This window comes from Gilliamella sp. wkB108, from assembly GCF_001690195.1.
In the GTDB taxonomy this organism is placed as follows: Bacteria; Pseudomonadota; Gammaproteobacteria; order Enterobacterales; family Orbaceae; genus Gilliamella; species Gilliamella apicola_L.
Genome location: NZ_LZGM01000107.1, coordinates 1 through 43,240, shown reverse-complemented (window position 1 = coordinate 43,240; position 43,240 = coordinate 1). Strand labels below are relative to the sequence as shown.

Annotated in this window: 36 protein-coding genes and 1 tRNA gene; 21 read left to right on the top strand and 16 right to left on the bottom strand. The window is 34.8% G+C overall.

Annotated features, from left to right (window positions below; genetic code table 11):
• Positions 1-1,704 precede the first annotated feature (1,704 nt).
• Together pepT and A9G11_RS11940 are read right to left on the bottom strand one after the other, a co-directional pair.
• Positions 1,705-2,937 (bottom strand): peptidase T, encoded by a 1,233-nt coding sequence (gene pepT, locus A9G11_RS11945; RefSeq protein ID WP_065619833.1) that lies wholly within the window; start codon positions 2,935-2,937, stop codon positions 1,705-1,707.
• Positions 2,938-2,960: 23 nt separating this feature from the next.
• A complete protein-coding gene (locus A9G11_RS11940; protein ID WP_065619832.1) occupies positions 2,961-4,520 on the bottom strand; it encodes an AbgT family transporter in 1,560 nt (519 codons plus the stop codon).
• A 415-nt stretch (positions 4,521-4,935) separates the two neighbouring features.
• Here A9G11_RS11940 and A9G11_RS11935 point away from each other — a divergent pair, with 415 nt between their 5' ends.
• The 6 genes from A9G11_RS11935 (at position 4,936) to A9G11_RS11910 (ending at position 13,616) form a co-directional block, all read left to right on the top strand.
• Complete coding sequence (locus A9G11_RS11935; RefSeq protein WP_065619831.1) at positions 4,936-7,200, top strand: aconitate hydratase; 2,265 nt, start codon at positions 4,936-4,938, stop codon at positions 7,198-7,200.
• A 27-nt stretch (positions 7,201-7,227) separates the two neighbouring features.
• Positions 7,228-8,490 (top strand): NADP-dependent isocitrate dehydrogenase, encoded by a 1,263-nt coding sequence (icd, locus tag A9G11_RS11930; RefSeq protein WP_065619830.1) that lies wholly within the window; start codon positions 7,228-7,230, stop codon positions 8,488-8,490.
• Positions 8,491-8,508: 18 nt separating this feature from the next.
• Positions 8,509-9,864 (top strand): citrate/2-methylcitrate synthase, encoded by a 1,356-nt coding sequence (locus tag A9G11_RS11925; protein ID WP_065619829.1) that lies wholly within the window; start codon positions 8,509-8,511, stop codon positions 9,862-9,864.
• Positions 9,865-9,987: 123 nt separating this feature from the next.
• The gene (murJ, locus tag A9G11_RS11920; RefSeq protein ID WP_065619828.1) at positions 9,988-11,526 is read left to right on the top strand and encodes a murein biosynthesis integral membrane protein MurJ; all 1,539 of its coding nucleotides are present in this window, start codon (positions 9,988-9,990) and stop codon (positions 11,524-11,526) included.
• A gap of 311 nt (positions 11,527-11,837) precedes the next feature.
• Positions 11,838-12,557 (top strand): hypothetical protein, encoded by a 720-nt coding sequence (locus A9G11_RS11915; protein WP_141674422.1) that lies wholly within the window; start codon positions 11,838-11,840, stop codon positions 12,555-12,557.
• Positions 12,558-12,656: 99 nt separating this feature from the next.
• Positions 12,657-13,616 (top strand): hypothetical protein, encoded by a 960-nt coding sequence (locus A9G11_RS11910; protein ID WP_065619826.1) that lies wholly within the window; start codon positions 12,657-12,659, stop codon positions 13,614-13,616.
• A 17-nt stretch (positions 13,617-13,633) separates the two neighbouring features.
• Here A9G11_RS11910 and dusC read toward each other — a convergent pair whose 3' ends face one another.
• From dusC to A9G11_RS11885, 5 genes are all read right to left on the bottom strand, one after another.
• The gene (dusC, locus tag A9G11_RS11905; RefSeq protein ID WP_065619825.1) at positions 13,634-14,581 is read right to left on the bottom strand and encodes a tRNA dihydrouridine(16) synthase DusC; all 948 of its coding nucleotides are present in this window, start codon (positions 14,579-14,581) and stop codon (positions 13,634-13,636) included.
• Entirely contained in the window at positions 14,581-15,351 is a 771-nt protein-coding gene (locus tag A9G11_RS11900; RefSeq protein WP_065619824.1) for a molybdopterin-synthase adenylyltransferase MoeB, read from the bottom strand. The genes dusC and A9G11_RS11900 overlap by 1 nt, the downstream gene beginning before the upstream one ends.
• Before the next feature lie 78 nt (positions 15,352-15,429).
• A complete protein-coding gene (locus A9G11_RS11895; protein WP_065619823.1) occupies positions 15,430-16,749 on the bottom strand; it encodes an amidohydrolase in 1,320 nt (439 codons plus the stop codon).
• 18 nt (positions 16,750-16,767) lie between these two features.
• Positions 16,768-17,217 (bottom strand): hypothetical protein, encoded by a 450-nt coding sequence (locus A9G11_RS11890; protein ID WP_065619822.1) that lies wholly within the window; start codon positions 17,215-17,217, stop codon positions 16,768-16,770.
• 2 nt (positions 17,218-17,219) lie between these two features.
• Entirely contained in the window at positions 17,220-18,002 is a 783-nt protein-coding gene (locus A9G11_RS11885; RefSeq protein WP_065619821.1) for a DUF3100 domain-containing protein, read from the bottom strand.
• A gap of 278 nt (positions 18,003-18,280) precedes the next feature.
• On the opposite strand from A9G11_RS11885, the gene aspS reads away from it, so the two are divergent.
• From aspS to A9G11_RS11860, 5 genes are all read left to right on the top strand, one after another.
• Positions 18,281-20,038 (top strand): aspartate--tRNA ligase, encoded by a 1,758-nt coding sequence (gene aspS, locus A9G11_RS11880; protein ID WP_065619820.1) that lies wholly within the window; start codon positions 18,281-18,283, stop codon positions 20,036-20,038.
• A 10-nt stretch (positions 20,039-20,048) separates the two neighbouring features.
• On the top strand, positions 20,049-20,501 hold the full coding sequence (gene nudB / locus A9G11_RS11875) for a dihydroneopterin triphosphate diphosphatase (protein ID WP_081298560.1): 453 nt from the start codon (positions 20,049-20,051) through the stop codon (positions 20,499-20,501).
• Positions 20,502-20,511: 10 nt separating this feature from the next.
• Positions 20,512-20,928, top strand: a complete 417-nt coding sequence (locus tag A9G11_RS11870; protein WP_065619818.1) for a hypothetical protein — start codon at positions 20,512-20,514, stop codon at positions 20,926-20,928.
• Between the two features lie 85 nt (positions 20,929-21,013).
• Positions 21,014-22,477 carry a 4-hydroxy-3-polyprenylbenzoate decarboxylase gene (ubiD, locus tag A9G11_RS11865; RefSeq protein ID WP_065619817.1) on the top strand — a complete coding sequence of 488 codons (1,464 nt, stop codon included), beginning with the start codon at positions 21,014-21,016 and terminating at the stop codon, positions 22,475-22,477.
• Positions 22,478-22,907: 430 nt separating this feature from the next.
• Positions 22,908-23,969 carry an SEL1-like repeat protein gene (locus A9G11_RS11860; protein ID WP_065619816.1) on the top strand — a complete coding sequence of 354 codons (1,062 nt, stop codon included), beginning with the start codon at positions 22,908-22,910 and terminating at the stop codon, positions 23,967-23,969.
• 45 nt (positions 23,970-24,014) lie between these two features.
• On the opposite strand, the gene ppc is transcribed toward A9G11_RS11860, so the two are convergent.
• The gene (ppc, locus tag A9G11_RS11855) at positions 24,015-26,660 is read right to left on the bottom strand and encodes a phosphoenolpyruvate carboxylase (RefSeq protein WP_065619815.1); all 2,646 of its coding nucleotides are present in this window, start codon (positions 26,658-26,660) and stop codon (positions 24,015-24,017) included.
• Between the two features lie 409 nt (positions 26,661-27,069).
• Between ppc and A9G11_RS11850 the strand changes: the two genes are divergently transcribed.
• The 10 genes from A9G11_RS11850 to A9G11_RS11805 all read left to right on the top strand — a co-directional run bounded on the left by A9G11_RS11850 (position 27,070) and on the right by A9G11_RS11805 (position 37,716).
• Entirely contained in the window at positions 27,070-27,561 is a 492-nt protein-coding gene (locus A9G11_RS11850; protein ID WP_065619814.1) for an NADH-quinone oxidoreductase subunit J, read from the top strand.
• 1 nt (position 27,562) lies between these two features.
• The gene (gene nuoK, locus A9G11_RS11845; RefSeq protein ID WP_065619813.1) at positions 27,563-27,865 is read left to right on the top strand and encodes an NADH-quinone oxidoreductase subunit NuoK; all 303 of its coding nucleotides are present in this window, start codon (positions 27,563-27,565) and stop codon (positions 27,863-27,865) included.
• Positions 27,866-27,972: 107 nt separating this feature from the next.
• On the top strand, positions 27,973-29,709 hold the full coding sequence (locus tag A9G11_RS11840; RefSeq protein WP_065619812.1) for an NADH-quinone oxidoreductase subunit 5 family protein: 1,737 nt from the start codon (positions 27,973-27,975) through the stop codon (positions 29,707-29,709).
• An 18-nt stretch (positions 29,710-29,727) separates the two neighbouring features.
• Positions 29,728-31,278: a complex I subunit 4 family protein gene (locus A9G11_RS11835; RefSeq protein ID WP_065619811.1), complete on the top strand. Its 1,551-nt coding sequence runs from the start codon at positions 29,728-29,730 to the stop codon at positions 31,276-31,278.
• A gap of 3 nt (positions 31,279-31,281) precedes the next feature.
• Positions 31,282-32,988, top strand: coding sequence for an NADH-quinone oxidoreductase subunit N (locus A9G11_RS11830; RefSeq protein WP_065619810.1), 1,707 nt, complete (start codon positions 31,282-31,284; stop codon positions 32,986-32,988).
• A 183-nt stretch (positions 32,989-33,171) separates the two neighbouring features.
• On the top strand, positions 33,172-33,504 hold the full coding sequence (gene yajC, locus A9G11_RS11825) for a preprotein translocase subunit YajC (RefSeq protein ID WP_065619809.1): 333 nt from the start codon (positions 33,172-33,174) through the stop codon (positions 33,502-33,504).
• Positions 33,505-33,566: 62 nt separating this feature from the next.
• A complete protein-coding gene (secD, locus tag A9G11_RS11820; RefSeq protein ID WP_081298558.1) occupies positions 33,567-35,423 on the top strand; it encodes a protein translocase subunit SecD in 1,857 nt (618 codons plus the stop codon).
• Positions 35,424-35,435: 12 nt separating this feature from the next.
• The gene (gene secF / locus A9G11_RS11815; protein ID WP_065619834.1) at positions 35,436-36,434 is read left to right on the top strand and encodes a protein translocase subunit SecF; all 999 of its coding nucleotides are present in this window, start codon (positions 35,436-35,438) and stop codon (positions 36,432-36,434) included.
• Positions 36,435-36,559: 125 nt separating this feature from the next.
• Positions 36,560-36,635: transfer RNA gene (locus A9G11_RS11810), tRNA-Ala, on the top strand.
• Positions 36,636-36,840: 205 nt separating this feature from the next.
• The gene (locus tag A9G11_RS11805; protein ID WP_065619807.1) at positions 36,841-37,716 is read left to right on the top strand and encodes a DNA primase family protein; all 876 of its coding nucleotides are present in this window, start codon (positions 36,841-36,843) and stop codon (positions 37,714-37,716) included.
• A gap of 376 nt (positions 37,717-38,092) precedes the next feature.
• Here the strand turns inward: A9G11_RS11805 and A9G11_RS11800 are convergent, their stop codons facing one another.
• The 8 genes from A9G11_RS11800 to A9G11_RS14490 form a co-directional block, all read right to left on the bottom strand.
• Positions 38,093-38,383, bottom strand: coding sequence for a hypothetical protein (locus A9G11_RS11800; protein WP_065619806.1), 291 nt, complete (start codon positions 38,381-38,383; stop codon positions 38,093-38,095).
• Between the two features lie 3 nt (positions 38,384-38,386).
• Positions 38,387-38,563, bottom strand: coding sequence for a putative peptidoglycan-binding domain-containing protein (locus A9G11_RS14830; protein ID WP_081298556.1), 177 nt, complete (start codon positions 38,561-38,563; stop codon positions 38,387-38,389).
• Between the two features lie 181 nt (positions 38,564-38,744).
• On the bottom strand, positions 38,745-39,176 hold the full coding sequence (locus A9G11_RS11795) for a hypothetical protein (RefSeq protein WP_065619805.1): 432 nt from the start codon (positions 39,174-39,176) through the stop codon (positions 38,745-38,747).
• Positions 39,160-39,327 (bottom strand): hypothetical protein, encoded by a 168-nt coding sequence (locus A9G11_RS14495; protein ID WP_176701271.1) that lies wholly within the window; start codon positions 39,325-39,327, stop codon positions 39,160-39,162. The genes A9G11_RS11795 and A9G11_RS14495 overlap by 17 nt, the downstream gene beginning before the upstream one ends.
• A gap of 122 nt (positions 39,328-39,449) precedes the next feature.
• Entirely contained in the window at positions 39,450-40,019 is a 570-nt protein-coding gene (locus A9G11_RS11790; protein WP_065619804.1) for a hypothetical protein, read from the bottom strand.
• Complete coding sequence (locus A9G11_RS11785; protein WP_065619803.1) at positions 40,016-40,792, bottom strand: hypothetical protein; 777 nt, start codon at positions 40,790-40,792, stop codon at positions 40,016-40,018. Before A9G11_RS11785 ends, A9G11_RS11790 begins: the two co-directional genes overlap by 4 nt.
• Before the next feature lie 24 nt (positions 40,793-40,816).
• A complete protein-coding gene (locus tag A9G11_RS11780; RefSeq protein WP_065619802.1) occupies positions 40,817-42,325 on the bottom strand; it encodes a hypothetical protein in 1,509 nt (502 codons plus the stop codon).
• A 150-nt stretch (positions 42,326-42,475) separates the two neighbouring features.
• The coding region (locus A9G11_RS14490) for a hypothetical protein (RefSeq protein WP_176701270.1) at positions 42,476-43,240 on the bottom strand (765 nt) is incomplete at its 5' end.

Sequence of the window (43,240 nt, the reverse complement as noted above, 5' to 3'; positions counted from 1 at the left end):
AAAAATACCTAATTAATAACACAAAGCGATGAGAACGCCAGCGTTCGACAAATTCGTCCGGAACGAATTTGAACAACACGAAGAGTTGGCTCCGAAGGAGTGAGGCACAGGAAGTGCCGAATAATCAGCTCACGACCCACCACTTTTCTCCCTCATAGTTTAAGCAACAAAAATACCTAATTAATAACACAAAGCGATGAGAACGCCAGCGTTCGACAAATTCGTCCGGAACGAATTTGAACAACACGAAGAGTTGGCTCCGAAGGAGTGAGGCACAGGAAGTGCCGAATAATCAGCTCACGACCCACCACTTTTCTCCCTCATAGTTTAAGCAACAAAAATACCTAATTAATAACACAAAGCGATGAGAACGCCAGCGTTCGACAAATTCGTCCGGAACGAATTTGAACAACACGAAGAGTTGGCTCCGAAGGAGTGAGGCACAGGAAGTGCCGAATAATCAGCTCACGACCCACCACTTTTCTCCCTCATAGTTTAAGCAACAAAAATACCTAATTAATAACACAAAGCGATGAGAACGCCAGCGTTCGACAAATTCGTCCGGAACGAATTTGAACAACACGAAGAGTTGGCTCCGAAGGAGTGAGGCACAGGAAGTGCCGAATAATCAGCTCACGACCCACCACTTTTCTCCCTCATAGTTTAAGCAACAAAAATACCTAATTAATAACACAAAGCGATGAGAACGCCAGCGTTCGACAAATTCGTCCGGAACGAATTTGAACAACACGAAGAGTTGGCTCCGAAGGAGTGAGGCACAGGAAGTGCCGAATAATCAGCTCACGACCCACCACTTTTCTCCCTCATAGTTTAAGCAACAAAAATACCTAATTAATAACACAAAGCGATGAGAACGCCAGCGTTCGACAAATTCGTCCGGAACGAATTTGAACAACACGAAGAGTTGGCTCCGAAGGAGTGAGGCACAGGAAGTGCCGAATAATCAGCTCACGACCCACCACTTTTCTCCCTCATAGTTTAAGCAACAAAAATACCTAATTAATAACACAAAGCGATGAGAACGCCAGCGTTCGACAAATTCGTCCGGAACGAATTTGAACAACACGAAGAGTTGGCTCCGAAGGAGTGAGGCACAGGAAGTGCCGAATAATCAGCTCACGACCCACCACTTTTCTCCCTCATAGTTTAAGCAACAAAAATACCTAATTAATAACACAAAGCGATGAGAACGCCAGCGTTCGACAAATTCGTCCGGAACGAATTTGAACAACACGAAGAGTTGGCTCCGAAGGAGTGAGGCACAGGAAGTGCCGAATAATCAGCTCACGACCCACCACTTTTCTCCCTCATAGTTTAAGCAACAAAAATACCTAATTAATAACACAAAGCGATGAGAACGCCAGCGTTCGACAAATTCGTCCGGAACGAATTTGAACAACACGAAGAGTTGGCTCCGAAGGAGTGAGGCACAGGAAGTGCCGAATAATCTGCTCACGACCCACCACTTTTCTCCCTCATAGTTTAAGCAACAAAAATACCTAATTAATTACACAAAAAGCGATAAACAGACTCAAATCCTATTAAATCATTGTAATATAGATGATAACCATTAGAGAGGTTGTGTAAGCAATAATGAATTCTTACCATGAAATGGTTAAATAGATTAAAATTGTAAATTTAGATAGCAATAAAAAAAGGGAAATTAATCCCTTTTTAGAATATTTAGTGCATTTTTGCTGCTAATTCGATGATTTTCATCGTCACTTCAAATGATTTATGAAACGATGAAAGAGGCAAAAATTCATAACAAGAGTGGAAGTTATGTGCGCCAGTAAAATAATTAGGTGTAGTGAGTCCTCTAGCTGAAAGTGCAGAACCATCTGTCCCACCACGCATAGCAATCGTATTTGGCTGAATATTCAATTGTTCAAATGATTGATAAATTAAATCAATTGAACGCCGATCATTCCCTAAATAGTTAGCAATATTGCTATATGTATCAGTAATTTTGCACTCAATTTTAGCGCGAGGGTACTTACGACTTATAAAATCGACCACTTGTTGGATATAACTTTTACGAGCCTCGTATTTGGCAAGATCAAAGTCGCGAATGTTCATCTTCAACGTTGTGGTACTTTGATTACCCACAATATCATTAAACCAGAAATAACCCTCTTTCCCTTCAGTATGTTCTGGTGTTTCAAAGCTATCAAAGCAGTTAATAATATCGTTTGCTACACGGATCGGATTAATTAAAACATTTTTTGCTGACATTGGATGTGCTGATACGCCCGCAATTTCAATGGTAGCAGAGCCTGCATTAAATGTTTCATAAACGACTTCACCTAGCTCACAACAATCTATGGTATAGGCAAAATCCGGCTTAAAGCGATTTAAATCTAACTTTTTGGCGCCATTAAGCCCCACCTCTTCATCGGGTACAAAAGCGACATAAATGTCACCATGGGTGCATTTCTGTTGTTGTAATTGATCTAACATTGTCATTACGTTAGCAATTGCCGCCTTATTATCAGCGCCAAGCACACTGGTACCGTCAGTGACAATAAGCTCATCATTGAGGTATTTATTCAATTCAGGATGCTCTGCAACTTTGAACCAAATATCTTTTTGTTTATTTAATAAAATATCCTGACCAGTAAATTTAACTCGCTGAGGGTTGATTTTATCTGATAATGCCACATCAACCGTATCCAGATGCGCCACAAATCCAATTTTAGGTGCATTAGGACTATTTCCGGCTAATTTAGCGGTCACGATACTATGTTCATCAAGATATACATCTTGTAAGTTAAGTTCAATTAACTCTTGTTGAAGTACTTTAGCTAACTCCGTTTGACCTGGAGTAGAAGGAACATTAGCGCAACCAACAGCACTTTGGCTTGGTATACTAACATAGCGTAAAAAACGGGTAACTAGCTGTTCTGTAATATTCATAATAGATAACTCCTTATTAATGGCTAAAGATTTGTCGCTGGATAAACATAGCCACTATCAAAGCCAATTGGCAGACCCAAGAACCAAAATAACAGTAGATTTACGGTTAAAGCAATAAGTAAAGCTGCGGTATATGGGATCATCATTGAGCTTAAGGTACCAACACCAGTATTTTTACAATACTGTTGACAATACGCAATGATTAATGGATAAAAAGCAAACATCGGTGTACTAACGTTAACGGCGGAACTGATACGATATGCAGCTTGTGTTAACTCAGGCGAAATGCCAACAGACATCAACATTGGTACAAAAATTGGAGCTAATATTGCCCATTTAGAAGAGGCTGAAGTAATCAGTACATTTAACATACTGGTTAAAATAATCACGCCAAAAATCGTGACTACTGACGGCATATGCAATGCTTTTAGAAATTCTGCGCCGGCAATTGCAATTAAAGTACCAATTTGCGAATGAGAAAAGACATATAAAAATTGCGCACAAAAGAACGCAAAAACAATAAATGGAATTAACGATTTAGTGATATTTTCCATTGATTTTACAATATCACGAGATGACTTAAATGCACCAGTGACAAAACCATGAATCAATCCCGGAATAGAAAAAAACAAAAATAACAACGGCACAATAATTTGCATTATAGGTGCTTTATTGCTGGTCATACTTCCATCTGGCGCTCGTAATAATGAATTTTCTGGGAGTAATAATAAAACAAGACCAATTGCGATGATCATAAACACAATTGATGCCAACTTAAATCCACGATTTTCAATTGGCGTAATAGCTGGTGAATCAGCAATATTATCCAATTGTAGATCTTTATTTAAAGGCATAGTGGCATTTAAACGAGGCTCTACAATTTTATCCGTAACGAACCAACAAGCTATCAAAACAAAAAAAGTACCACCGAAACTTAAGAAGTAATTACATAACACATTGACTTGATAAGAAGGATCAATAATTTGTGCTGCACTTTGGGTGAAACCTTGCATAATTGGGTCAATAATTGAAGGAGTATAACTTGAACTAAAGCCACCGGCTAAGCCAGCAAAAGCAGCCGCAATACCGGCCAACGGGTGACGACCTGTCGCGTAGAACATCATTGCAGAGACCGGCATTAAAATCACATAAGCAGAGTCAGACGCAATATGACATACCATACTGACAAAAATGACTGAAGGTGTAACAAGTTTTTTAGGTGTTACAGCAAGTAATTTTTTAAGTAAAACATGGATATAACCACTACTTTCCGCAATACCTATTCCCAAAGTTGCAACAATAGTGATACCTAAAGGAGGAAATGTGACAAAGTTTTGAACCATTTTAGTTAAAAAGGTTACCAGATGATCGGGTGCTAACATATTGACCACTGTCAACTTTTCTTGTGTCACAGGATTTATATAATTAAAGCTCACAAAAGAGAGTAGTAAAGAGGCAACAAAACAGATAATTAAAGCGTAGAAAAAAAGTGTTGTTACATCGGGAATTTTGTTTCCAATTCGTTCTATTGTATTTAAAAAGCCACCAGTTTTTGTCGGTGACGGACTAGTTGTTTGATTCATAAAAAAATGAGTGTAAATATTGTTCGGAGCGACAATTTAACACATAATTTTATAGCAAGCAAACAGCTAAATATAACCTCGCTTTATACTTAAACATATGGTTAACCTGAAACATCTTAACATTATAATTACTTATAAGGTTGCTAAATTTTCAATTTACTTTAATGAGCATACTTTCAAATATTTGGATAGAATATTTAAAAGCAACTTCTATCACTTTCTACAGCAATAGATTTCTAAAATTACTTAAACTTGTCAAGATGGTTCAGGTTAAGTATACGTTTTAGTATAAAATTGCTTTTTTAAAAATTAATAGTATATTTAAATGAATATTTAGTTATTAAAAGTGAATAATTATCCAGTTTATTAACTGGTAAAATGCACAGAGAAGAAATATTAGCAATGGGGTTTTATTATGGTTTACGATATTAATTTAATTAAACATATTTATCAGCAATACCCACAAAAAATTGACTTAATTCGTCAAAAAATCGGTAAACCATTAACCTTGACGGAAAAGATTCTTTATGCACATCTTGCTCAAGGTGAAGAACTTAAAGCTTATCAACGAGGTGAAGATTATGTTAATTTCTCACCAGATCGTGTCGCCATGCAAGATGCAACTGCGCAAATGGCACTTTTACAGTTAATGAACTCTGGACGTAAACGAGTTGCTGTGCCATCGACTGTACACTGTGACCATTTAATTCAAGCATATAAAAATGCCCATGATGATCTGATTATTGCTGAAAGTAATAACCAAGAGGTATATCAATTCCTGCGAGATGTTTCAAATAAATATGGCATAGGCTTTTGGAAACCAGATGCCGGTATTATTCACCAAGTTGTACTTGAAAATTATGCTTTTCCAGGTGGAATGATGATAGGTACTGATTCACACACGCCTAATGCGGGTGGTTTATCCATGATTGCAATTGGTGTCGGCGGTGCTGACGCCGTTGATGTCATGGCTGGGATGCCTTGGGAACTGAAAATGCCAAAAATCATTGGGGTCAAATTGACAGGAAAATTATCCGGTTGGGCATCCCCGAAAGACGTTATTTTAAAGCTTGCAGGTATTTTAACGGTTAAAGGTGGAACCAATTCCATAATTGAATATTTTGGAGAAGGAGCGCAATCATTATCCGCAACAGGCAAAGCGACTATCTGTAATATGGGAGCAGAAGTAGGGGCGACCACATCAATTTTTCCTTATAGCCAAAAATCAGCCGATTACTTAGTCATGACAGGTCGCCAAGAAGTCGTTGATTTAGCCAATACGCTAATTGATTGCTTTAATCCCGACCCGCAAGTATTGGCACAACCGACAGCATATTATGACCAAGTTATAGAAATTAATCTCAGCGACTTAGAGCCTTATGTGAATGGTCCATTTACCCCTGACTTAGCTTACCCCATATCTCAACTAGCTAAAGCTGTCAAAGAACACCATTACCCGGATAATATGGAAGTTGGCTTGATTGGTTCTTGTACAAACTCCTCCTATGAAGATATGATGCGGGCTGCATCTGTCATTGATGCGGCTAATCAATTAGGTTTAACGGTTAATGCTAAATTAATTATCAATCCCGGTTCAGAACAAGTGAAATACACTTCAAAGCGTGATGGTATTTTGACTCGTTTTGAACAGGCTGGTGCAGCGATAATGGCAAATGCCTGTGGACCTTGTATTGGTCAGTGGCGTCGCGACGAAGTTGCCGATGAACATAAAAATTCAATTGTCACTTCGTTCAACCGTAATTTTGCTAAAAGAAATGACGGAAGCCCAAATACTTATGCCTTTGTCTGTTCACCTGAAATAGTTGTGGCATTATCTATTGCGGGTAGACTCAGTTTTAATCCACTCACTGACACACTAGTGAATAACAAAGGACAACAAGTAAAATTACCTGAACCAACTGGTGATGAATTACCAAAACAAGGCTTTGCTGTTGACGATGCAGGTTATGTCGCACCAATTGCAGACGGAAGTCAGGTTGAAGTTCACATTGCCCCTAATTCTCAACGACTACAACAACTATCACCTTTTTCAGCATGGGATGGTAAAGACATTATTACGCAACCACTGTTAATCAAAGCGACAGGCAAATGTACAACTGATCACATTTCTATGGCTGGTAAATGGTTAAAATTTCGCGGACATTTAGATAACATCTCTAACAATATGTTAATTGGTGCTGTCAATGCCTTTAATCAAAAGACCAATTCGGTGTTAGATGTACAAAGTGGCCAATATATCGAAGTGCCGGCACTAGCACGTAAATTAAAAGCTGAAGGATTAGGTTCTGTTGTTATTGCAGAAGAGAATTATGGTGAAGGTTCATCGCGAGAACATGCCGCAATGGAGCCGCGTTTTTTAAATGTAAAAGCGATTGTAGTTAAATCATTCGCGCGTATTCATGAAACCAATCTTAAAAAACAAGGTATGTTAGCTCTAACTTTTGTAGACAAAAATGATTACGATAAAGTTCGTGAAGATGACCAAATTAGTATTACTGGATTGACCGATTTTATACCGGGAAAAAATCTAACTTTAACACTTCATCACAGTGATGGCTGTATGGAATCATTTGAAGTTGCTCATACCTATAACCAAGCTCAGATTGATTGGTTTAAAGCAGGCAGTGCTTTAAATAAGTTAAAAGAAGAGCTTAACTAAAACCTAAAAGTAAAAGGAACCGATAATATGAAACAACGAGTTTTAATTGAAAATGGACAATTAGTTGTACCTGATCATCCTATTATTCCTTTTATTGAAGGGGATGGTGTAGGTAAAGAGATTTGGCTGGCAGCACGTCAGATTTTTGATAAAGCAATTGAAAAAGCGTATCAAGGTAAGCGAAGTATTGAATGGTATGAAGTGCTTGCCGGAGAAAAATCATTTAAACTCAATGGCTCTTGGTTACCTACTGAAACAATGGATGCGTTTAAACAATATCTTGTGGGTATCAAAGGTCCATTAACAACTCCTGTTGGTGGAGGAATTCGTTCGCTTAATGTGGCTCTTCGTCAAGAGTTAGATCTTTATGTTTGCTTGCGACCGGTACGTTGGTTTAAAGGTGTTGAATCACCGATTAAATATCCTGAAAAAGTCAGTATGACAATTTTTCGTGAAAATACCGAAGATATCTATGCGGGTATTGAATGGCAACAAGGAACACCTGAAGCCAAAAAATTTTATCAATTTTTATCGCAACAAATGGGTGTGAAAAAAGTCCGTTTCCCTGACACTTCATCATTTGGTGTTAAACCGGTTTCAATTGAAGGCTCTGAACGCCTGATACGCTCGGCTATTGAATATGCGCTACAACATAAACTACCGTCAGTAACATTAGTACATAAAGGAAATATTATGAAATTTACTGAAGGAGGCTTTAAACAGTGGGGATATGAACTAGCAGAGCGTGAATTTACTGATAGCGTTTTCACCATGAATTACTATGCAAAGCTCAAAAAAGAGCAAGGTAATGAAGTAGCAAATCAAGCATTACAAGCTGCAAAATTAACGGGTAAATTAATTATAAAAGATGTTATTTGTGATGCATTTTTACAAAATACCTTATTAAAACCGGAAGATTATTCTGTGGTTGCAACATTGAATCTTAATGGGGATTATGTTTCTGACCAGCTTGCTGCCATGGTAGGCGGTATTGGCATTGCACCGGGAGCCAATATTAATTATATGACGGGACATGCTATTTTTGAAGCTACCCATGGTACAGCGCCTGATATCGCAGGAAAAGATCAAGCCAATCCATCTTCATTATTATTATCAGGGGTGATGATGTTTGATTATCTTGGTTGGTATCAAGTCGGGCAACTGGTTACAGGTGCAATGGAAAAACTATTTCAAAATGGTCAAGCAACGGTTGATTTAGCACGCTTTATGAAACATGGTGAGGAATTATCAACCAGTCAATTTACCCAAGCCATTATTGATAATTTATAACGTTGGGAGTCATCAAACATGAAGGAAAAATTCTTGGTTTATAAATTATCTGAAACGATAAAAAACACCAGTAAAATAGATACAAAGTTATTTGAAAAATTCAATGTTAAACGTGGATTACGTAATGCAGATCATACAGGCGTATTAGTTGGATTAACCAGTATTGGGGACGTGGTTGGTTATGAACGCTTGGCAGACGGCTCATTAAAACCGATTGCCGGTAAATTACTATATCGAGGCATAGATATTGATGATCTGGTACATAATGCACAGCAAGAAAAACGTACTGGCTTTGAAGAGACCATTTATTTATTGTTATCCGGTAATTTGCCTGATGCTGAAGAGTTACACGATTTTTCACGGTTACTTTGCGAATCGATGGCGTTAGAAAAGCAAACTAAAATTGCCATTATGGAGCTTGAAGGCCATGATGTGATGAATATTTTAGCCAGAACAGTGCTTGAAATGTACACCTATGATCCACAGCCAGATGATACTTCGCGTGATAACTTGATGCGACAATCGATTGATTTAATTGCTAAATTTCCAGCCATTATTGCTTACGCTTATAATATGTTAAGTCATAGCGCTAAAGGCAAATCATTGCATATCCGTCATCCTCATGAAGATTTTTCTATCGCTGAAAATTTTTTATATATGATGAAAGGATCGAACGGTTATACAGATCTTGATGTACGTGTACTCGATTTAGCCATGATTATTCATGCTGAGCATGGTGGGGGTAATAACTCTACTTTTACCGTGCGAGTAACAAGCTCAACCGGAACAGATACCTATTCATCCATTGCTGCAGGTATCGGCTCACTCAAAGGTCCTTTACATGGTGGAGCGAATTTACAAGTTGGCAAAATGTTAAAACATCTCAAAGAGACAATTAAGAATTGGACAGATGTTAATGAAATAGACAGCTATTTACAGCGTATCTTAAATAAAGAAGTCTTTGATAAAAAAGGGTTGATTTATGGTATCGGGCATGCGGTTTATACCGTTTCCGATCCTAGAGCTGTATTGCTTAAAGAGATGGCATATGAACTCGCCAAAGAGAAGGGACGAGAACAAGAGTATAATTTCTTAAATCTGCTTGAGGAACGAGCGATACACGCTGTTGTTAATCGAAAAAATGCCAGAACTAAAAAACAGGTTTGCGCGAATGTCGATTTTTATTCCGGTTTTGTTTATGACATGATTGGTTTACCTAAAGAGGTATATACGCCTTTATTTGCCATGTCTCGTATTGTTGGCTGGTGCGCACACCGAATTGAAGAACTCAACTTTGATGATCGCCGAATCATCCGACCTGCCTATAAAAATGTAGGGGAACTGATGACCTTCATTCCATTAAAAGATCGCTAAATTCACTATCCCGTCAGTGACAGGCTGACGGTGGATTTATAATCTAAGTTTATTGAAAAAATCATGGTGATTTATACTAATAGTTTGTAGACTATGCCTCATTGTCAGTATTAGGCTGTAAATATGAATCTTCTGAAATCTTTAGCCACGGTAAGTTCAATGACCATGGTTTCACGTGTATTAGGTTTTGTACGTGATGCAATTATAGCTCGCTTTTTTGGTGCAGGAATGGCGACCGATGCCTTTTTTGTTGCATTTAAATTACCCAATTTACTCAGACGTATTTTTGCCGAAGGCGCTTTTTCACAAGCCTTTGTGCCAATTCTAGCTGAATATAAAAACCAGCAAGGTCTTGAAGCCACGCGAACTTTTGTCGCTTATGTTTCAGGTTTATTAACTTTAGTTTTAGCCATTGTCACTTTGATTGGTGTTATCACCGCGCCTTTTGTGATTATGTTAACTGCGCCGGGATTTTTACAAGAATCAACCGAGAAATTTGAGTTAGCCACAACGCTATTACAAATAACGTTTCCTTATATCTTTTTTATTTCGCTTGCCTCACTTGTTGGTGCAATATTAAACACTTGGAACCGTTTTTCTGTGCCAGCTTTTGTACCAACGTTGTTAAATATCAGTATGATTATATTCACCCTATTTTTAACACCTTACTTTAATCCTCCGGTATTAGCATTAGCGGTTTCGGTTGGCGTAGGTGGCATTTTACAGCTACTTTATCAACTGCCGTCTTTGAAGAAAATCGGTATGTTGGTGTTACCGCGTATTAGTTTTAAAGATAGTGGTGTTTGGCGAGTTTTAAAACAAATGGGACCAGCTATTTTGGGTGTCTCAGTAGGTCAAATATCTCTTATTATAAATACTATTTTTGCCTCATTTTTAATTTCCGGCTCGGTATCTTGGATGTATTATGCCGATCGCTTAATGGAGTTTCCAGCAGGTGTGCTTGGTGTAGCATTAGGTACTATTTTATTGCCGTCATTAGCCAAAAGTTTTGCTAAAGGCGATCATAAGCAATACTCAGAACTGCTTGATTGGGGATTACGGCTCTGTTTTTTATTAGCATTACCAAGTACCGTTGCCTTAGGCGTCATTTCCCGACCATTAATATCAACACTGTTTGAGTATGGTCAATTCACATTAAACGATGCGCTAATGACACAACGTGCGTTAGTTGCTTACTCTATTGGTTTACTCGGACTCATTCTCATCAAGGTATTAGCACCGGCATTTTATTCACGGCAAGATATCAAAACACCGGTAAAAATCGCTATCTTTACGCTGATTTTAACCCAATTGATGAATCTTGCTTTTATTGGTCCATTAAAACATGCAGGACTTTCACTATCTATCGGGCTTGCTGCTTGCTTTAATGCAGGATTATTGTTTTGGCAACTACGAAAAAAACAACTTTACCAACCACAGTCAGGTTGGAAAGGATTTCTAATTAAAGTGATTATCGCTGTGTTATTAATGTCATTGGTATTATGGTTTGGCGCACAGTGGTTACCTGATTGGTCAACGGGGTCAATGTTGATGCGCGTTGCACGATTATTGTTATTAGTTATTGCTGGTATTTTGGTCTATTTTGGTTCGCTCATTGCTATGGGATTCAAAATTAAGCATTTCATCAAGCGAATTGATTAAATAACAATAGAATATAAGTAAAATAAAATGTGTTAAAAAGTTTCAGGAAAACATAACGTTTGAATATAATCTATTAATAATAAGGAAATTAAATGGAAAGATTATCTTTTTTTAAACTCCCAATAATTGCGAGTCTCATTTATTTTTTAATTAGTCTGCTATTATATTTTTTATTTACTGCTCTTTATTTCTTGAACCAATTACCATATAACGTTATTGGGTTTATTTTTAGTGAAATCGGAAGAATATTAATTAACATTTTTAATCATCTCTTCCTTGAAACGCTCTGGTTATTTGGATTGTTGTCACTAATGCTTCACACAGCAAATATCTACATGGTCAATAAAACCAATATACGATGGTTAACCCTCGCTATGGCAATATTATCATTCATTGCTTATTTTATTCGCATCAGTATAAAATTCAATTTTATAGGCTCTGGAATGTTATTTGAGACAATAAATAACCTCTTTTGGGCTATGATTAGTTTGTTATTTTATAGTCTATCTATTTACTATTTAATCAAGTTTTTTGCTAAATACATGGTAAAAAATCAATCGTCATTTGAACTTACAACGACAAATAGTGTTCAAATTCATTTTATTCTCTTTGCTGTATTTGTCAGTTATCTATTGTTATTAGGATATAATTTAATCATCAATTCAATTGGACAGGTTTATATTATTGGTGCAGAGCAGTACCGACATCTCTACCTCCTTAATTATTTTTTCATATTAAGCATATTACTGGGTATTTTTTTGGCTAAGCGAAATTTTTTATGTGCTTTTGAGAAAATTCAATATGTTAAACTTCTCAAAAGTGTGCTAATAGCTAGTGGTATCATGCTAATTTGTCTTTTTATTGATTATTATTTTGTGCTTTATTATATGAATAAACAGTATATTGATTCCTACAGTGTATTATTAAACTCAGCGTATTTAATCTTTTTATTACTATTACAACCACTTTTATCTTGTTTGGTTCTAAATATCGTTACCAGAGGCTATTTTATGCGACAAAAAAGTATATAACACTATTTATGTAAAATGTTATTTTGAAAGTCGTTTAGCTATACTGATAATAACTTTATTTTTAAATTAAAGGAAAATTGAACTAATTAGGAAAGTGAAATGGAAAAATTATCTTTTTTTAAACTACCTCTTATTTTCGTAGGAATGTTTGTTACTATTAATTTTTTAAAGTCATGTGTAACTTATATTATCGTTCTATTTATCATTATTGATAATTTTTCTTTCTGGCCAACAATTTTTGAATTTATGTTAAATAACTTGTTTCACTTAATTTTGCCAAGCCTGCTATTATTTGTTGTTTCATCAATCGCCTTTTACCGAATGAATATTCACATCATTACAGTCAAAAATGTCGGTTTATTGGTGATTATTGTGTTGCTTATTATGATTTTTAGTTTTTTATTTAATCGAGGAAACCAATTAATTTATCAATTAGTTTATGATAAGTTCTTTGTTAACATCACTAAGGCTGACTCATGGGTATTTGCTTTGCCGATGAGCGCCATTTCTAGATTAGTCTATTTTAGTTTAGAAAGTTTGTTAATCTATTATTACATTAAGATTTTTGGCAGTTGGTTTAATAAAAGCAGACAAGATTTTGAACTCACAGCAAACAATAGTTCTAAAATTCACTTTACACTCTTTTTAGCATTTTTCTTTTTTATGTTTATTACCTCTACTAATTGTTTGACCGGATTACCAAGTAATTTACCATTTTATAATTCTTACTATGTATTATTTACCGTCGTACCAATATTTATTTATGTCATTGCTTTTCTGCTGATTACATTGATAACCAAAAATCTATTCAAACGAACCTTTGTGGTGTTGCAATCTGATAGAATTATTAAAAGCGCTGTCATGACGAATTTGTTGATATTAATTATAGATGCTGTTTTTGCTGTCATTTTATTTAGTACTGATTATTTGCCCAATAAGATAGGTTTACTGATCGTTATTTACTATCCGAAAGCTATTTTAATTTTCGCAGTAATTTTAAGCTGTTTGTTTGTAAAACGTGTAACTCAATATTACTTTGCTAAGCCAACAAACGGGTAGAAAGGCTTTAAATAAGCTTATTCTCTATAGTTATTTAAAAAATCGCAAATCTCTGATTGTGATTTTAAAACTCGAATCTGTTGAAGTAACGTTGATGCCTGTTGGTAGTGCTGTTTTAAGTAAGTAAGCCACTGTTTAATGCGTGCAGAATGATACATGGGTTTAACATCCTTAATATTTGTTGCGGCATAACGGATAAGAATTTGCATCACTGATTGCCAGTCCAAAGCCTGTTCACCCAAACGAATCATATTCGCCAGATTAGGGATATTTAACATACCACGACCAAGCATAATATGCTTAGTCTGACTTTGGTTGATACAATTTTGCGCATCTGATAACGAAAAAATTTCACCATTTGCGATAACCGGAATTGTTAATTGTTGCTTAATCAATCCAATCGTATGCCAATCAATTTTATCCGCCTTATAACCATCTTGTTTGGTTCTGCCATGAATCACAATCTCATCCGCTCCGGCTAATTGGATGGCATCAGCAATTTCAAAACAGTGTAATTTATCTTCCCAACCTAAACGAATTTTTACTGATAAGGTATGCGTTTTAGTAATCGCTTGGCGAACCTGTTTGACAATATTAAATATCTGCTCAGGGTATTTTAATAAATAAGCGCCTCCTTGACTGCCAACCACCGTTTTCGCCGGGCAACCAAAGTTAATATCTACACCAAACGACCCTAATTCGATAGCTTTAGCCGCATTTTCTGCCATCCATTCTGGTGATTGTCCTAAAAGTTGTACACGAACGGGTGTACCTGAAGCGGTTTTTCCTGCGTTATAGAGTTCAGGACACAACCGATAAAAAGTCCGGTTAGAGAGTTTATGATGAGTAACACGTACAAATTCAGTAACACAATAATCAAATTGATTAACTTCAGTTAAGATTTGTCTAACATTAAAATCCAACACCCCTTCCATAGGGGCTAAAATAATCCGATTATTTTCCATTAGTTTGCCTTATCCAAATGGTGGGAACCACAAACCGGACAATTAGCTTGCTTGACTATGGATACTTGGTTAAATTGCATACTCATCGCATCAATCATCAGTAAACGACCAACTAAAGGAACACCATAATCAGTCAATACTTTTATGGCTTCTAATGCTTGCATCGATCCAAACATACCAACCAGTGGTGACATAACTCCAGCTTCTACGCAAGTCAGTTGGTCTTGACCAAACAAGCGACTTAAACAGTGATAACAAGCTTCATCTTTTTGATAAGTAAAAACAGTTAATAAGCCTTCCATACGAATCGCTGCACCAGAAACTAACGGTTTTTTAGCGGTAAAACAACCACGATTAATTTGTTCGCGAGTGGTTAGATTATCAGTACAGTCAATCACAATATCATGTTGCTCAATAAGTGAAAGGAGACTAACATCATCAAGCTGTTGATTAACTGTTTCAATGGCGATATTAGCATTGATATTGATTAATGCTTGTTTGGCTTGCTCAACTTTATAATGATTAATTGATTTTTCACTGTACAAAATCTGCCTATTCAAGTTAGATTTTGAGACAGTATCAAAATCCAACAAGGTTAATTTACCGATTCCAGCAGCGGTTAAATAGAGTGAAGCCGCACAGCCTAGCCCACCTAAACCAACAATGAGCGCTGAACTGTTTTTCAGTATTTGTTGTTTATCAATATCAAAACCACGTAAGGTGATTTGCCTATCGTAACGAAAAAGTTCTTGATCTGTTAGTTCTTGCATGAGGGTAATGGCAGTTATTATTAATGAAAGGGATATTATAGCAGAAACTTGGCACGACAACGTGCCAAGCTAAATAGATTATTTATCAAAGCCAGCTAAAAAAGTTAAATACTCCTCTTTAGTCATTAATGGTTTATAGTTTGCCATTAATGTTGTAGCTTGCTCGGCATCATCATAAAGTAGATCAATAATGGTACAAGCCATCATTTGTGCCGGACGAATATAAGCCATATCTTCATCAAATACTTTATAATCTTTACCATGCAATACGCCACGGACAGAACCAATCCATGGATGGCTAACTGGCATAATATGTGATAAGTCGCCCGTATCTGTACTGGCAGTCAAATGAGGTGCTACCCATACGTTTTTTTCACCAATCAGATTTTCTGCATTGTTTTGCATTAAATCATTAAGTGTAGGATTGTTTTGTAATGGTAAATAACCAGGTAAATCCTTAATCTCACAAGTTGCACCTACAGCCATAGCACCCGCTTTAAGCGCGCGATTAATTCGTTCATTGGCATCAACCATTGCCGAAACATTACCTGCTCGTACATAACTTTCCATTCTTACATCACTCGGTACGACATTAACTAAATCCCCTCCTTGCGTAATAATCGGATGGAATCGAATATAATCTTTCTCTTGAAATGTTTCGCGAATGGCATGAACACCTATGATTCCCATCATGGCTGCATTTAAGGCGTTTACCCCTGCATGAGGTGCCGCAGCTGCATGTGCGGCTTCACCCTTATATTTTATCAATTTACCGATAAATCCATTACTGGTGGTTGATATTTCAATGAAACCATTAGGGCGCTCTTTCGCAACATCAGTTAAGTGAATTTGCAAAGCCATATCAATATCATCAAATTCACCTCGTGAAATTAATTCAGGTTTACCACCAATATATTTGATTTTACCTTCCTCAATTAACCGATTACGATAAGTAATTTCAACATATTCTTCAGCTGGTACGGCAAAAGGGACTACATCGCCAGCTAAATATTGCATTGCACCTGAGTCAATAAGACCCATGGTCACCGCCAGCATATTGGCAATTTGTGCATTATGGCCACAGCAGTGTGCAGCGCCAGAAAGATCACAAGCTGCCGGATGATCGGCACAAATAATGGCATCTAGCTCACCAATAACCGCGACGCTGTATTGGCTACCTTTCCCACCTTTTAAACGCCCCTTAACACCTGTTAATGCCAATTTATTTTTAAAAGGCACCCCTAATTGGTCAAAAGCATCTTCTACTTTTTGGGCCGTTTTAATTTCTTTATAGCCAAGTTCTGGTTCAGCCCATATTGCTTCGGCAATAGACTTAATATCTGCTTTTCGCGCTTCAATCGCTTGGCAAACCTGTTTTTTAAGTTCTTCTTTTGTCATAATTAATCCTTATCTAAATTAGATGACCCCTTCCCAATGTAAGGTAATTTGTGCAATTAATGCCGCAAAAATAAAGGTGCCAGAGAATACTGCTAAAGAAACAGGAATGATTCGCCACGAAATACTTTTGAATAATACCAAATCTTTACCAATAGCAAGCCCTGCATAAGCAAGGACTGGAGTACACACTGCAAGTAACGAAACTTGATCGGTAACTGAAACAATGACTTCATTACAGGGAAAAATAGGTGATGAAACTAAAGCTGCCACGACCGATACCCATAAAATTACCGGTAATTTCTTTAAGACTGGTACTTTACTTATTAATAAACCTACAATTGAGATAACCACTAAAATACCCAGCGCTTGAAGTGAGACGATAAAGTCGATTTTATATCCTACCGTATTGCCAGCCGCCATAATAATTGCAACTAAAATAAGTAAAAAAATTGTTTCTAAAATTTTCATTATTAGGCTCCTGTTTTTTTACGTCGAAAACGAGCAAGGGTATTATAGATAAATGAAGCAAATGGGAGTGAAAATAGAATATAGATATAAATACCAAGAACACCAGACATTAAGTTAGCTGCCGTTGCATAGGCTTTAATTTCACCCGCCATTTCAGGATAGAGATCACTAATTGGCGCCAGTGATGCCGCCATCATACTGCCACTACCAACACCAGCCCCCATAGCTAAAGCGTAAGGGTGAATAATGTCCAATCTTGCTATGATACTTGCTAAAATACTCATCCAAATTGCACCGTATAATGTGCCACAAACATACATAGCCATTACCCCACGACCTTCAGGTGAATCAAGGCCATATTTATCCGCAACGATAGCAATATTGGGTTCACGTGCTACAGAATAGGTTGCACCAACAGCTTCTCGCCCCATTCCTAATACCATCGCAAACGGCAGACCTAATAAAATGGTTCCGGCAAAATGCCCCACTTCTTGAAAAACGAGCGCCAATTTGGCATTTAAAATCTCATTTATTTTAGGACCAACAGCAACACCGAGTTTAGCAATCAGTAACATTAATGTCACAATCATGATTGCACTGGCATTATGCATATTTTTCTCTTTTAAGATTTTTAATTTCGGTATGCTAATAATGCCACCAATAATCATGGCATACAGCATTGGGTAAAGCGTGACTATCCAGATAGTCTGTTTACCAATAAATTCGCAAATAAGGACAACTATGAGAGCCAGTAGATGCACTCTATAGTCTTTTAAAATTTCCATGCTCAAAGACTCCTTCCATCAATTCTAAAATAAAAAAACTATTGGTATCTAAAGGATTTATAACCAGTAATCGTTTTTGGCTTATTACTATACATAACCTTGATTATAAGCGTCAATGTTAATGAATTGTTTTAATAATACCTATAACAATATTGAAGTTATGAATGAAAATATTCGAATAATTAGCGAATAAATCTCAATAAATGCCTTTATAAGGGTTTTATTTGTTTTATAATACCTACTATTTTTTATTGGTTGAAATTCAAACAGGATATTTTATGCGTTCGATTTATTGTGGACAGTTAAAGGCTTCTCATATTAATCAAGAAGTAACATTATGCGGTTGGGTCAATAAACGCCGGGATTTAGGCGGTATGATTTTTATTGATATGCGCGATCGTGAAGGTATTGTACAAGTCTTTTTTGATCCAGATTACCAACAAGCATATCAACTAGCTGGTGAACTACGAAATGAATTTTGTATCCAAATTAAAGGTAAGGTAAGAGCAAGACCGGAAGGACAAATCAACAAGGATATGGCAACAGGTGAAGTTGAAATTCTTGCAACTGAACTCACGATTTTTAATCGTAGCGATGTTCTGCCTTTAGATTTTAACCAAAACAATAGCGAAGAGCAGCGTTTAAAATATCGTTATATTGACTTACGTCGTCCCGAAATGACGGCAATTTTTAAAACTCGCGCTAAAGTGACGGCATTTGTACGTTCGTTCATGAATGAGCATGGCTTTTTAGATATTGAAACACCAATGTTAACCAAAGCGACTCCGGAAGGAGCAAGAGACTATTTAGTACCAAGCCGAATTCATAAAGGTGAATTTTATGCACTGCCGCAATCACCACAGTTATTTAAACAATTACTGATGATGTCAGGCTTTGATCGTTATTATCAAATTGTGAAATGTTTCCGTGATGAGGATTTAAGAGCAGATCGTCAACCTGAATTTACCCAAATTGATGTTGAAACCTCGTTTATGACCGCAGAACAAGTACGCCAAGTGATGGAGCAAATGATTCGTGAACTTTGGTTGCATGTGAAAAACGTTGATTTAGGAACATTTCCTATCATGACCTTTGCTGAGGCAATGCGCCGTTTTGGTAGCGATAAGCCTGATTTACGCAATCCTTTAGAGATTATCGATGTTGCTGATTTGGTCAAAGAGGTTGATTTTAAAGTATTTTCAACACCAGCCAATGATGTAAATGGTCGTGTAGCCTTACTTTGTGTACCTAATGGTGCTCAATTAACCCGTAAACAACTTGATGAGTATACGCAATTTATTTCGGTTTATGGTGCTAAAGGCATGGCTTGGATTAAAGTTAACGAACGAAGTAAAGGGCTTGAAGGTGTACAAAGTCCAGTTGCCAAATTCTTCAGTGAATCGCAAATGGAAGCACTTCTTAATCGGGCTAATGCTAAAGACGGTGATATTTTACTATTTGGTGCTGATAGTTATAAAGTGGTCAGTGACGCATTAGGTGCGTTACGTCTGAGAGTCGGTAAAGATTTAGGCTTAACAGATGAAAATAAATGGGCGGTACTTTGGGTCATTGACTTTCCAATGTTTGAAAAAACAGAAGAGGGGCTTAGTGCTATGCATCATCCTTTCACTTCTCCGAAAGATTTTACACCTGATGAGCTTATTAAAAATCCTGAAAATGCGGTTGCTAATGCTTATGACATGGTTATCAATGGTTATGAAGTTGGAGGTGGATCAGTACGTATTCATCGATCTGAAATGCAACAAGCTGTCTTTTCAATTTTAGGTATTAACGAGCATGATCAGCGTGAAAAATTTGGTTTTTTACTTGATGCGCTAAAATATGGAACTCCACCACATGCCGGACTTGCTTTTGGTTTAGATAGATTAACGATGTTGCTAACAGGAACAGATAATATTCGAGATGTGATTGCATTCCCTAAAACGACAGCTGCCACCTGTTTATTAACTGACGCTCCAAGTCCAGCAAATCCAGTTGCTTTAACTGAACTCGGCATTGAAGTGAGTAAAAATTAACGGCTGTTTAATGCAAAGATATAAAAGACCAGAATCTGTATTAGTGGTGATCTATTGCCTCACAACAATGCGTTGTTTAATGTTGCAACGCATTGATGATCCTTGTTTTTGGCAATCGGTAACAGGTAGTATGGAAGATAACGAATTGCCCAATCAAACCGCGATTCGTGAAGTCTTTGAAGAAACGGGTATAGATATTATCAATCAAGGTCTAACTTTGATTGATACACAGCATACGGTTGAATTCGAGATTTTTCCGCAGTTTCAACACCGTTATGCTCCCGATGTTAAAATAAATAAAGAACATTGGTTTTATTTACCACTTTTAAATGAAATAACACCTGTACTTACCGAACATTTAGCGTATCAATGGTTAAGTTTCAGTGATGCGGTCAATCTTACCTTATCGCCTAACAATGGAGAGGCAATCAGTAAAATTGACCATTTAATTAAAATTAATTAGGAGGCAGAAAATGAAATTGAGTCAATGTGCTATTGTTCTATCAAGCTTATTGTGCTTTATTCCTAGCAGTTATGCTGATGTAAATATAAAAAAATGCCAATCCAATCAGAGTAGTTACATTTTTTTTAATGAGAATGATATGGAGATAGTTGAAAAACTAATCTCTCATCAATTACACGATCAACAAGAAAAACGAGAAAATAGTGTCATTAAAATTTTTACCAATGAAAATGCTGATGATAGAAATTACTGGATAGCTTCTTTTAAGTTAAATAATCAACCAGAACAATTTCTTTTCTATCAAGTCGATCAGAATAAAATAAGCGAAATCGATCAGAAACAGTATCATAACTTATTGCCAAAAATTATTGAGTGTAATCAGAATAAACAAGTACCAGTTTATAGTGAAAACTTTGATGCGGATTAATTATAGGTAATAGATTTAATCTTATCATTTCTTAAACTACTTTTAACGTTTTAGGTGATATAACAAGGTAATGGAGTAATAGTTGATGAAATTTTCTAATTTTCGTGATTTTTTAGATCACCTTGAGCAGCAAGGTGAATTAAAAAAAATCACCTATCCTGTTAATCCTTATCTTGAAATGACTGAAATTGCAGATAGGGTTTTACGAAGTGGGGGACCAGCTTTATTATTTGAAAATCCAATCGGTTATGATATGCCTGTGTTATGTAATCTATTTGGTAGTGCTAAGCGCGTAGCGATGGGTATGGGGAAAGACGATACATCGGCACTACGTGAAGTGGGTGAGCTATTAGCTTTTTTGCGTGAACCTGAGCCACCGAAAGGGATTAGGCAGTTTTTTAATGTATTACCAAAATATAAACAAGTACTGAATATGCCAGTTAAACACCGTTCATCTGCTCCTTGCCAAGAGCTAGTTTTTCAAGATGAGCAAGTTGATTTAACACAATTACCGATTATGCATTGTTGGCCTGAAGATATTGCACCATTGCTTTCATGGGGATTGACGATCACCAAAGGACCTTATAAAGATCGGCAAAATATAGGTATTTATCGCTTACAATTACTCGGCAAAAATAAGTTAATTATGCGTTGGTTATCCCACCGTGGAGGAGCGATTGATTTTGCCGAGTGGCAACAAGTTCATCCTAATGAAAAGTTCCCTGTTGCAGTTGCTATTGGTGCTGATCCGGCTACCATTTTAGCAGCGGTTACACCAGTACCAGATACGTTATCTGAATATGCTTTTGCTGGATTATTACGTGGTGAGCGGACAGAGGTTGTTAAAGCGTTATCAAATGATTTAGATGTGCCAGCAACGGCGGAGATTATTCTTGAAGGTTATATTGATCCGAGTGAAATTGCCACCGAAGGTCCTTATGGTGACCATACTGGTTATTATAATGAAGTTGAACAGTTTGCTGTATTTACCGTTACGCATTTAACGCGTCGCAAAGATGCCATTTATCATTCGACCTATACCGGTCGTCCACCCGATGAACCTGCGGTTATGGGATTAGCATTAAATGAGGTTTTTATACCGATTTTACAAAAACAGTTTCCCGAAATTGTCGATTTTTATCTACCACCAGAAGGTTGCTCTTATCGTATCGCGATTGTAACTATTAAAAAGCAATATCCCGGTCATGCTAAACGAGTGATGATGGGGGTTTGGTCTTATTTACGACAATTTATGTATACAAAATTTGTCATTGTATGTGATGATGATATTAATGCGCGTGATTGGAAAGATGTAATGTGGGCTATTTCAACTCGTATGGATCCACATCGTGATACAACATTTATTGATAACACGCCAATTGACTATTTGGATTTTGCTTCACCTGTTTCTGGACTCGGATCAAAAATGGGCTTAGATGCGACCAATAAATGGTCTGGAGAAACAACACGGGAGTGGGGTAAAATCATCAAAAAAGATCCTAAAATTATAGCCAGAGTGGATGAAATTTGGGATAAATTGGGTTTATAGTCATTTAGTAATAAAATCTATATAATAAGCTGCTTATCACTATATCAAAGTTTGATTAACTAGAATAATATATAAAAAATATCTTAACTATATTGATATTTAATGACTTTACAATGATTTAGTTTAAAACTGATAAATTTTTCAACTTAATCATTTTAATCTTTTTTCATAGTGATCTTTACGCTACACTAACTAAGTATTGATTTATAACGATTAGATCTAAAACGTTATGAAAATTTGTTAATTATTGTTGTTAAATAATAATTATTATTGGTTATAATTATTTGAAATAGTTATTTTATTTCAAAAATAATATTTATATTTGAGTCTTATTACACAATTAAACAAACCTGAGCTTTACAAACAAAAACTATTCCGTTTTGGCTCATTTATGTATAATTAATGCCAATGTAATGGTAAATAAAAAAATATGAAAAGAATTCAAATTCTATTGGTTTTCTTGCTAACTATTTCTTGGGCTGTAGTCGCTAGCGAAACTAAGACACAATCAGATGCAGAATTGGAAGTTAAAGATCCAAGCTCATTGATCCCTTCATTACGTATCTCTGCTGAAAAAGGTGATGCGAATGCTCAATACTCATTAGGTAGTATATATAAACAAGGGTTGGGTGTTGAAGTTAGTGATATAAGAGCCATATTTTGGTACAGAAAAGCGGCTGAACAAGGTTTAGCTAAAGCACAAAATAATTTAGCTTATATGTATCAAAATGGATTAGGGACAACACCAGACATATTAGAAGCCTTCAGATATTTTAAATTGGCTGCGGATCAGGATTACCCATTAGCACTCTATAATGTGGCATTAATGTATAAAAATGGCGAAGGAACCCAAAAAAATCCATTAATTGCTGTTAATTACTTTACTAGGGCTGGTGATTTAGGTGTTCTCGACGGTTATCTCAGTCTAGGTATCATGTATTATTTTGGTGATGGCGTTAAACAAGATCGTATGACGGCTGCTGATTGGTTTAGCAAAGCTGCTAAAAAGAATAATCCGGAAGCACAATATTATTTAGGGTTAATGTCTGAACAAGGTGATGGTCTGACAAAAGATTATGTTGCTGCTCACTATTTTTATACCCAATCAGCTGAACAAGGTTATGTGCTATCTATGTATAATTTAGGTATTATGTACGCAACAGGCACAGGAACTAAACAGGATAATGTCAAGGCTGCCCAATGGTTTACCAAAGCTGCCGAAGCAGGTAATGTTGATGCTCAATTTAATATCGGCGTTCTGTATGATGTAGGTGGTGGCGTACCTAAAAATACTAAAACAGCGGCTCAATGGTATCTAAAAGCGGCAGAACAAGGAAGTGTTGATGCGCAGTATAATTTGGGTGTGAAATATTTTGAAGGTGAAGGCGTCGAAAAAAATATAAATCGCGCAATTTATTGGTTTACTAAAGCAAGTGAACAAGGCGATGAAGATGCCAAAGAGTATTTAAATGAATTATTAAAATCTAAATAAAAAAGGGCATTTGCCCTTTTTTATTTTTACCCTTACCTTACTCACTTATCCTGAATTTCGCATACCTGCGGCAATTCCTGATATTGTGATCATCAATCCCTGTTCTACGGTGTTATTTTCATCATTATTACGTTGGCGTGAGCGATTTAATAATTCTGCTTGTAGTAAATTCAGTGGTTCAATATAGATATTACGTAAAGCAAATGATTCAGCAATCCAAGGTAAATCAGCCATTAAACTAATATCATCGGTAATGGTTAACACGGTATTAATATCTTCGGTCAATAAATTACGGAGTTCTTCACCTAAAGGCCACATAGCCGGATCAACCAATCGTTGTTCATAATACTCATGGATATTTGGGGCGGCTTTTGCATAGACCATTTCCAGCATGCCTAAGCGAGCATTAAAAAATGGCCATTTATGATACATCTCTTGAAGTAATTCCTTTTTACCTTTTTCAATCACTAATTTAAGAGCGGTACCCGCACCAAGCCAAGATGGAACCATTAATCGATTTTGTGTCCAAGCAAAAATCCAAGGGATCGCACGTAAGCTTTCAATACCGCCACCGGTTCGTCTTTTTTGTGGTCTGGAGCCGAGAGGTAATCGTCCTAATTCTGCTTCAGGTGTCACCGATCTAAAATAATCTACAAATTCATCTCGTTCACGTACATAACTACGATAACAACGGCATGAAACATCTGACATCTCATCCATAATATCGCGCCATGCTTGTTTAGGCTCTGGTGGTGGTAATAAGTTAGCCTGTAAAATTGCTGATGCGTAAAGCATTAAACTACTGAGTGCAACTTCTGGCAAACCAAGTTTGAAACGGATCATTTCGCCTTGTTCCGTGACACGAAGCCCACCTTTTAATGAGCCGGGTGGTTGTGATAGCAGTGCAGCATGAGCTGGCGCACCACCACGGCCAATTGAACCACCACGACCATGAAATAACACAAGATTAATGTCATATTTTTCAAATAAGTTTACCAATTGTTCTTGAGAACGGTATTGCGCCCAAGATGCAGCAAGGGTTCCTGCATCTTTCGCGGAATCAGAGTAACCAATCATTACCATTTGTTTACCTTGGATCTTCTCTCTATACCAAGGAATATCTAACAGTTTTTGCATAACACTTTTGGCATTATTTAAATCTTCAAGTGTTTCAAAAAGTGGAGCAACAGGTATATGCTTATGACAATCGACTATTTTCAATAACAAATAGACAGCTAAAATATCAGAAGGGGCTTTAGCCATGGAAATAACGTAGGAGGCAATAGATTCTTCTCCTGCTTTATTTATTACTCTGCAAGTATCAAAAACCTCTTTAACCATTTCGTCAGGTTGCCAATTATAAGGTAACAAAGGGCGATTAGATTGCAGTTCGCTTAATAAAAACGCTTGTTTCTTTTCTTCTGACCATTCTGCATAACTACCTAAATTCAGCTCTTTGGTTAATGCATCAAGTGCTTCGGTATGAACAGAACTATCCTGACGGATATCTAAGCGCACCAGTTGTAACCCAAAGCTTTTTATTCGACGTAATGTATCTAGCAAAGGGCCATGGGCAATAGTTGACATACCATTATCAATGAGTGATTCATAACAGGTATAAAGCGGAACCCATAATTGTTCATTTCTGACCAAAATATCAGCAGGAGGCAACACTTGTTCATTGTTAAGCAAAGAGACAATATAACTATGGGTTTTTACTAGCCGAGAACGCAGTTGTTTCATCACAGCACGATAAGGCTCTGAAGCTGATTTATTCTGATCATCTAACAGATCAAGTACTGATTGACTACATTCAGTCATCGAAAGCTCTCGAACCAATATTTGAATATCGGCTAGAAATAGTTCAATAGCTTTCAGCCTTGCTTGTAGCATAACCTTTCCGGTCACTTTTGCTGTCACATTAGGATTACCGTCGCGATCTCCTCCCATCCAAGAGGTAAATTTGACAGGAACATGTTCAACCGGTAACTGTTCATCAAAAGCATCAACTAACTGATCGTTAAATTCCCGTAAAAATAGCGGTACACCTTCCCATAAACTATCTTCTATCACAGAAAAGCCCCATTTGGCTTCATCAAGTGGTGTCGGGCGTTTTTTACGAATTTCATCGGTATACCATGCTTGGCAAACAAGTTGCCTCAATCGACGCATAATGCGATCAATTTCATAATCAGCAAGGTCATTATGGTCGAGTTGGGACAAGCAATTATTAATCGCTGTATAAGTATTAATCATCGTTCTACGATTGATTTCGGTTGGATGAGCAGTTAAAACTAGTTCAATCGATAAATCTTGAATCGCCTGATAGATAGTCTCTTTGGAAAAATTAAGATTTTTTAGGGTACTAAACAGTTCCTTCATTTTTTTAGGACTATTTGATGCCTCACCATGTGGTGAAATGCCATAATATTCTGCTGCGGTATTAACTAAATTTAAAAACTGATTAAATGCACGAGCAACATGTAATAAGTCATCATCATTGAGGTTTTCTATCAATTTTAATAACTCATTATGAGCTGCTTTATTGCCTTGTTGTGCTGATTTAGACAATTGCCTGACTTGTTCAACTAATTCAAATGTTTCATTACCTGTGGCACGTTTGATTGCATCACCAAGTAAAGTCCCCAACATATTGACGTTGCTTCGCATAGAGGAGTATTCAATATTCATTATGTTCTCTTTTTGTATTTAATTATATACCTAAGCCGTATTGAGCCATAAACAAGAAGAACTTCAAACGATAGATAAACAAGTAATTTTATTGCTTGTTTTTCAATTTGAGTATCTAACTGTTATGTGGTTTAAATATAAAAGGTGTTGATCTTGCCTTGAATATATACTTTATAACAATACCACATTGAATTTAAATCATAAAATTTTATACATTTAACTTTTTTAATTGTTTTAATTATATTTGAGATATGCAAAGAAGGGCTAAACCAACTGATTAATCTTTGACAGATTGATACAATTATTACTGTTAATGCTTGTTTTTCCTAAGAACAATAGCTAGTAAACTGTATCTTGCCATGATTTGGGTATATACTAACGCAATGATAAATGTAAATTAGGTTGTTTAATGAGCATTGTTTTTTATATCGCGTCGATTATTGCGATCTTCGCCAGTATAAAAGTGATTAGTTGCTTACGTGTTGATAAGGCTATTTTATATCTTGTCATATCGTTTTTTGCATCAGCCTTAATATTTATTCTGTTAAATACTTATTTTTCGGCTGTTTTGTATCTTATTTTATTCTTGGGAGCTACAGTAACGCTTTTTTTATTTGTATCAACTATCATTGGTATTCGGGTTGATAATGTCGAAACAAGTAAGCGTGGAATAAGTCCCAAAATTTGGTTAGGACCTTTAATTTTAGCCTTTATTTTATTAGTGATGCTAATTTATGGCGTAGTTAGTAGTGACTATGCTGAACTTAAAAATACGCATGACAATACGCATGAAATGTCTCTATATGCTTATATATTGATGGCAGAGTTAGCTTGTTTTTTATTATTGGGCGCGGTTATTATTGCTTACCATTTTATGAATCGCCTGTTATCGGAGAAATAATATGGTTCCACTTATGCATAGTCTTATTTTTGCCTCTACCTTATTTGTAATAGGTTTATTAGGCGTGATGATCCGTCGCAATCTCTTTTTTTTATTACTCAGTCTCATGGTTATGAATAATGGAGCGATTATCGCTTTGGTCGCGGCCAGTAGCTATTGGCAACAATCCGACGGACAAGTATTAGCTGTTTTAGCCATGGTTGCTGTATTAGCCCAAGCATGTGTTGGACTTGCTCTGCTAATGAAATTATTCTATCGTCGTAAAATCTTCAATATTGATTCTTTGAGTGAAATGAAAGGATGAACCTACTATATCTAACAGTTATTGTTCCATTGCTCTCGTTTTTGTTACTCGTATGCTTGGGACGACATATACGATCGATTAATGTCATAATTCTTGGTATTAGCACCATGTTAATTATAATGTTAATTACTATATTTGCCTGCATTGATTACAGCACAAATATGGTACCGGATATGATCTTAGTCTATACCCGACCTTTATGGAACTGGTTCTCTATAGGTAATTTTGTTGTACCTATTACTTTGGTATTAGATGGTCTATCACTCACATTTTTAGTGTTGATCGCTTTTTTTGGTTTATTAATCTATTTTTTTGCGGCTTGTTATTTAACTTCACGAAAAGATATCTATACCTTCTACGCCTATAGTAATTTACTTATTGCCAGCATATTAACCGTTATTTTAGTCGATAACTTATTTGTTATGCTAATTGGTTGGGAAGGGGTGAGTTTAAGCACTTACTTATTAATTGGAATTTACTATAAACAATTACGTAATAGTTATGCGGCCGTTAAAGCTTTCGTCATCATGCATCTAACGGATATCTTTTTCATTATTGGTATCTTTTTACTTTATCAGACTCTCGAAACATTAAATATTCGCGAAATACTCACTCAAGCACAGGAAAATCTAGCTATCGATTCTGAAATTATATTTTGGATCACTTTAATGCTATTTCTAGGTGCGATGAGTAAGTCTGCTCTCTTCCCTATGCACTCTTGGTTTACTGAAACGACCCTCGCACCGATGCCAGCAGTGGCATTAATGCAATCTTCAACAGTAATACTAGCTGGCGTCTATTTAGTATTAAGACTAAGTAATCTATTTATGATGTCGAGTGATATTCTGGTTGTAATGACATTTATTTCGTCGCTAACGGTACTATTTGCTAGTACTATTGCCTTAATACAACATGATATTAAACGAATTGTTACTTATATCAATTTAGCTCAAATCAGTTATCTATTTTTTGCCTTTTCCACCCAAAATTGGCGTCTATCGCTTAATTGTTTGATTAATTATTCTGTAACCAGTATTTTATTAATTTTGGCTTCCGCGATTTTAATTAAAAAGTGTTATGGTGAGCGAGATATAAACAAGTTAGGTGGTTTAATTAGAACTTTCCCGGTCTTATATAGTCTGTTTTTATTGATTATGTTGTCATTAAGCGCAATGCCTTGGATATCCGCTTCCTTCTATATCAAAGGGGATATTATTTGGGGATTGATGAATCAAGATAGCTTAGTTGCAGGTACCATTGGTTTACTTGGGATTTTACTGTCAAGTTTAAGTATTTGGCGTTTAATTTTTATGGTGTTTTATCATAAACAGAAGATCTATCACTTTGCTTCGACTAAATGGATAAGTTATTGTCCTTTATTTTTATTGATGATATTTACAACTGCACTGTTCATCTATTTCCCATTACCAACGCAAGGTATTATCCCCGTTATTAATATAGAAACTAACGGTCAGTTACCTTTACAATTATTATTAACCGCCGTAACCTTGCTTAGCTTCTTAATTGCTTATGTTTTGTATGCACATCCAAACAGTGAAGTGCAAGAGATATTAAATACGCCAATAGTTAAATATCTAGGGCGATTGTGTAATGGCGATTGGCATTTTGATTATTTATTAAATGTCGTATTTATTAAGCCTTATACCTACATAGCAAACCTGTTAAAAAAAGATCCTCTCACAACATGGGATAATTGGTTAATGAAGGGGATTAAAAGAATAAATTCATGTATCGTCGGTTTAGAAAATGGTCATCTAAGATGGTATATGGTATCGATTGTAATAGGTAGCATTATAATTCTGATGCTACTGGTTTTTATTTAATAAAGGTGTGACTTATTCATGTTATTATGGCTCGTATTCTTACCTGTAATTGGTGGCTTTATAGCTTGGTTATGCCATGTATTTATACAACGAATAGTAACCTCAATCCATATTCAAATAAGGTGGTATGAGTTACCGACTATTGTTGCTTTCGCAACTACTTTTATTACCTTAATAATGGCAATAAACTTATGGGCTGAAGCATTAACTGTTTTTCAACAAGGCGAAAATTGGATACAAGAAGTTAATCTTGAATGGATACCGCTGTTAGGTATTTGTTTTCATCTTGTGTTAGACGGTTTTTCGATGATTATGATTACCTCAGTACTCTTTATCGTACTGTTAACCATTGTTTATTCAACCAAAGAGAATTTTAATAATCTTGGTTTATACTACTTATGTATCTTATTTATGACATCGGCAGTGATGATGTTATTTGTCATAACCGATTTATTTCTATTCTTCTTCTTTTGGGAAGCGGTGGCGATTCCAATCTATTTCTTAATATCCTTATGGGGAAGGCGTGATACTAGTTCACAATTGAGTTTTAATGGCGCCAGCCGTTTTTTGATTTATACTCAAATTAGTAGCTTGTTGATGCTAATTTCGATTGTGTCATTAGCCCTGATAAATTGGAGTTTAACAGATAAATGGACATTTGATTATCAAATATTAACCAAAACCCCCATTTCCAGTTATGTAGAATTCCTATTAATGCTAGGTTTTTTAGCGGCTTTTATCGTACGTATACCATTTGTACCGTTTCATAGCTGGTTTATTCAAGCTCATATAGAGTCATCTACAACTGGCTCAATGATGATAAGTGGTTTATTACTCAATACGGCAACATATGGTTTATTACGAATTGCTATTCCGCTTTTCCCTAATGCATCAATAACAATCATGCCTGTCATATTAATTCTGGCGGTCATAACCGTTATCTATGCTGCATTAGTCGCATTTAACCAAACAGATATTAAAAAATTAATTGCTTATATACACATTGCTTTAATGGGATTTGTTACAGCAATTATTTATAGTAGTTCGGTGGTTGCTTATCAAGGGGTAGCTATTCAGATGATCGCAATTAACTTAGCGATCGTTGGAATGTTTGTGATTAGTGGATTATTAGTTGAGTGCTACTCTACACGCAATATCACCCAATTTACTGGGCTAAAAGAACAGATACGATATCTCTCCTCGTTTACACTATTTTTTATGTTGGCGGTATTAGGTATTCCAGGTACCGCTAACTTTGTTGGCAATTATATGATGTTATTTGGTAGTTATGAGTCATATTCCTACTATACTATTTTACTGGTTATTGGCTTACTACTACTTTCCATTTCATTAATCATTCGGATGCAACCGATTTTTTATGGTGTGACTAACAACCATGAATCGGTGGTAAAACATTCTCTTGCTAAAAAAGATATTTTATTATTAGTTAGCATATTAGGTGTGTTAATTTTTATTGGTTTATATCCTCAAAACGTATTAGATATGTCTTACTCTGTAATGAACCAAACCCAACAATACATCACTACCGAACGAGTTGGAGATCAATAACGTATGATTGCTTTATCGCCTTTATTTGTTCTAAGCTTTGCTATCATTGTATTGCTCTATTTCCTATTTATTTTAAAAATAGGTGCAAAATGGTGTGCAATTTTGACGGTATGCAGTTTAAGTTGTGCGTTACTGTTAGCGGTAATTATTGGTTATCAAATTTCGGTTAATTCTCAGATTATCACTGATATTAGTAGTGATAATATGCAAATATCAATTACTCAACCAACGCAACCCACTGAAGAAACGAGTGCATCATCTAATGAAGAAACCATCGCCATTGATGCTGTACCGACAGAAGCTACCAGTCAACCAGAAGCAAACACAAATGAAAACGTTGATAATAACACTGATGTTCAGAAAAATAATGAACCTCAAAAAGTAGAAGAGTCTTCAAACGATTGGGAAGCGAGTCATATCACCGCACTTTTCACCTGTGATGTATATGGATTACTTTATACCAGTTTGGTTTTAATTATTTCAATCATAGTAGCATGCTTAGCCTATAGCTGGTTCAAACACGATCAGCTCCGTCATGGTTTATTCTATGTGATCTTAATGTTTATGACATTAGGCGGTGTAACGCTAGTGTATGCTAGTCATTTAATAGCCTTTTTTATTGGTATCGAATTATTATCTATTCCATTTGTCGGTTTGATTGGTTATCAGTATATACAAACTCACTCACTGGAAGCTGCTATTAAATATATGATTTTATCTGCTGTTGCCAGTGCATTTTTATTATTGGGTATTGCCTTTTATTATGCAACGACAGGGGAGCTGACTTTCAGCGGTTTAAGCTATCAATTATCAACAATGAGTTATCCAAGTACACTGCTATTAATGGGGGTGTGCTTAATGTTAGTTGGTATCGGTTTTAAATTATCGTTGGTTCCTTTTCAACTTTGGCTTCCTGATGTCTATCAAGGTTCGCCAACAGTGGTTGCATTATTATTATCAACAGTGGGCAAAGTAGCTGTATTTTGTGCAATTGCTCGATTATTTTTATTAGCACCGATTGTCAATAATGAAACTATTCGCATTATCCTTGTGGTTATGGCTTTTTGTTCTATTTTATGGGGTAGTTTATTAGCACTTGTACAAAGTAATGTGAAAAGGTTATTGGCATACTCATCAATAGCTCATTTTGGCTATTTATTAATCGCTTTAATTGCTGTGCAGTATCAAGTATTAGCCTTAGAAACAATTGGTGTTTATATCATTGGTTATATTTTAGCAAATATCTGTGTTTTAGGTGTGATTAGCTTAGAATCGCATTCTGATGAACTGCAAGATCATGAAAATGAAATTGATTTATCCGGGTTATTTTGGCGACGACCTATTCTTGCCTTAGCCATGGGTATTGGCTTATTATCGCTAGCAGGAACACCTTTAACCGTTGGATTTATTGGACGGTTCTTACTTGTATTATTAGGTGTTACTGCAGAATTATGGTGGTTAATTGGCGCGGTGGTCATTGGTAGCGCTCTTGGCCTCTATTTTTATGCACGTTTAATTATTAATCTTTATATCAGACCGATAAGTCGTGAAGATCAACCACTAACTGACACCTTTATAAAACTAAAATGGCGAGATATAGGTATAAGTGAAGTATTTATTGTTCTTTCAGCATTAATCATTTTACTCTGTGGAATTTATCCTAAATGGTTATTTAGTTTAGTGAGTATGGCACAATACCTGACAACGTAATGATTATCTATCTGCCGACATTGTCGGCGGAAAATTCTGCACAATATGATTAAATAGATTTTGTTTTATACTGAAACGTATGTTTTTCCTGAAACATTTTAACAACAAATAGTTAATAATTGATTTATTTATTGTGCTATAATTCCGAACTTTAAAAAGTAAATTTGAATCAAGAGGACAAGTATGGACTTTTTTATCTCTAAAGCTTATGCAGAGGCAGGGCAAGCATCTGAAAGCAATCCTTATTTCTTACCAATTATGCTAGTAGTATTTGGCTTATTTTTCTATTTTATGATTATGCGCCCACAACAAAAACGCGCTAAAGCCCATCGTGAACTAATGGCAGCTATTTCTAAAGGTGATGAAGTATTAACTAACGGCGGACTTATTGGTCGCGTATCAAAAGTTAATGAAAATGGTTATATTGCGTTAGAGTTAAATGATACAACAGAAGTGGTAATTAAACGTGACTTTATCGCATCAGTTTTACCAAAAGGAACAATGAAATCTCTATAATAAGATTTTACATCTATTATAATTCATTGTATTAATTATCTAATTCCACAAGAGAATATGTCGTGTTAAATCGCTATCCTTTGTGGAAGTACATTATGTTGGTCGTCGTCATTTGCGCCGGCCTACTTTATGCGCTTCCAAACATTTATGGTGAAGATCCTGCTATACAAATTTCAGGTTCAACGAATGCTAAAATTGATGTAACCACACAAGATAAGATCACAAAACTACTGACAGATAATCAGATTGAACCCAAGTCGGTAATATTTGAAAATAAATCGATTTTAATTCGTGTTGGTGATAACGATACCCAACTTAAAGCAAAAGAACTCATTTCCAAAGAGTTAGGTGAAGATTATATCGTCGCTTTAAACTTAGCACCTGCAACTCCAGAATGGCTTACAATGCTTGGTGCTGAACCAATGAAGTTAGGGTTAGATTTACGTGGTGGTGTTCACTTTTTAATGGAAGTGGATATGACAACTGCATTAGCCAAACTTACAGAACAATCTATTGAAAATCTAAAAGTTGAGTTTAGTAACAGTAAATTAAATTATAAAACACTCAACAAAGATAATAATCAAAAAATTGTAATGCAATTTGATAATACTGAAGATCGTAATAAAGCGATCACTAAGATTAACAGTTTACAAGATTTCACCGTTGCCTCTCAAAGCGAAAACAATATAGTGCTTAATATCAGTGAGCAACGTCTACAGCAAGCTAAAAATGATGCTGTACAGCAAAATACCACGATTTTACGTAATCGTGTAAATCAGTTAGGTGTGGCTGAACCGATAGTCCAACGTCAAGGTTCAGATCGTATAGTGGTCGAATTACCGGGTATTCAAGATACAGCGCTAGCTAAACGTATTTTAGGCGCAACAGCAACACTTGAGTTCAGACAAGTAAATGAAGACAATGCTTCGAATGTCCCAGCTATTATCAACGGTGACATGCGTGTCCCTTATGGGTCTGAAATTAAATATACAGCAGACGGACGTCCTGTTTTACTCTATAAACGTGTTGTATTAACAGGAGATCATATTACTGACTCTTCGTTCAGAGTAAATGAGTATAGCCAACCAGAAGTATCCATTAATCTAGATAGTGCTGGTGGTAAAATCATGCTCAACTTTACCCAGAAAAATCTACATAAAGCAATGGCAACATTATTTGTTGAGTATAAAGATACTGGGAAACGTGACGAGAATGACAAACCTATTTTGGAAAAACAAGAACAAGTTATCAATGTAGCAACAATACAAGGTATTTTTAGCGATCGTTTTCAGGTAACAGGTATAAGTAATATAGATGAAGCAAAAAACTTGTCTCTATTATTACGAGCAGGGGCTTTAATTGCACCAATTCAAATTATTGAAGAACGAACAGTAGGACCGTCAATGGGACAAGAAAACATCACTCAAGGTCTTGAGTCTTGCCTGTGGGGATTAATGATTTCTGTCATCTTTATGTTGTTGGTATATCGCTTATTCGGTGTTTTTGCTAGCCTTGCTTTAGTTGCTAACTTGATTCTTATTGTTGGTGCAATGTCCTTATTACCGGGGGCGACATTAAGTATGCCGGGAATTGCAGGTATCGTACTTACGGTAGGTATGGCAGTTGATGCCAACGTACTGATAAATGAACGCATAAAAGAAGAGCTAAGTAATGGTCGAGGTGTGCAACACGCTATTAATGAAGGTTACGCAGGGGCATGGAGTAGTATATTTGATGCTAATTTAACCACATTAATTACCGCTATTATTTTATATGCTGTCGGTACAGGCTCAATAAAAGGCTTTGCGATTACGCTAGGGATTGGTATTGTAACCTCCATGTTTACATCAATTGTGGGTACAAGAGCGTTAGCCAACCTGATTTATGGCGGTCGTCGCGTTAATAAATTATCAATTTAGAGGTTTATTGTGATTACTAATAAGAAAGAAAATCATGATGTTAGAGAATTAAATCATGGTCGCAGAGTCCTCGACTTTTTAAAATTTGGTTTTGTCGCCTTTGTTATTTCAATGTTATTGGTTGTGGCATCATTTGTGGTGATGTTTACCAAAGGATTTAATTTAGGCCAAGATTTCACTGGTGGTACAACCATTGAATTGACAGTAACAAAATCGATAAATCTTGATGATCTGCGTGAAAGTTTACGTCAGGCAGGTTATCACGAACCGATTGTTCAATATTATGGTAGCAGTAAAGATATCATTATCCGCTTAGCGACCGACAAACAAGAAGATGGCACAGTATCAACAACTATCGATAATAATTTAGGATCTAAAATTTCGAATCTAATACATAAAGATATTGATGCTAATGCACAAATAAAACGTATCGAATTTGTTGGACCAACAGTTGGAGCAGAACTTGCACAAGACGGTATTTTAGCGATTTGTGCAGCACTCGTTTGTATCTTAATCTACATAGCCTTTCGTTTTGAATGGCGATTTGGTACGGGTGCGGTTGTTGCATTAGCGCATGACGTAGTTATCACTGCGGGTTATTTATCACTCTTTGATAGAGAGTTAGATCTAACGATTATTGCAGCAATGTTATCTATTATAGGTTATTCTCTTAATGACACAATTGTGGTATTTGACCGTATTCGTGAAAATTTCAGAAAAATTCGCCGAGCATCACCTTACGACGTGATTAACATCTCGCTAACTCAAACACTACACCGAACATTAATGACTTCAGGAACAACGCTTGCCGTAGTCATTATCCTGTATATTTTTGGTGGTAGCATGTTGAAAGGCTTCTCAGAAACATTAGGTGTTGGGATATTACTTGGTACAATCTCTTCTATCTATGTAGCTGCATACATGTCACTTAAATTAGGTGTCAAACGTGAACACTTCATGCCACCAAAAATTGAAGCAGAAGGGGCGGATCAACCCTCAATACTGCGTTAATTATTAAAACTCTGCCACCTACTGGCAGAGTTCACTTTGATTGTATTTTAGGCAAGTAATATCAAATAGATTGACACTTATTGTCTAGTTGCATATTATTAGCCACAGTTTTATCCCATTTAATTGGGGCCATAGCTCAGCTGGGAGAGCGCAACGCTGGCAGCGTTGAGGTCAGGGGTTCGATCCCCCTTGGCTCCACCAATTCACTATTCCGTAAGATTCTTTTAAACCCACTAAAGCACACTAAATCCTGTAATATCAAGCTTTAAAGGCTATTTTAGTATTCCGTAAGCATCCAGCCAAGGAAAATGAATCTTTTGAAACTCACGCCCCGAATTTTGCTAAATGGCTAAAAAGAGTATCAGGTAATCAAGATAAAGCTAAAAATATCCTTGCTTCGCTATATATGATATTAGCCAATCGGCATGACTGGCAATTGTTCCTAGAAGTTACAGGCGCAGGCGGTAGCGGTAAAAGTGTTTTTGCTGAAATCGCGACCATGTTATCTGGTAAAAGTAATACCGTAATAGGCACAATGGACTCTTTAGAAAAGGCAAGAGATAGAGCCTTAATCGTGGGGTATTCATTGGTTATATTACCCGACCAACCGCGCTACATGGGCAGTGGTGCAGGTTTAAAAGCAATTACTGGAGGTGATGAAGTCGCAATAGACCCAAAACACAAGCAACCCTATTCCTGTAAAATCCCTGCCGTGGTATTGGTAATAAATAACGAAGCAATGCGATTTAACGAGCGTAACGGCGGTATATCTCGGCGCAGAGTAATCTTTCACTTTGGCGAGGTTATCCCTGAAAAAGAGCGAGATTTAAATTTGGTCAGCAAAATAGAGCAAGAACTCCCCTCTATTGTCAGATTACTATTAAATGAGTTTACTAACCCTACAGAAGCGAAAGAAAGACTACACAAGCAACAACAGTCAGAGGAAGCAACCGCAATTAAACGCGAATCTGACCACCTAGTCGATTTTTGTAGTTATCTTGATGCCCTTGATTATCCTAATGGGATGTTAATTGGCAATTTAGGCATAATACCATTTAACCCTAAGAAATATTTATATCATGCTTATATTGAGTATGTCCGAAATACAGGGTTAAACAATCCATTATCACTAACTCAGTTCGGGATATCGATAAATTATGCATTGAAAGAAAACGGTAAAAACTATGTCCGTAAACGAGGGAACAAGGGAATAAAGACTAATTTAGAACTTAATATAAACAATTGCCAAAATTGGTTACCAAAAGCTGAAGATCAAACATAAAAAATGAAATCATAAAAGCGCTTGCTAGGGTGATGACATAAAATTTATGTTAATAAACTATCATCGGGTTGAACGACCCGAATTACCTTTACTTCATTTTTAATGGCAGTAATGTTTTTTTATAAGCTAATACAATAATTATCAATTACTCTTTACACTATTGAGTTAGTTTTCCCCGATGCTGTTTATCTCTTTCTTTAATACTTTTAGTAAAACCATTCGTACTTTCATTAACTCCAATATTAATTGGATAAAAATCATCAATGTTATTTAATATTTTCAGGAAGTAATTTCGCTTTCTTCGTAAAATAATATTCTCCGTTTGGAATAGTGATCAAATCCCAAATTAAATTTTTTTCTTGCAGTCTAATAATAGCTACACCATTTTACCACCAAAAGTACTATCAAAATGAACTTCGATTTCATTATTGATTAATTTAGATACAAAAGGTATAGGGCAATCTATTTTATTGCCATAATTAACTATAGAACATAATTCCCCCTCTACTTTATTGTTAGTGTCAATTTTTAATTGTATTGAGAAAATACTATAAGGGATTTCATTTTTTTCTAAATGAACTTCTTCTGTCCAAGTTTGCTTAATAGCTGAAGCACAAGCGTAATCAAAATGCAATAAAAAAAGCAAAACAAAAAATATATATCGCATAAACTAATCCTCAATTTTCACCTTTAAACAATCATCTACTCTATTTAACCAGCCATTTAGAAATACATAGTTTTTTGTATGAGTTCCATCCTCTTTAAGAGCTAAATTAGTATAATATTCTCGTCTAATTACGGTAATACGTGTTAATAATCTATCTTGATCAGAAATAGAAGTTATCATGTCTTAATACAATTTTTGAAATTCTATGAAATTTTATAGAACAACAATCTATTTCCTTTTCTGTAAAAATAGAAATACCTACATGCGACGTCAGTCGATATATTGGGAAATTTAGGTGTATCGGTATTATTAGGATTTAAATCCTATTGGTTCTCTGTTAAAAAATGCTTTATTTTATTATTTATTCTGAAGTGGCAAGATCTTTTATATTTATTTTATGAAAACCCAAACATTCATTAAATTTTTTTTCTAAATTTTTGTCATAAATAACTTTTATTGGGTTTAATTCATCATATGTAATATTTTCCATGCTTTTTCGGTTATAGTTGTATTTCACCCAACCTAATACAGCCAACATCCCTCTATATTTATTTTTTTCAGTATCAGAGTCATAGACTTTGAAAAAAATTGAATCATCATTGACTGAAATATCATATAAATCGATTTTCAAATTTTTTCTTATTGTTACTTCCGGAAGAAAATCACTAGTTTTAATTATTTCTTCAAAAATAGATACACAATCGATCGGTTTGGCATTTACATTACATGTTACACTTAAAATTATCAAAATTTGTAAAACAAATATCATTGTAACTTTAATTTTTTTTTGCATTTTCTTCCTTTATTTTATTAATAATTCTTGGAATAATTTTATCTAATTTACTAATAGGACTTTGCTTAAAAATATAGAGTAATGCCAACATAGTTTCAGTACAATCACCTACGTCTAATATAGCAGCCAGTTTCTTTGATACTTCACCCACTGAAGCTTTATCTTCTATTGTATTAAACCCTGACCAATGTCAAGGGGTGACACGTTTAATATGTTCTTGGGCATTTGCTGTGGCAAATCCAAAAATCACATTATTTCAATTAATAAATTAATTTAGTATTTGTTAACCAATTTATCTACTAACTCAAATTTACCTGATTGAGTATTAATTTTATATTTATTCCAGCTATCAGCCGTTATTGATTCTAAGTCATAAGTGAAATCTAATGTCCATAAATAATAATCATTTAAATAATATAATTTTTCTGTAGCTAAAACATTACTTGGATCATTTATATATTCATAACATATTACAGAATCTACTTTCACTTTATTTTTATAAGATATTAATTCTATTTTTAGAAAAAATTGATTTTGGTTTTTCTCTTTTTTTAATTTTAACTCTATATCATTTTTTAGTTTTGAAATGGTTATTTCATCATTAGTCAGTCCATTAAATTGAAGATAATAATCTTTTTTTATCTTATTAACTGTACATAAGTCAGAATTATCGTGACAAGTATTATTTATAGATAACATAAACTCTTTACTCGATAACAATTTTTCCCCATGTAAACTATCATTTATTAAAATAACTTTGTCTTGCGCACTTACAATTTTATTATTGAATACTGCGAATATTGTAATTAACAAAATAATAGGTATATAAATTAAATTTCTCATGTTTTTATTACCTTTATAAGAGATTCATCAAAGCCTGAATGTAAATGAGAATCATGAAGAGTTCCTTTGCTTTCTTGTATAGCATTATCAAATTTTTTCTTATGTTTTCCTGTTATCTGTTTATTAAAATTAAATTTATGCATTGCATTAATAAATTTTTGTTCATCAGCATCATTTAAATAAAGGGTATCTATACTTTTTCCATTTATATGTTCTACACTAGGAAAATAAGAAGCATAAACGAAGCAACTACCAGTTGTAACTATTTTTAAACCTGTTTCTGCTAATGCGCCTATAAATCCAGTTAATGCTCCTGGACATGTGTATTTTCTTTCCGAATTATAAAAATTGTATTTAATCTTGATACCATTATAAGTGTAATTCAATTCATCAGGCATTCTAACAAGTTGAATATTATCTATTTTAGCTTTATATAATACCCAGAATGTATTCCCATTGTTTGAACCATACTCAGCAATATCACCATTTTTATATCGTATTCTTCTAGTAGTTTGTCCTTCAGATATATTTACATCAGAAATAATACTTTCTTTTGTAGATAATACTGTTGATTTTTTACCAATTTTCTTTTCGTTGGTTTCATGCCAATCTACTATACAAACTTCATGTTCATTATCATCTTTATCATGATAAATATATTTATATTTTTTCTCGAATCCAATTGTTATTCTTTGAGGGATATGTTTTTCGATTTCACCGTCATGGTAAATATGGTAAGTAACAATATTCAAAACAGTAAAGTATTCAATCATCGCCACAGGATGAATAATATTTAATCAATTTACATTATTATTTTCATCATAAGTCACTTCTTGATAAGTTACTTTGCTGATGGTAGGCTGTCTGTAAGCTACAAAATGATTTTCACTCACAAAAAATAGGGTATTTTGCATATAAATTGCTTGATTACCATTTAATAAAAATTTTGAAAATGGTGTTTTTTCAATATGATGGATAGTTACATATTCCAATTCTTTACTTATGTCAATATCGTAACTTTTAAAGTTAATTACATGTTGTTGATATAAATCATTATTATTAAAAAATTTTTTCGAATTAATTTTACCAAATGTAACAGGAAAAGACTGTTGGTAATCAATACACAAGTTTTTCTCATTAGGCTTAAATGTTAAGATTGAACTTTCAAATTCATCATAGTCCAAACCATTAGTAAAACGTAAATAGTCATTACCTTGGTTACTCGTTAGCAAAAGGCTTTTTTTAGAATGTATATTATTGTCTTTAGATGCAAATTCTTTATAACAATTTGATGCTACGGGTATTTCCTTGAATTTTCCATCTTTAGTAATTTGATAATGTTGTATTTCGATTGTTTCATCAGCAAAACGTTGTTGACGCTCAATCAGGTAATTTTCATCAATATTATAATAAATAAATCCTTTAGCAAGATCGTCTGTTTCAGGATTTTTTCGAGTTAATCCATTAGGATTTTTTAAAAGAATTTTATCAAGTAAATCATAACTATTAGAAAATAAATAGAGATAAGTTATTATCTCCCCATTTTCTTGAATCCCTTCAATTAAAATTGGTCTAATTTTATTATGAATGATTGGAAGTTTTATACCAGAAATATTAGTTATATAATCATGTCGTTGTGCAATTAAATTATTATTGTTGGATAATTCTAAATAATTAATAAAATTTCGAGGAATGTTATGGGTATAAAACTCATTTTCGTTAACCACTGAATAATAAAAAAGATTATAATTATTATCTTTAACATAATTCCCTGTAATTCTGGAGTTATATGGTAATTTTAAAGATGGAAAGAGCTTACTTATTTCTTTAAAAGAATTTTTACCAGATGGGCTTAAAAAGGATAAAGCTATTTCTTGATTAATAAAAATTAGCTGATCATTTAAGTAAATTACTTTTCGTTCAGGCAATAATAGCTTCGAGAAATTACTATCTATTGAAGAATCAAATTGTAAATAATGTATTTCACCTTTTGGTAAAGGGAAATTCTTAATAAAATCAGATTGTAATAAATTCTCAGGTACTAATTGAGATATATTTGTAACTTTTCCTGTTTTTATAGGGTACATATTATCATTTATAAAGAAAATATTATCTTTGAACTTAATACTTAGATTATTTAGATAATCTAAGTTATTTGGGTTTATAATATGATGATTTTCAAAATATTTGTCTAAAATCCAGTATGTTTGGTCTATATTTTCCCCTTTAGCATAAACATAAGAGTTAAAGATAAAAATTAAACAAACTAATTGCTTTAACCAGTGATTTTTTTTTAATCTTATCATTTATATACCCTCACTTTTCCCATTTTCTTTCAATACTTCATTTTAAAGTTTAAAATTAATATATAATCGTTCACTGTAATAAATTATTTAGCAATTTAATTTTTAGTTACTTAATTTTTCTAATTTATTGAAAAGATAAGCGTAAACTGCTTATCTTTTCAATTTAACAAAAAGTCCATTTTCATTAATAATATAGTTTGTCTGATTTAATAAAATTGTTGGTTTTTTTTGTCCATCATATGGAGACTCAAATTTTTTTATTGTTACACGGTAATTTTTATCAATAAGATACTTGTTCCAAATACCGCCATCTTCCAATTCAACATTTTCACCTAATTCCAAACGATCAATAAAATCAAAATTATTGGAAAGACTAACTAAAGATAATTGAGGTGAACCAGAAAAGGAATATGAAAATAATAATAACAAATTTATTTTTTTGTACTCTTTCAATTTGATTGCTTGAAGATAATCATCCTTAACTATACCCTTGAAAAAAAAGTTAAATTCATCAGGTATAGGAAAAAAACCATCATTTTCTTCTGGAGGCCAATAACGGTCAGCTAATGGAAGATTAATAGTATTTAATTCATTATATATATTTGCTAGCTCTTTTCGTATTTTCTGTTTGATTTTAAATGTTAGGATTAATTCATTGTTAATGAATAAGAAAAGATAATCAGAATTAAACACTAATGATTGCGTTAAATTATATTGAGTTGGAGATGTTTCAAAAACAAAATATTGATTTTCTCGCTGATGCTCAGTTAGATTTAAACGTTTTAATTCTTTTTGTAATAAATTTCGAATATCTGGGGCTAAGCTATCATTTGTCGGTTTTATATTAATAAAATATTTTTCATTAAATATTAATTGATGTTGGTTAGTTCTAATCAATAATTCATTAAACAATTC

Bases quoted from the DNA above. Each gene is read 5' to 3' on its own strand.
- A9G11_RS11780 (WP_065619802.1), bottom strand. From the start codon at position 42,325: ATGATAAGATTAAAAAAAAATCACTGGTTAAAGCAATTAGTTTGTTTA.
- nudB (WP_081298560.1), top strand. From the start codon at position 20,049: ATGCAAAGATATAAAAGACCAGAATCTGTATTAGTGGTGATCTATTGC.
- nuoK (WP_065619813.1), top strand. From the start codon at position 27,563: ATGGTTCCACTTATGCATAGTCTTATTTTTGCCTCTACCTTATTTGTA.
- ubiD (WP_065619817.1), top strand. From the start codon at position 21,014: ATGAAATTTTCTAATTTTCGTGATTTTTTAGATCACCTTGAGCAGCAA.
- A9G11_RS11800 (WP_065619806.1), bottom strand. From the start codon at position 38,383: ATGCGATATATATTTTTTGTTTTGCTTTTTTTATTGCATTTTGATTAC.
- A9G11_RS11915 (WP_141674422.1), top strand. From the start codon at position 11,838: ATGCTTCACACAGCAAATATCTACATGGTCAATAAAACCAATATACGA.
- A9G11_RS11935 (WP_065619831.1), top strand. From the start codon at position 4,936: ATGGTTTACGATATTAATTTAATTAAACATATTTATCAGCAATACCCA.
- yajC (WP_065619809.1), top strand. From the start codon at position 33,172: ATGGACTTTTTTATCTCTAAAGCTTATGCAGAGGCAGGGCAAGCATCT.
- dusC (WP_065619825.1), bottom strand. From the start codon at position 14,581: ATGGAAAATAATCGGATTATTTTAGCCCCTATGGAAGGGGTGTTGGAT.
- A9G11_RS11790 (WP_065619804.1), bottom strand. From the start codon at position 40,019: ATGAGAAATTTAATTTATATACCTATTATTTTGTTAATTACAATATTC.
- A9G11_RS11940 (WP_065619832.1), bottom strand. From the start codon at position 4,520: ATGAATCAAACAACTAGTCCGTCACCGACAAAAACTGGTGGCTTTTTA.
- murJ (WP_065619828.1), top strand. From the start codon at position 9,988: ATGAATCTTCTGAAATCTTTAGCCACGGTAAGTTCAATGACCATGGTT.
- A9G11_RS11785 (WP_065619803.1), bottom strand. From the start codon at position 40,792: ATGATTGAATACTTTACTGTTTTGAATATTGTTACTTACCATATTTAC.
- pepT (WP_065619833.1), bottom strand. From the start codon at position 2,937: ATGAATATTACAGAACAGCTAGTTACCCGTTTTTTACGCTATGTTAGT.
- icd (WP_065619830.1), top strand. From the start codon at position 7,228: ATGAAACAACGAGTTTTAATTGAAAATGGACAATTAGTTGTACCTGAT.
- A9G11_RS11835 (WP_065619811.1), top strand. From the start codon at position 29,728: ATGTTATTATGGCTCGTATTCTTACCTGTAATTGGTGGCTTTATAGCT.
- A9G11_RS11870 (WP_065619818.1), top strand. From the start codon at position 20,512: ATGAAATTGAGTCAATGTGCTATTGTTCTATCAAGCTTATTGTGCTTT.
- A9G11_RS11900 (WP_065619824.1), bottom strand. From the start codon at position 15,351: ATGCAAGAACTAACAGATCAAGAACTTTTTCGTTACGATAGGCAAATC.
- A9G11_RS11890 (WP_065619822.1), bottom strand. From the start codon at position 17,217: ATGAAAATTTTAGAAACAATTTTTTTACTTATTTTAGTTGCAATTATT.
- A9G11_RS11830 (WP_065619810.1), top strand. From the start codon at position 31,282: ATGATTGCTTTATCGCCTTTATTTGTTCTAAGCTTTGCTATCATTGTA.
- A9G11_RS11840 (WP_065619812.1), top strand. From the start codon at position 27,973: ATGTTAATTATAATGTTAATTACTATATTTGCCTGCATTGATTACAGC.
- A9G11_RS11910 (WP_065619826.1), top strand. From the start codon at position 12,657: ATGGAAAAATTATCTTTTTTTAAACTACCTCTTATTTTCGTAGGAATG.
- A9G11_RS11805 (WP_065619807.1), top strand. From the start codon at position 36,841: ATGATATTAGCCAATCGGCATGACTGGCAATTGTTCCTAGAAGTTACA.
- A9G11_RS11885 (WP_065619821.1), bottom strand. From the start codon at position 18,002: ATGGAAATTTTAAAAGACTATAGAGTGCATCTACTGGCTCTCATAGTT.
- A9G11_RS11895 (WP_065619823.1), bottom strand. From the start codon at position 16,749: ATGACAAAAGAAGAACTTAAAAAACAGGTTTGCCAAGCGATTGAAGCG.
- A9G11_RS11860 (WP_065619816.1), top strand. From the start codon at position 22,908: ATGAAAAGAATTCAAATTCTATTGGTTTTCTTGCTAACTATTTCTTGG.
- A9G11_RS14830 (WP_081298556.1), bottom strand. From the start codon at position 38,563: ATGATAACTTCTATTTCTGATCAAGATAGATTATTAACACGTATTACC.
- ppc (WP_065619815.1), bottom strand. From the start codon at position 26,660: ATGAATATTGAATACTCCTCTATGCGAAGCAACGTCAATATGTTGGGG.
- A9G11_RS11795 (WP_065619805.1), bottom strand. From the start codon at position 39,176: ATGCAAAAAAAAATTAAAGTTACAATGATATTTGTTTTACAAATTTTG.
- A9G11_RS11850 (WP_065619814.1), top strand. From the start codon at position 27,070: ATGAGCATTGTTTTTTATATCGCGTCGATTATTGCGATCTTCGCCAGT.
- aspS (WP_065619820.1), top strand. From the start codon at position 18,281: ATGCGTTCGATTTATTGTGGACAGTTAAAGGCTTCTCATATTAATCAA.
- A9G11_RS11925 (WP_065619829.1), top strand. From the start codon at position 8,509: ATGAAGGAAAAATTCTTGGTTTATAAATTATCTGAAACGATAAAAAAC.